Source organism: Phenylobacterium sp. GW821-FHT12F10, from assembly GCF_058806695.1.
In genome coordinates, this window is record NZ_JBXAPY010000002.1 from 335,631 (window position 1) to 388,132 (window position 52,502).

Here is a 52,502-nt window from a genome sequence, read left to right on the forward strand (position 1 = left end):
GGGGGGCAGGGGACGACGCACAGGCTTGACCCGCTCGGCGTTCACGTTTCGCAGTGGCCCCTGGACGATGCGCAGCTTGTTCACCGCGCCGGCCCCCAGGAACAGGTTCACCCGGGCCACGATCTCGGGCGCCTGGTGCTGGATCAGGGCGGCGGCCGCGCCGGCCACCCGGATCTCCAGGGCCGCGGGCTCGCCGGCCTTCACCTTGGACAGCTTCACCGGTTCGGTGCGCTTGGCGATCTGCTCGCCGACGATCTCTTTCCAGCGGGCCTGAAGGGCGCCGGGTCCCTGGCCGAAGCGGGCGTCCAGGTCCTTCAGCAGCTTGGACAGCCCCCGCCCCGCCGCCGGCGGCGGCCGACGCTGCGGCCGGGTCCGCTTGCGCGACAGGATGAAGGCGGCCTCCGCGGGGGATGGAAGGGGGCGCTTGGGCATGGCGGCATCTTACAGCGTCGGCGCCCGGTCGGTCATCAGCCAGAAGACGAGGGAATCTCACGAACGGCGCGAACAGGAGCGCCGGGGCTTCTCTCCATGTGTCATCCCGGTTTCCGCGCAGCGGAAGACCGGGACCCATACGCACCGATCCGTCCTGCAGGCCCGGCGCGTCTGGGTCCCGGCTCTCCGCTTCGCTGCGGCCGGGATGACACCTGTTGTTTGTTCGCACCGTTCGTCAGGTTCCCCTCTTCCTTCCGTCCGCCTTGACGCCCCCTGTCTCAGGTCCCAATCACCAGCCAACAACCCCGGGGGGCCGCAACCATGTCCGACAGCACGCCAGCGGCCTCGCACCGCCGCATCCTGGCCGCCAGCCTGGTGGGGACGGCGGTCGAGTTCTACGATTTCTACATCTACGCCACCGCCGCCTCCCTGGTGTTCGGCAAGCTGTTCTTCCCCTCGGCCTCGGCCTCGGCCCAGCTGATGAGCGCCTACGCCACCTTCGCTCTGGCCTTCTTCGCTCGGCCCCTGGGCGCCGCCGTGTTCGGCCACTTCGGCGACCGGCTGGGCCGCAAGTCGACCCTGGTGGCCTCGCTGATGCTGATGGGGGGCTCGACGCTCGCCATCGCCTTCCTGCCCACCTACGCCCAGGCCGGTTGGGTCGCGCCGTTCCTGCTTTGCGTGCTGCGCTTCGGCCAGGGCTTCGGCCTGGGCGGGGAGTGGGGCGGGGCGGCCCTGCTGGCGGTGGAGAACGCGCCCCCCGGCTGGCGCGCCCGCTTCGGCATGTTCCCCCAGCTGGGCGCCCCGGTGGGATTCATCGCCGCCAACGGCCTCTTCCTGCTGCTGGGCGTGCTGCTGACCCCCGAGCAGTTCCTGGCCTGGGGCTGGCGCATTCCCTTCCTGCTCTCCATCGTCCTGGTGGGCGTCGGCCTCTGGGTGCGGCTGAAGCTCACCGAGACCCCCGCCTTCGCCCAGGCGCTCAAGGAGGCCCCGCCCGCCAAGGCGCCCCTGGGCGAATTGCTGCGGGACTACCCCCTGCAGACCCTGGCCGGCACCTTCGCCGTGGTCTGCTGCTTCGCCATCTTCTACCTCACCACCGCCTTCGCCCTCGGCTACGGCACCACCAAGCTGGGCTACAGCCGGGAGACCTTCCTGGGGGTGCAGCTGGGCGCCATCGGCTTCATGGCCGCGGGCATCGTCGCCGCCGGCTACTGGGCCGACGCCACCAGCCCGCGCCGCGTGCTGATGGCCGGCTGCATCGCCACGGTGGCGGGTGGCTTCCTGTTGGCCCCGATGATGGGCTCGGGCTCGCTGTGGGCGATATGGGCCTTCCTGTCCCTGGGCCTGGTGATGATGGGCCTGGTCTACGGACCGCTCGGCGCCTTCCTGCCGGGCCTGTTCCCGGCGCGGGTCCGCTACACCGGCGCCTCGGTGGCCTTCAACATCGGCGGCATCCTGGGGGGCGGCCTGGCGCCCATGATCGCCCAGGCCCTGGCCGACCGGGGCGGCCTGGTCCCGGTGGGCTACTATCTCAGCGGCGCGGCGCTGATCAGCCTGGTGGCGCTCGCCCTGGTGAAGAGGGATCCCGTCCCCACGACCCTGAGCGCTCCGCCCCTGTGACCGTCGAGGCCCTCCGCGCCAAGCTGCTCGCCTGGTACGACGCCGAGGCGCGGGATCTCGCCTGGCGGGTGGGGCCGACCGACGGCCGGGCGGGGGCGCGGGCCGATCCCTATCGGGTCTGGCTGTCGGAGGTGATGCTGCAGCAGACCACCGTTCCCCACGCCACCCCCTATTTCCTGAAGTTCACCGCCCGCTGGCCGACGGTCAGCGCCCTGGCCGCCGAGGCCGATGGCGAGGTGATGGCCGCCTGGGCGGGCCTCGGCTACTACGCCCGGGCCCGCAACCTGCTGGCCTGCGCCCGGGCCGTGGCCAGCGAGCACGGCGGCGTCTTCCCCGACACCGAGGCGGCGCTGCGCGCCCTGCCGGGGCTGGGCCCCTACACGGCCGCGGCGGTGGCGGCCATCGCCTTCGACCGGGCCACCAATGTGGTGGACGGCAATGTGGAGCGGGTGATCTCTCGGCTGTTCGCGGTCGAGACGCCCCTGCCGGACGCCAAGCCCGAGCTGAAGCGCCTGGCGCAATCCCTGGTCCGCGAAGAGCGCCCCGGCGACTGGGCCCAGGCCCTGATGGATCTCGGCGCGACGATCTGCAAACCCAAGTCGCCGCTCTGCGACCGCTGTCCCCTGGCGGCCGACTGCGCGGCCCTGGCGACCGGGGCGCCGGAGACCTATCCGCGCAAGACCGCCAAGTCGGTCCGGCCCCACCGGCACGGCGTGGCCTATGTCCTGACCCGGGGCGACCAGGTGGCGCTCGTCCGACGGCCGCCCAAGGGTCTGCTTGGGGGGATGCTGGCCCTGCCCAGCAGCGACTGGCGGACCGCGCCCTTCGCCGAGGCCGAGGCCCGGGCCGCCGCGCCGGCGCCCGCCGACTGGCGGCACGTGGGAGAGGTGGAGCACGGCTTCACCCACTTCACCCTGACCCTGAAGCTGCTGCGGGCCGAGGGCGAGGCCGACGGCGTGATCTGGTCGCCCAGGCGCAATCTCGACGGCCTGCCCAGCGTGTTCCTGAAGGCGGCGCGAGCGGCGCTGGCCAATCTGCTCTAGGTCTTGGCGGGCTCGGCCGCGATCTCCCGGGCCCGGGGAAAGAGGAAGGACAGGGTCACCAGGGCCGTCAGCGACATGGCGAGCGCCGCCGCCGGGATGGCCGGCACGCCATAGGCCGCCAAAGCCGCGCCGCCCACCGTGGAGCCCAGGGCCTGGCCCACCGAGATCACCGAACCATTCAGCGCCAGAGCCACGGGGGCGCCGCCGGTGGCCTGGATCAGGCTCGACTGGATCACCGGCGTGATGGAGAACAGCGCCGTCGCCGCCAGGAAGATGCCGAGCGCCACCAGCACCGCGCTGGGCCAGCCCGAGGGCAGGACATGATGGGTGGCGGCGAAGTGGACGCTCATCGCCGTGGCCTGGATGATGAAGCCCTGCAGGATCCAGGACCGGCCGGCGTTGCGGTTGGCGGCCCGCGCCCCCAGCCACAGGCCGGCGATGGAGCCGACCCCGATCATCGCCTGGAAGGCGCCGACACCGGCCCCGGTCACGCCCGCGCCGACCCGAACGATCGGGGCGATGTACAGGTTCAGGGTCATGTTGGCGGCGAAGGTCAGGAAGGTGGTCAGGTAGAAGGGCCAGATGGTGGGCAGGAGGCTCTTCACCGTGTCCCCGCCGCCCTCGCGCTTGGGTGGGGCGGGGATCTTGGGCAGGAAGAACAGCACCGCCAACAAGGCGAAGAGGGACAGGCCCGCGGCGAACAGGAAGGTGGCGCGCCAGTCGAAGACCGAGCCGATGATGCTGCCCAGCGGGATGCCCACCACGAAGGCCAGGGTCATGCCGCCCGAGACCATGGCCAGCGCCGAGCCCCGACGTTCCGGGGGGACGAGGGAGGCGGCGGCCACGCTGGCGGCCGGACCCGACATGGCGCCGGCCAGACCCGCCAGGGCGCGCAGGACCATCAGGGCGCTGAAGTTGGGGGTGAAGGCGCAGGCCACGTGCAGGGCCGCGCCCAGGGCCAGGGCCGCCACCACCATGATCTTGCGGTCGACCCGCCCGAACAGCCAAGCCGCCACCGGCCCGAGCGCCGCCGAGGTCAGGACGAAGACGGTCTGGAGCTGACCCGCCACCGCGGTGGTGACGCCCAGATCGGCAGCCAGACTTTCCAGCAGGCCGGCGAAGATGAAGGCCCCGGACCCGAAGGCGAAGGTCACCAGGGTCAGGACATAGATGCGCGGGTTCATGCGCCCAAGCTTAGACGCGACCGTACCGACCGCCAGACAAAATGCCCGGCGGCCGGCGGATTTCCGGTCAGGCCGCCAGTTGCGCCAGGGAGGAGCGCATCTTCATCCGCAGGACGTCGATGGGGGCCAGGCCCTTGTCGGTCTTGAAGTGCCAGTAGGTCCAGCCGTTGCAGGCCGGCGCCGACTGCACCATGGCCCCCACCTTGTGGATGGAGCCGGCCATTTCGCCGATCACCAGGCTGCCGTCGGCCCGCACCCGGGCCGAGCGCTCGCCCTTGGAGCAGTAGAGCATGTCGCCGGGGCGCAGCATGCCCGACTCCACGATCTGGCCGAAGGGGATGCGCGGCTCCGAACGCTTGGAGCCCATGACCTCCAGATCGGCCTCGGTGAGGGGGACCACCTTGGCGATCCGCTCGCGGGCGATCTTGGCGTAGCCCTCGTCGCGCTCCAGGCCGATGAAGCGGCGTCCGAGCTGCTTGGCGGCCGCCCCGGTGGTGCCGGTGCCGAAGAAGGGATCCAGGATGATGTCGCCGGGCTTGGTGGACGCCAGGATCACCCGGCGCAGCAGGGCCTCGGGCTTCTGGGTCGGGTGGGCCTTGACCCCGTTCTCGTCCTTCAGGCGCTCCTCGCCGGTGCACAGGGGGAAGGTCCAGTCCGACCGCATCTGCAGGTCGTCATTGGCCATCTTCATGGCGTCGTAGTTGAAGGTGTAGCGGCGCGACCCCCGGCCCTTGGCGGCCCAGATCAGGGTCTCGTGGGCGTTGGTGAAGCGGGTGCCCTTGAAGTTCGGCATCGGGTTGGACTTGCGCCAGACGATGTCGTTGAGGATCCAGAACCCCAGGGTCTGCAGGATGGCGCCGACCCGGAAGATGTTGTGGTAGCTGCCGATCACCCATAGGGCGCCGTCGTCCTTCAGGACCCGCTGGCACTCGCTCATCCATTCCTTGGTGAAGCGGTCATAGGTCTCGAAGCTCTCGAAGCGGTCCCACTCGTCGTCGACGGCGTCGACCTTGGAGTTGTCGGGACGCAGCAGGTCGCCGCCTAGCTGCAGATTGTAGGGCGGATCGGCGAAGACCAGGTCGACGGACTTCGACGGGAGCTTCTTTAGCTCCTCGATGCAGTCGCCCAGGATGACCGTGTTGATGGCAAGTTCGCCCATATCCGCCTCGCTTCTAAGGAAACGGAATCCTGAGTCATCGTGGTGAAGGGTAGGTGTCCAAACGTGGTGAACGGACGGTTAATCGCTCAATTCAACCACTTAACCCAGGCGCCGTGCGGATGGACCTTGGCCAGGACCCGGTCTTGTCCGCCGGGCCAGACCGTTAGCCGCACCTCCATGTTGGTCATGTGGTCCGGCGGCGGCTCCATGCGCAGCCAGGCGAAGGGAGCTTCCGGGGTGGCCGCCGCGCCGTGATCGGCGATGGTCCGGGCGAGCGCCGCCTGGCTGTCGGCGGGCATGTATTGCCAAAAGACCGAGTGGTAGAGGACGGCCACGGCGCCGGCCTGCGGCGCGGCGACGCGGGCGGTCCAGGCCACCGCGTCGGCGGCCTCCACCGAGACCCCCAGGGACATCGCCAGGTCGATGGCCGCCCGGATGCGGTCCAGCCGCTCGAACTGGTCGGGCCAGATATAGGCCAGCAGCCGGCGGCGCTGGACCGGATCGGTCAGGTCGCCCGGCCGGCGGTCGCAGGCCGCACGCTCGATCACCTCCACCTCCGCGTCCACCGGCGGCGGGCCGCCGCTCCACTCGGTGTCCATGACCACGAGCGCGTTCGGATCGCCCCAAGCTGCTTCGCCAAACTGGTAGCGGTACTTGTCCCAGTTCAGGTTCAGCCCGGCGCTGGCGGCGATCTCGAAGGCCCGTAGCGGCAGGCCGGTCTCCCGGGCGATGGTCAGGAAGCCCGGCGCCAGGCAGACCGAGCGGCGAACCTCGTTGGTCTGAGGCTCGTGGGTCATGAAGGCGGCCAGTCGCTCCCGATGATGGAGGATCGCCGTTCGCGCCGCGATCCAGGCGCCGGCGGCGTCGGCCGGACGTCCGGGCTTCGGGTAGGCGGCCGCCAGGGCCGGATCACCGCCGCTGAGCACCAGGTCGTGCAGGCCGCCCAGCAGGCGCAGGGGCATAGCGTCGTCGAACAGCTTGCGCAGGTCGGCCTGCGCCCAGGGGGTCAGCAGGGCCGCCACCGGACCGCCGGCCTCGAGGTCCTCGGCGGCATGGTCCAGCAGGTCGCCGTGGAAGGGCGAGCCGAGATTGCGGCAACCGGCGGCTTGCAGGCGCAGCGATCGGGAGAGTTCGGGATTGTCCATGACCGCGCTGTCCCGCCGGGGCGGGGAGGGGTCAATCTTGATTCAGCAGATCAAGCTCGCCGTTCACCAGTTCGCCGGCCATGGCCAGTTTCACCGGGGCCCAGCCCATGCGGTGGATCTCGCAGGGACCCAGGGTCCGCAGGGCCTCCACGTGGATGGGGGCGTGATAGCCCTTGTGGGCGGCGAAGCCGTAGCCGGGATAGAGGGCGTCCATCTCCAGCATCAGCCGGTCGCGGGCCACCTTGGCCAGGATGGAGGCCGCGGCGATGGAGGCGCTGATTCCGTCGCCCTTGATCACCGTCTTGATGGGGCAGGGCAGCTTGAAGCCGTAGTTGCCGTCCACCAGGGCGAAGGCCGGCTCCACCGACAGCTCGCCGATCGCCCGGCACATGGCCAGACCCGCGGCGTGCAGGATGTTGAGCTCGGCGATCTCCTCGACGCTGGCGAAGCCGACGCCCCAGGCGATCGCCTTGTCCTTGATCTCCAGTTCGAGGGACTCGCGCTGCTTGGCCGACAGCTTCTTGGAGTCGTTCAGGCCCTTGGGGATCTTGCGCGGATTGAGGATCACCGCGCCGGCCGAGACCGGCCCGGCCCACGGCCCGCGCCCGGCCTCGTCCACGCCGCAGACCGGCGTTGGGCAGGCCTTCTCCAGCAGCATGTCGGGGCCCTTGGCCATCAGGCGCTCATCCGGTCGATGGGGCCGTGGCGGTGGCAGCAGGTGAGGTGGTCGTTCACGAAGCCGGTGGCCTGCATGAAGGCGTAGACGATCACCGGGCCGACGAACTTGAAGCCCTTCTGCTTGAGCCCCTTGGCCATCTGCTCGGCGACCTCGGTCTTGGCCGGCACGTCGCCGATGGACTCCCAGCGATTGTGGATCACCCGGCCGTTGGTGAAGCTCCACAGGAACTGGGAGAAGTCCTCCCCCTTGTCGCGCATGTCCAGATAGATGCGCGCGCCTTCGATGGCCGCGTCGATCTTGGCGTTGGAGCGCACGATGCCGGCGTCGGCCATGAGCCGGGCCCGGTCGGCGTCGCCGAAGCGGGCCACCACCTCCGGATCGAAGTCGGCGAAGGCGGCGCGGAAGGCGTCGCGCTTCCTCAGGATGGTGATCCAGGAGAGTCCGGCCTGGAACCCGTCCAGCACCAGCTTCTCCCACAGGGCGCGGGATTCGTATTCCGGCACGCCCCATTCCGTGTCGTGATAGGCCTCGTACAGGGGATCGCCCTGCATGCCGCGCCAGCCGCAACGAATCGGTTCGGGAGTCATGGCCGACCTTTTCGCAGGCGCGGCGGCGGCCGATCAAGCGGGACCGGACAAGATGGCGTTCGAAGGCTTCAACCTGTCGCGGGTGGATGTTGGCGAGGCGACCCTGCGGGTCCGCCATGGCGGCTCGGGCCCGCCGCTCCTGCTGCTGCACGGATACCCGGAGACCCACATGATGTGGAGCCGGGTGGCGGGCGACCTGGCGAAGGACTTCACCGTCATCGCCCCCGACCTGCGTGGCTATGGCGAGAGCACCGCGCCGCCCACGACGCCGGACCACGAGACCTATTCCAAGCGCGCCATGGCCCGCGACGCCGTCGCCCTGATGAAGCATTTCGGCTTCGACCGCTTCAACCTGGCTGGCCACGATCGCGGCGGGCGGGTCGCCTACCGCCTGGCCCTCGATCATCCTGATGTGCTGCTGAAGCTCTCCATCCTGGACATCATTCCGACGGCCGATGTCTGGAAGCGGGCCAACAAGGCCTTCGCGCTGGCCTATTGGCACTGGTCGTTCCTGGCGCAGGCCCACCCCTTCCCCGAGACGGTGATCGGCGCCGATCCGGCGTATTTCCTGTTCCGCGGTTCGGGCGGGATGTTCGATCCCGAAGCCTATGCCGATTATGTCCGCTGCCTGCGGAACCCGGCCATGGTCCACGCCATCTGCGAGGACTATCGCGCCTGCGCCTCCTATGACGTCGCCGCCGACGAGGCCGACCGGGGCAAGGCGAAGATCAAGGTTCCGGTCCAGGTGCTCTGGGGCTCGAAGGGCGCCCTGGCCGCCTGGTACGACGTCCTGGCGATCTGGCGCGACTGGGCCGACGACGTGCAAGGCCACGCCATCGAAAGCGGCCACTTCATCCCCGAGGAGAACCCGGCGGAGACGCTGAAGGCGTTGCGGGGGTTCTTCCTCGGGTAGCCCCCAAGTGTCATCCCGGAAAGCGCGCAGCGCTTGTCCGGGACCCAGATGCGCGGGGTGTGCAGGATTGGGCGGTGCTTCTGGGTCCCGGTCTTCCGCGTGCCGCGGAAACCGGGATGACACCCAGAGTTAAAGCGGCATCCAGCTCGGCCGGTCCACCGCCACCGGCTTGCCGTCCGCCGTCAGCTCGCCATCAAGCCGGTCCAGCCGCACCAGGGCCATCGCCCGCCCGTCCCGCCCAGACAGCACCTCGCCCGCCCGGCGGTCGCCCAGCAGCACCTCGGCGTCGAAGGCCGGCGGGGCGCCTTCGAAGGTCAGAGGCAGCATGCGGTTCTTGATCTGGCCCCGGCGCTTCATGCGCGAGGTGGTCTCCTGGCCGACGAAGCAGCCCTTGTGGAAGTCGATGCCGTTCAGCAGGTCGAAATTGGCCTCGATGGGATAGGTCTTCTCGCTTCCCCAGTCGGCGGGGCCGGGCACGCCGAGCGCCAGGCGGTGGGCGTCATAGGCGGCCTCGTCGACCTCCAGCGCGTCGGCGGGCGTCGCCGCGCCATAGCCGCGCCAGCCCAGGGCGGGCAGGCGCGGATCGGCGATCCAGCCCTCGGGCGTCGGGCCCTCGCCGAACAGGGCCGCCACCGGGGTCTCGTCGGCGGCGATCGTCACCTTGGCCCGCAGACGGTACATGGTCAGCCGCAGGATCAGGGCCTGACGGCTCTCGGCCAGCACGTCCAACCAGGCCCCGGCCGCCCGTCCCACGATGAAGAGGTCGAACAAAAGCCGTCCTTGCGGAGTCAGAAGGGCGCCGAAGCGCGCCTCCCCGGGCGCGAGGGTTTCAACATCCTGGGTGATCAGGCCCTGGAGGAAGTCGCGCCAGTCCTCGCCGGAGAGCGAGATCAGCGCCCGGCTCTTCAGGACGGCGTGGGAAAGAGCTGTCGTCATGGATTCGCAGTTAGGGATCGCGCGGGTGGAGCGCCAGCGCCGCGAGCCTTATAGAGGGGCGATGACCCCCGGGTCCTTCCCGATTCTGTTCATCACCGCCACGCGGATTGGCGACGCCGTGCTCTCTTCCGGGCTCATCCGCAAACTGCTGTCCGAAATCCCCAGCGCCCGTTTCACCATCGTCGCCGGCCCCGTCGCCGCGCCCCTGTTCCTGGACGTCCCCAACCTGGACGAGATCATCGTCTTCGAGAAGGCCAAGGACGGCCGCCACTGGTTCCGGCTGTGGCGGCAGGTGCGCAAGCGCCGCTGGGGTCTGGTGGTGGACCTGCGCGGCTCGGCGATCTCCGGCTTCCTGAAGCGCGAGCGCCGGGCGGTCTACCGCCGGCCGCCCACCCCGGTGCACAAGGTGATCGAGGCCGCCCGCGTGCTGCAGATCGAGGACGATCCGCCGGCGCCCTATCTCTTCACCTCCAGCGACACCGAGACCCTGGCCATGGACCTGACGGCCGGCGACGGCCCGATCCTGGCGCTGGCCCCCTCGGCCAACTGGGTGGGCAAGACCTGGCCGGTGGAGCGCTTCGCCCAGACCGCCATCCAGCTGCTGGGCGAGGACGGGCCCCTGGCCGGCGGTCGCCTGATGGTGCTGGGCGGTCCCGAGGACGCCCAGGCCACCCAGTCCCTGCGCAACGTGGTCCCCAAGAGCCGGTTCATCGACCTGGTGGGCAAGGTGGACCTGCTGACCGCCTATGCCTGCCTCAAGCACGCGCGGCTGTTCATCGGCAACGATTCGGGCCTGATGCACATCGCCGCCGCGGCCGGCGCGCCCACCGTCGGGCTGTTCGGCCCCTCCGACGAGACTCTCTACGGCCCCTGGGGCCCCGACACCCGCGTGGTGCGCGGACCCCGGGATTTCGCCACCATCCGTGCGGTTGACCCTGGCTTCCAGCAGGCGCTCTGTCACATGATGGACCTCCCCGTCGACACCGTGGTCACCGCGGCGCGCGACCTGCTTGCCAAGACAACCGGGACAAGATGAGCGAGACCTACGACCTGATCATCCGGGGTGGCGAGGTGGTGAACCACGCCGGCCGGGGCCTCTCCGACGTCGGCGTGCGCGCCGGCAAGATCGTCGCCATCGGCGACCTGTCCCAGGCCTCGGCCGCCGAGGTCTTCGACGCCAAGGGGCTCACCGTCCTGCCCGGTGTCATCGACACCCAGGTCCACTTCCGAGAGCCCGGCCTGGAGTGGAAGGAGGACCTGGAGAGCGGGTCCCGCGCCGCCGTCCTGGGCGGAGTGGTCGCCGTGTTCGAGATGCCGAACACCGAGCCCACCACCACCGATCCCGACGCCCTGGCCGACAAGCTGGCGCGCGCCAGGGGCCGCATGCACTGCGACCACGCCTTCTATGTCGGCGGCACCCACGAGAACGCCGTCTTCCTGGGCGAGCTGGAGCGCCTGCCCGGCTGCTGCGGGATCAAGGTGTTCATGGGCGCCTCCACCGGCAGCCTGCTGGTGCAGGACGACGAGGGCATCGAGCAGGTGCTGCGTCACGTGAACCGCCGCGCAGCCTTCCACTCCGAGGACGAGTACCGCCTGGCCGAGCGCCGGCCGCTCGCCCGCGCCGGCGACTGGACGAGCCACGAGGAGGTGCGCGACGCCGCCTCGGCGCTGGAATCCACCCACCGCCTGGTGCGCATCGCCAAGGCGCTGGGCAAGCGCATCCACGTCCTGCACGTCACCACCGCCGAGGAGATGGTCTTCCTGGCCGCCAACAAGGACGTGGCCAGCGTCGAGGTCACGCCACAGCACCTGACCCTGACCGCGCCGGAGGCCTATGAGCGGCTGAAGGGCTACGCCCAGATGAATCCGCCGATCCGCAACAAATACCATCAGGACGGCCTGTGGGACGCCCTGGCCGCCGGGGTCGCCGACGTGCTGGGCTCCGACCACGCGCCCCACACCAAGGAGGAGAAGGCCCGGCCCTATCCGGCCTCGCCCTCGGGCATGCCTGGCGTTCAGACCCTGGTGCCGGTGATGCTGACCCACGTGGCCAACGGGCGGCTGAGCCTGGAGCGCTTCGTCGACCTCACCAGCCACGGCGCCAACCGCCTGTTCGGCATGGCCGACAAGGGCCGCCTGGCGGTGGGCAACGACGCCGACTTCACCATCGTCGACCTGAAGGCCAAGCGGATCATCAAGCACGAGGACATGGCCAGCCGCGTCGGCTGGACCCCCTTCGACGGCTTCGAGGCCACCGGCTGGCCCATGGCCACCATCATCCGCGGCCGGGTGGTGATGCGCGACGACGAGGTCATCGCCCCGCACCTGGGCGAGCCGGTCCGCTTCGCCGAGACCCTGGGCGGCTAGACATTTCTTTCCCGCCCTGTCGAATCCGCTCCGGGCGGCGCGTCTCTCCCGCGGAAGACACGCTGAAAAGGAGATTTCGATGCAATACATGCTTCTCGTCTACGAGCCCGAAGGCCGTGAGCAGAGCGCGGAGGGGCGGGCCAGCCTGATGGAGCTCGGTGCCCGGCACAGGGCGCTGGCCGAGCAGATGCGCCAGGCCGGGATCATGCAGGCGGGCGCGGGCCTGCAACCGGTCGCCACTGCCACCACGATCCGGACCTCGGCCGCCGGCCAGACCCTGCATGACGGTCCCTTCGCCGAGACCCGCGAGCATCTGGCCGGGTTCTACATGATCGAGGCGGCCGATCTGGACGAGGCGCTCAAGTGGGGCCGGCAGGTGCCCAACAGCCCCGGCGGTAGTTGCGAGGTCCGGCCGGTGCTCAACCCCTGAGCATGGACATCGGGCGGGCGATCTCGGAGGCCAGACCTCGCGTCGTGGCCGCCCTGGCCGCCCGTCTGCGCGACCTGGACGCCGCCGAGGAGGCCTTCGCCGAGGCCAGCGCGGCGGCGGTGCCGGCCTGGCGCGCCCAGGCCCCCCGTGATCCGGCCGCCTGGCTGTGGCGGGCGGCCTGGCGCCGCGCCCTGGACGCTCGGCGCCGCGCGGCGGTGCGTCGGAGGCAGGTCCCCGATGAGCCGCCGCCGGCGCCCTCGCAGGAGGACGAACTGATCGCCGCCGATGACCCCATCCCCGACGAGCGCCTGCGGCTGATCTTCGTCTGCTGCCATCCGGCCATCGCCGCCGACACCCGGGCGGCCCTGACCCTGAAGGTGGTCTGCGGCCTATCCACCGATCGCCTGGCCCGCGCCTTCCTGATGGCCGAGCCGGCCATGCTGCAGCGGATCACCCGGGCGAAACGCAAGATCCGCGACGCTGGCGTGCCCTTCGAAGTTCCGGGGCCCGAGTCCTGGCCCGAGCGGCTGGAGGCGGTCCTGGCCACCCTGGAGATCGCCTACGCCCAGGCCTATGAGGACGCGGCCCTGGCCGCCGAGGGCGCGCCCTTCGCCCAGGAGGTGCTGCGACTCTCGGGCCTGCTGGTCGAACTCATGCGGCGGGAGGGCGAGGTGTTGGGCCTGGCCGCGCTGGTCCGCTTCGCCGAGGCGCGGCGGCCTGCGCGCCTGGATGACACCGGCGCCATGGTCCCGCCCTCAGAGCAGGACATGGCCCTGTGGCGCGGCGACCTGATCACCGAGGGTGCAGGACTGCTGGACGCGGCCGCCGACCTGGGCGGGACTGGGCCGCGCTGCCTGCTGGCCGCCGTGCACGGTCTGCACCTGGCGCGGCGGGAGACCGGCGTCACGCCCTGGTCGGCCATCGTTGACCTCTACGACGCCCTCAGCCTGTTCCGTCCCGACGCCGTGACCGCCGTCAACCGCGCCGTCGCGGTCGGCGAAGCCAGCGGTCCCGCGGCCGGTCTGACGGCCCTGGCTGAGGTCCCGGGCGTCGAGCGGCTGGCGGGATGGCTGCCCTACCAGGCCGCCCGCGCCGGCCTCTGCGCCCGTGCGGGCCAGACCGAAGACGCCCGCGGGGCCTATCGCGCCGCCCTCGCCCTGAAGCCCGCGCCGGCCGAGCGGCTGTACCTGGAACGCCGGCTCGCCGCCCTGATCTGAAGGTTTCACCCTTTCCTTCCGCGCCTCGGGGACGATAAGCCTAGGCATGGACGCCGAGCTGAACATCGCCACCGCCCCCTTCCGCGACGCCCGCTTCGCGCCGCGCCGGCTGGAGATCGAGCGGCGGGACAATGGGGAGATCCTGCTCACCAACCCGACGCCCTTCGCCATGCCCTTCCAGACGACGGCGGAGCCCCTGGCCTTCTGGGCCAAGGCGGCGCCCGACCGGGTCTGGCTGGCCGAGCGGGCGGGAGAGGGCTGGCGGACGATCTCCTACGCCCAGGCCCATGAGGCCGTGCGCCGGCTGGCGGGGGGCCTGCGCGCCCTGGGCGTGACGGACAAGGGGCCGCTGCTGATCCTGGCGCGCAACGGGATCGACCATGCCCTGATCAAGTACGCCGCCATGGGCCAGGGCATGCCGGTCGCCCCGGTGTCGCCCCAGTACGGGCTGCCGGGCGCCAATCTCTCCCGCCTCGCCCACGCCGTCGAGGTGCTCAAGCCCGCGGCCGTGTACACCGAGGACGCCACCCTGTTCGCCGAGGGGCTGGGGGCCGATTGCCTGGCCGGCCTGCCGGTGATCGCCGGCCGCAACGCCCGGCCCGGCGACCTGGCGCTGGAGACCCTGCTGGCCGCCGCGCCCGTCGAGGCGACGGCGCGGCCCGAGGACCACGCCAAGTACCTGCTGACCTCAGGCTCGACGGGTCACCCGAAGGCGGTGATCTACACCCAGCGCGGGATGTGCGTGAACGCCGCCCAGATCACCGCCTGCTTCAAGGACGACGAACCCCCGGTGATCGTCAACGCCGCCCCCTGGAGCCACAGCCTGGGCGCCAACGCGATCCTGCACATGACGGCTCATCGCGGCGGTACGCTCTATGTCGACGCCGGCCAGCCGGTGGCGGGGCGCTTCGCCGAGACGGTGCGGAACCTGACCGAGATCGCGCCCACCTATCACAACATGGTGCCGGCCGGCTGGATGCTGTTCGCCGGCGAACTGGAGCGGAACGAGGCCCTGGCGCGCAACTTCTTCTCCCGGGTCCGGGCGCTGCAATACGGCGGGGCGGCCCTGGGCCAGGCGGTGAACGATCGCATCCAGGCCGTGGCGGTCCGCACGGTCGGCGAGCGCATCACCTTCGGCAGCGGCTATGGGGCGACGGAGACCGGACCGACCGCCGCCAACGTCTCCTGGCATAATGCGCGGATGGGGCTGATGGGCCTGCCCCTGCCCGGCACCTCGGTGAAGCTGGTCCCGGCGGACGGCAAGCTGGAGTTCCGGGTCAAGGGCCCCCAGGTCACCCCCGGCTATCTCGGGAAGCCCGAGCTGTCGGCCCAGAGCTTCGACGCGGAAGGCTTCTACCAGGTGGGCGACGCCGCTCGGTTCATCGACCCGCAGGACCCGCTCCAGGGCATGGCCTTCGATGGCCGTCTGTCGGAGAACTTCAAGCTGGCCAGCGGCACCTTCGTCTCGGTCGGCGAACTCCGCATCGCGGCCGTCTCCGCCGTCGGCGACGCCGTGACCGACGCGGTGGTCTGCGGCGAGGGCCACGAGAGCGTCGGCCTGATGTTCTATCCCAATCCCCACCTCCCTCCGGAGGCCGTGGCCGCCGCCGTGCGCGCCGGCCTGGAGGCCTTCAACGCCAAGGCCAAGGGCGCGGGCGGCAGGATCGCCCGGGCGCTGGTGCTGGACGGTCCGCCGGACGCGGGCGCCGGTGAGATCACCGACAAGGGCTATATCGCCCAGGCCCTGGCGCGCGCGCGCCGCGCCGAATCCGTGAACCGGCTGTTCGCCGATCCCCCTTCCTCCGATGTGATGGTGTTCTGACATGAACGGCGCCGACGCCCTGATCGAGACCCTCGTGGACAACGGCGTGACCGCCTGTTTCGCCAATCCCGGCACCAGCGAGATGCAGTTCGTCGCGGCCCTGGACCGCCAGCCCAGCATGCGACCGGTGCTGTGCCTGTTCGAAGGCGTGGCCACCGGCGCCGCCGACGGCTATGGCCGCATGAGCGACACCCCGGCCTGCACCCTGCTGCACCTGGGGCCCGGCTACGGCAACGGCTTGGCCAACCTGCACAACGCCCGGCGCGCCTACACCCCGATCGTCAACGTGATCGGTGACCACGCCACCTATCACCGGCAGTACGACGCGCCGCTGAACTCCGACATTCCTTCCATCGTGGCGGCCAACTCGGTCTGGGTGAAGTCCGCCGACACCCCCGACAGCGTGGCGGCCATCGCGGCCGAGGCCATCACCGCCAGCTACGGCCCCCCCGGCGGCCCGGTCAGTCTGATCCTGCCCGCCGACTCCGCCTGGCTGGAGACCAAGGTGACCAGGGCCAAGGCCGGCCGCCCCGCGCCGTCGGCCCCCGAGGCCGCCAATGTCGAGGCCGTGGCCAAGGCCATCAAGGCCGCCGCCAAGCCGGTGGTGCTGATCGGCGGCCGCGCCGCCCGGGCCGAGGCCCTGGTCCAGGCCGCCCGCCTGCAGGCCGCGGGCGTCCGGGTCATGGTCGACACCTTCGTCTCCCGCCAGCCGCGGGGGGCGGGGATCTTCGCGCCGGCCCGTATGCAGTACTTCGGCGAGATGGCCCTGGCCGACCTCGCCGGGACCGACCTCATGGTCTATGCCGGCACCACCACGCCGGTGGCCTTCTTCGCCTATCCCGACCGCCCCAGCGTCCTGGTGCCGGAGGGCTGCGCCACCCTGACCCTGGCCGATCGGACCACCGATTCCGTCGCCGCCCTGGCGGCCCTGGCCGATGCGCTGGGCGCTCCGGCCGCCGGTCCCAGCCAGCCGCTGAAGCTGCCCGAGAACGCCCCTACCGGCGGCATGACCCCGCAGAGCGCCGGCGTCTCCATCGCCCGCCACCTGCCCGAGGGGGCGATCATCTGCGACGACTCGGTGACCTCCGGCGGCGGGGTGGCGGTGCCCTGCATGACCGCCCGGCCACATGACGTCCTGGCGCTCACCGGCGGGGCCATCGGCATCGGCATGCCGCTGGCCATCGGGGCGGCCGTCGCCGCGCCGGGGCGCAAGGTGGTGTCGCTGAACGGGGACGGCTCGGCCATGTACACGGTCCAGAGCCTCTGGACGATGGCGCGGGAGAACCTCGACGTCACCGTCGTGGTCTTCGCCAATCACTCCTACCGCATCCTCAACATCGAGATGGGCCGCACCGGCTCGGGCAATCCCGGCCCCTCGGCCTCCAAGCTGCTGGACCTGGGCGACCCCAAGCTCGACTGGGTCTCCATCGCCAAGGGCATGGGCCTGCCCGCCGTCCGCTGCGAGACCGCCGAGCAGTTCGAGACGGCCTTCGCCCGCGCCATGTCCGAGCCGGGCCCCAAGTTCATCGAAGCCGCGATCTAGCCTCTCTTCCGTCCCCGCGACGCGGGGAGGTGAGGGCGCAAAGAAAAAGGCCCGTGGGCGAACCCACGGGCCTCGATCCTGTCGTCCTGATCAGCCGATCAGGTGTTGCCGGGCAGCTTGCAGTCCTTGGAGAAGGCGCAGCCGATGACGCCCACGGGGGCCAGCGGCGACGGCGCGTATTCCAGGATGTAGCCCTTCAGGCCGTCGGAGCAGCCGACTTCCAGATAGCCCGTGCCCTTGGTGGTCTTGCCGATGTAGCGGGTGGCCGAGACCGTGCACTCGTTCTTGCCCATCTTGCGCAGATCGGCGGTCACCAGCGGGAAGGCCCCGTCAGGCTTGGTGAAGGAGCAGCGATAGCCAGCCACCGGGGCGCGGGCGCAGTCGTAGACCTGCGGCTTCACGCCGGGGCCGCCGAAGACGCCGACACCGCCGGAGCCGTTCGTGCAGGCCATCTCCACCACGTCCAGACCGGCGGGCGAGGGGAAGGGGGCGTACTTGGAGACTTCGCAGTCGAAGGCCGCGGTCTTGGCCAGCTTGGTGTAGAGGCCGGCCTGGGCGGTCTCGGCTTCCTTGGCGTCGGTCAGCTCGCAGCCGCCCATCACCATGGAGGCCTTCTCGCAGGGATAGGTCTGGACCAGCTGGCCCTTCTCCACCTTGTAGAGGTAGCCCTTACCGTCGGCGCAGGAGGTCTCGTAGAACATGGCGCCGGCCTGCGACATACCGGCGTAGCGACGGTCCTTCACGGCGCAGCCGTTCTTGGAGGCGGTCACCAGGGTGTCGACGATGGCCATGCGGTAGGCCTTGTCGTGCAGGGTGCACTTAATGTTGCTGTTGCTGTCGTCGTACAGCAGGCAGTTGTTGGCCTCGACCTTCTTGGCCTCGTCGGCCGGGGCGCTGGTCTGCAGGACGTAGCCGTCGCCGCCGGTGCAAGAGATTTCGAGGAAGGTCGAGGTGGCGCTCTGGCCGATGCCGCGCACCTGATCGGGGGTGCAGGCGATGCCGGCCTTGGCGATGTAGCCGGCCAGGTCGGACTTGGGATCGGCGTTGCCCGGCAGCTTGCAGGGCAGGCTGGAGGGCTTGCCGTCCGGGGTCGGGCTGTTGGCTTCCACGCAGGTGAAGGCGGTGGGCTTGGCGCCGGTCACGGCCGACAGGATGAAGCCGAGGCCCTTGTCGCAGTCGATCTCGTAATAGCTGGTCTCGGTCTTGGCCTTCTTGTCGCTCATCTTGCCGACGAAGCGGGCGTCGGTGACCTTGCAGGCGATGCCGGCGGCGGCGGCCACGGCCGGCGCCTCGGCCATGCCCTGGGTGCGGGAGGCGGCGGTGACTTCCTCAACCGGCTTCTTGGCCGCCATAACGACGGCGGCGGGCGCCATCACCGCGACAAACAGGGCCGCGGCGAGCCCGATTCCGAATGACCTCATGGTCGTAATCTCTCCTGGGGGTAGTTCCTCTGGGCGGACTTAAGCGCCCCTGCGTCCTTCAAATCAAGTTTGGCGTGAACGGCGTCTGAACTGAGCTGCACAAGACCGTATTGCGGTTTGATAGAGATCACCTGTGGCGCGACAATGGCGGAACACGGGTTGGAGTTTTGGGGCGATGCGGGACGGATTCGAAGAGGCGGTGGTCGACCATCCGCGCCCCAGGCTGGTCTATCCCTTCGAGCGGGGCCCCAAGACCGGCGAGGCCCTGGACGTGGCGCCCGGGGTGAAGTGGCTGCGGATGCCGCTGGGCGGATCCCTGGCCTTCATCAATGTCTGGGCCATCCGCGAGGGCGCCGGCTGGGCCATCGTCGACACCGGCATGGGCGGGCCCGAGACCATGGAGGCCTGGCGCGAGGCCTTCGCCAAGTCCCTGGGCGGCCTGCCGGTGACGCGGGTCTTCGTCACCCACATGCATCCCGACCATATCGGCATGGCCGGCTGGCTGACGCGGAAGTTCGACGTCCGGCTGTGGATCACCCGGCTGGAGTTCCTGATGTGCCACAACCTGGCGGCCGACACCGGCCGCGAGGCGCCGGAGGACGCCCTGCGCTTCTATCGCGGCGCCGGCTGGACCGAGGAGCAGATCGAGACCTACCGCGCCCGGTTCGGCGGCTTCGGCAAGGGGCTGCACGCCCTGCCGGCCAGCTTCCAGCGGCTGTCGGACGGCGACGAAATCCAGATCGGCGACCATGGCTGGAAGGTCGTGGTGGGCTCGGGCCATTCGCCGGAGCACGCCTGCCTCTACTGCCCGGAGCTGAAGCTGCTGATCAGCGGCGACCAGGTGCTGCCCAAGATCTCCTCCAACGTCTCGGTCTTTCCCACCGAGCCCGGCGGCGATCCCCTGACCGACTGGCTGACCTCGCTGGCGCGGATCAAGACCCAGGTGCCCAACGACGTCCTGGTCCTGCCCGCGCACAACGATCCGTTCCACGGCCTGCACGCCCGCATCGACCACCTGATCGGCGGCCACGAGCGGGGGCTGGCGCGGCTTGCGGCGCTTATCGCCGAGCCGAAGCGGTCGGTGGACGTCTTCCATGTCCTGTTCCGCCGGAAGATCGACGAGTGGGTCCTGGGCATGGCCACCGGCGAGAGCCTGGCTCATCTCAACTGCCTGATCACCCGGGGTCAGGCGGTCAAGGAGACCGACCCCCAGGGCGTGGACTGGTACCGGGTCGCCTGATCCGGGAAAGAAATCGTGGCGCGCCGCTGGCGCCCCCTGCGCGGCGGTATAATATACGACGTAAGAAATTAGGGAGTGGGACGATGAGCGAGCATGTCTTGAGCGAGAAGTCGGGCGGGGTCCTGACCCTGACCCTCAACCGGCCGGAGAAGAAGAACGCCCTGACCCGGGCCATGTACCAGGCCCTCGGCGACGCCATCGACCAGGCGGAGTTCGATCGCGAGGTCCGCTGCGTGCTGATCCAGGCCAATGGCGACATGTTCACCGCCGGCAACGACCTGACCGACTTCGCCGCCGTCAACGCCGGCGACTCCAGCGCCAACGAGGCCCGCCGCGAGGGCAATCCCCTGCTGGCCGCCCTGGCGCGCGCCAAGACCCCGCTGGTGGCCGCCGTGAACGGCCGCGCGGTGGGGGTGGGCGTCACCATGCTGCTGCACTGCGACCTGGTCTTCGTCTCCGAGGACACCCTGCTCACCACCCCCTTCGTGAACCTGGCCCTGGTGCCGGAGGCGGCCTCCAGCCTGACCCTGCCGGCCCGCATCGGCCATGCCCGGGCCTTCTCCATGTTCGTGCTCGGCGAAGCCGTCGATGCGAAGAAGGCGGTGGACTGGGGCATCGCCAACGCCGCGGTCCCCGCCGACCAGCTTCGGGCCCGCGCTCGGGCCGCCGCCGACGCCGTGGCCGCCCGCCCGCCGGCCGCGGTGACCATCACCAAGGCCCTGATGCGCGACGCCGAGGCCATCGCCAACCGGATGGACGAAGAGGGCCGCCACTTCGCCGCCCAGCTCAAGTCGCCGGAGGCCAAGGAGGCCTTCGCCGCCTTCGCGCAGAAGCGCGCGCCCGACTTCGCCAAGGTGGGCTAGATGGCCCGGATCACCGCGGGCCTTTCCCCCTTCACCGACGCCGCCGAGATCGCCGAGGACCACGACCTGACCGGCCGGACGGCCATCGTCACCGGCGGCGCCACCGGCATCGGTATCGAAACCGCCAGGGCGCTCGCCGCCGCCGGCGCCGAGGTCACGATCGCCGTCCGCAACCGCGAGGCCGGCGAGAAGGCCGCCGCCCAGATCAACGCCGACATCGGCGCCGAGCGGGCCAGGGTGGGGATGATCGACCTCTCCAGCCTGGGCTCGGTGGCCGCCTTCGTCAGCGCCTGGGGCGACGCGCCGCTGAACATGCTGATCAACAACGCAGGCGTCATGGCCTGCCCGCAGACCTACACCGCCGACGATCTGGAGATGCAGATCGGGACCAACCACTTCGGCCACTTCCTGCTCGGCGTCGGCCTGGCCCGCGCCCTGATGAACGGGGCCGAGGAGGGGCGCGCGGCGCGCCTGGTCTCGCTCTCCTCAATCGGCCACCGCCGGAGCGGCATCAACTGGGACGACCCCCATTACCGCACCCGGCCCTATGACAAGTGGGAGTCCTACGGCCAGTCCAAGACCGCCAATTCCCTGTTCGCCGTGGGCTTCCACAGGCGCTTCGCCGACCTGGGGATCACCGCCAACGCCGTGATGCCGGGCGGGATCATGACCCCCCTGCAGCGTCACCTGCCCCGCGAGGAGATGATCGCCATGGGCTGGATGAACGATGAGGGCGTCATCGCCCAGGGCTTCAAGACCCCGGCCCAGGGCGCGTCCACCAGCGTCTGGGCGGCCATCGGGGATGAACTCGAGGGCGTCGGCGGCCTCTATCTGGAAAATCTCAGCCAAGCCCTGCCCTGGGGCGAGGAGCCCAATGCCGGAGTCATGGCCCACGCCCTCGACCCCGAGGGCGCCGAGCGCCTCTGGGCCCTGTCGGAAGAAACCACCGGAGTGAAACTATGAGCCTGCAAGGCAAGACCCTCTTCGTCACCGGCGCCAGCCGCGGCATCGGCCTGGCCATCGCGCTCCGTGCCGCCCGCGACGGGGCCAACATCGCCATCGCCGCCAAGACCGCCGAGCCGCACAAACACCTGCCCGGCACCATCTATTCGGCCGCCAAGGAGATCGAGGCGGCCGGGGGCAAGGCCCTGCCCCTGATCGTCGACGTCCGCGACGAGGCCAGCGTCTACGAGGCGGTGGAGAAGACCGTGGCGGCTTTCGGCGGCATCGACATCTGCGTCAACAACGCCTCGGCCATCCAGCTCACGGGCACCCTGCAGACCGACATGAAGCGCTACGACCTGATGAACCAGGTCAATGCTCGGGGCACCTTCCTGACCTCCAAGGCCTGCATTCCACACCTGAAGAATTCGGCCAACCCCCACGTCCTGATGCTGTCGCCGCCCCTGGACATGAGCCCGCGCTGGTTCGAGGGCCACGTGGCCTACACCATGGCCAAGTTCGGCATGAGCATGTGCGTCCTGGGCATGGCCGCGGAGTTCAAGGCCGACGGCATCGCCTTCAACGCGCTGTGGCCCCGCACGGGCATCGCCACGGCCGCCATCCAGTTCGCCCTGGCCGGGGAGGAGGGCATGAAGTCCTGCCGCACCGTCGACATCATGGCCGACGCCGCCCATGCCATCTTCGAGAAGCCGGCCCGCGAGTTCAGCGGCAACTTCCTGATCGACGACAGCTTCCTCTATGCGGAAGGCGAGCGTGACTTCGACAAGTACCGGGTCGATCCCACCACCAAGCTGATGCCCGACTTCTTCGTCCCGGCGGACTCCGTCCCGCCGCCCGGCGTGGTCATCGGCTAGGCTTACGCTTCGGCTTCGACTTGGCGCGGGCGGCGGCCTCCAGGCCCTTGCCCGCCCAGGCGGCCAGCAGGTCGGGGTCCTCCAGAGCGTCGAGGGGCGCCGACCAGTAGCTCATGGCCTTGTCGCCGCCGAAGGGTTTGAAGGGTTCGCAGCCGGCGGACTCGAAGTCGGCGCGGTTGGCGTCGTCGACCTTGAGATAGAGGGTGTCCTCGGCGATCAGGGCGAAGAACAGCTCGTGGCGGGACAGGCCCACGCCGCCGAACATCCGCCGGTGGGTGATCCCGCCGAGCGGCTGGAGCTGCTCGAGGATGTAGTCGACAAATTCCGGTGAGACCGCCATGCGCTCCTCGCCAAGCCAGAGGACATGTTAGCCGTGACCGTCACCGTCCGTCCCGCCGTTCCCGCCGACGCCCCCACCGTCTTCGGCTTCATCCGGGCGCTCGCCGAGTACGAAAAGCTGCTGCACGAGGTGGAGGCCAGCCAGGACGACATCGCCGGCCACCTGTTCGGGGCCAATCCGCGCCTGTTCTGCGACATCGCCGAGAGCGACGGCGCGCCGGTGGGGTTCGCCATCTGGTTCTACAACTACTCCACCTTCCGCGGCCGGCACGGGATCTATCTGGAGGACCTGTTCGTGGTCCCGGAGGCCCGCGGCCTGGGGGCCGGCAAGGCCCTGCTGCGGGCCCTGGCCCGGCGGTGCGAGACCGAGGGCCTGGCGCGGCTGGAATGGGCGGTGCTCAACTGGAACGAACCCGCCATCGCCTTCTATGACAGCCTGGGAGCCGCGGCGCAGACCGAGTGGACCGTGCGTCGCCTGACCGACGCGGCGCTGAGCAAGTTGGCGCGGGGCGACTAGACCTTGATGTCGATGATCGCCGGGGCGTCCTTGCCGCCCTGGTTCGATTTTGCCTGGTGCTCGAGCACGCCCAGCATCGCCTCCTTGATGCGCCGGGCGATCTCCTCCTCGATGGAGGTCTCTGTGGCGGCCCGCTGCTTGGGGTCGAGCCTGGCCAGGTCGCCCTCGCTGGTTCCGCGGGCGGCCAGGACCTGGGCGCGAATCTTCTCCTTCAGCTTCTCGAGCTGCTGCTCCTTGGCCCATTGGTAGATCCCCTTGTCGCGGATCGCCTCAAGGGTGGCCTTGTCCTTGGCCTTGGCGGCGGCGGCCTTCGCCGCGGCGATCTCGGCGGCGCTGGCGGGCTTGTCGGTGGGCGCCGCGGCCCCGCCGGGCAGGAGGGCGGCGAGGGGTGAGGATTGGCCGATGGCTGAAATGGACATGCGAACCTCCGCTCTAGCGGTTAAGGTTACGCAAGTTCCGGGCCACCAAGAGCCCAGCCAGGGAGAGGTCCATGAGCGCCCCACCGAAGACGGTCCTGGTGGCCACGCCCGAGGAGGAGGCCGCCATCCGCCAGGCCGTGCGGACCGCCCAGCCGGGCTCCCCCGACAGCGTCCTGGCCGGGCCCGAACATGTGCCGGGCCTGGTGGCCCTCCTCAGCGATCCGGCGGTCTCCGGCCCCATCTACGACCTGCCCAGGCCCATCAACGCCGAGACGGTGGGCGCCTGGGTCGCCGAGGCCGAGGACTTGCGCCAGAAGGGGGAGGCGATCCTGTTCGTCTCCCTGGACCCGGCTGGCGAGGTGGCCGGCTATTCCCGCTTCTCGGTCTGGCCCGACCGGTCCTCGGCGGAGATCGTCGGGGGCCGCCGCGCGGATCTGCAGAGCCGGGGCCAGGGCAGTTCCGGCGCGGCGCGGTCCTTCGGCTGGATGTTCGAGGCCCTGGGGGTGCGGTTGGTGGGCCTGACCGCGGCCCTGGACAATGTCCGCTCGGCCCGGGTGATCGAGGCCGCCGGTTTCGTGCGCATGGGGGAGCGCGACAGCGTGCGTCCCGATGGGACCATCCGCCGCTCCCTCTACTGGGAGATGACCCGCGACCAGTGGCGGGCCCTGCACGGGACATGAAAAAGACCCCGGCCTCGCGGCCGGGGTCCTGATCGTCGTGTCGGAACGTCCGCGCTTAGGAGGCGGGCGCCGTGGCCGGGGCCGCGCCTTGGCTCGCCAGCGGCGGGCGGGTGACCGGGTAGAACTTCGGCGCCATCGCGGGGATGGCTTCCTTGATGATGCTGTCGACAGTCCAGCCCTCTTCCTTGGTCACGGTCTCGATGGGCCGCGGCTGCGAATAGAGGGTGATGGTCTCGCCCGAGGAGCCGAAGATCTGGCCCGAGACGCTGGCGGCGGCCGGGGTGATCATGGCCACGGAGAAGCGGGCCGGCTGGTCGGCGCGGATCTTCTCGGCCATCACGGCGCGGCGGGCGGCGGCGGCTTCATCCTTCACCGGCACCGACTGGGTCATGCGGGTCCAGGCGACCGGGGCCACGCAGTTGGAGCGCACGTTGTTGCGGGCGCCTTCCATGGCGATGATGCGCGACAGGCCGGCGATGCCCATCTTGGCCGCGCCGTAATTGGCCTGGCCGATGTTGCCCAGCAGGCCCGAGGTCGAGGTGAAGAACATGTAGGCGCCGTCGTTCTGCTCGCGGAACAGCTCGATGGTGGCGCGGGCCACGTTGAAGGAGCCGCGCATGTGGACGGCGATGACGGAGTCCCATTCGGCCTCGGTCATCTTGTGGAACATCACGTCCCGCAGGATCCCGGCCGGATTGATCACGGCGTGCAGACCGCCGAATTCCTTCTTGGCCTGTTCGACCATGCCGTAGACGGCGTCGAGGTCGGTGACGCTGTCGGAGTTGGAAACCGCTTCACCGCCCGCGGCGCGGATTTCCTGGGCGACGGATTCAGCCGGACCGGCCGAACCTTCGTCCTCGCCCTTCAGCCCACCGCCCAGATCGTTGACGACAACCTTCGCGCCTTCCTGCGCGGCGATCAGAGCGCAATCGCGGCCGATACCGTTGCCGCCGCCCGTAACAAGAACAACTTTGCCTGAAAGAGCACCCATGAACCAATCTCCCTGAAATATTAATTCGGGAACTGTTATTCGAGCCGGTCAGCCTTGCGCAAGTCTGGAAACAGTTTCGCCCAGAGGCCGGTGACGATCAAAGCCCCGACCCCGCCGAAGATCGCGCCGCCCACCGGGCCGAAGAACCGGGCCACGACGCCGCTCTCGAACTCCCCCAATTCGTTGGACGCCCCGATGAACAGGGAGGAGACCGCCGCCACCCGACCGCGCATGTGATCGGGGGTGACGATCTGCACCAGGGTCTGGCGGACATAGACGCTGAGCATGTCGGCGCCCCCCAGGACGGCGAGCGCCGCCACCGACAGGGGCAAGGACTTCGACAGGCCAAAGACGATGGTGGCCGCCCCGAACACCGCCACCCCGGCGAACATGGTGATCCCCGCGTTCTGACGGATCGGCCGGCTGGCCAGGATCACGGCCACCAGGGTGGCGCCGATGGCCGGGCCCGCCCGCAGGATTCCGAAGCCGCTGGGGCCGACGTGCAGCACGTCGCGGGCGAACACCGGCAGCAGGGCCGTGGCGCCCCCCAGCAGGACGGCGAACAGGTCGAGGGAGATGGCCCCGAAAACGATCTTGTTGGTCCAGGTGTAGACCAGCCCCTCCTTGATCAGGGCCCAGCGGGAGCCGGCCTGGACGATGGGCTGGGTCACCCCGCGGATCAGGAAGACGCAAAGAAAGGCCAGGACGTAGAGGACGGTGGTCACCGAATAGGACAGGCCCGTGGAGTGGGCCAGCAGCAGGCCCCCCACCGCCGGCCCCAGGATCGAGCCCCCCTGCCATGCGAGCGAATTCCAGGCGATGGCCCGCGGCAGCAGGCTTCGGGGCACCAGCATGGGGCCTAGCGCGGTGGAGGAGGGGCCCATGAAGGCGCGGCTGGCCCCGAACAGGGCCGAGAGCAGCAGCAGCAGGGGAATGCTGGCGAAGTGGTAGATGGAGGCCAGCGCCAGGGTGAGCGCCGTGGCGATCTCGCCCACATAGCAGATCAGCAGCACCTTGCGCCGGTCGTGGCGGTCGGCGGTCTCACCGGCGAAGGGGGAGAGGAACAGCACCGGCACGAAGGCCGCCAGGCCGATCAGCCCGACATAGAAGGCCGACTGCTTCACATCCATGGTCTCGCGGGCCACGGCGTACATCTGCCAGCCCAGGGCCACGCTCTGGATCTGCACCCCCAGGGTGGCGGCCACGCGGGCGGTCCAGAACAGCATGAAGTCGCGGCGCTTGATCAGCTCGCGGATGGTCGTGGGTTCGGGCGCGCCGTCGGAGGGAGTCGTTGTCATGGGCGGGCGACCTTGCGGCGCCGCGCCCCACCCCGCAACGCGTGATTGACGTCGGCGGCGCATGGCCCTATCGCCGCGTCGCGTTGAACCCTTTTCCGGGCCGAGGTCATGCGACGACTGCGACGAACCGGGCGCGCCCGCCGCGCCGAATAGAACCGCCCGCCGGCCGGCGCATTCGTGCGTGGCGGCGAGATCGCCGCTCATCGCACAAGACCAGACGCCCATGACCCTTCCCGCCGCCAAGGCGCCGACCCTCAAGCTCGAACAACCCCAGGACGGTCCCGCCGTGGACGCCCTGCTGGACCACGCCTTCGGGCCCGGACGCTACACCAAGGTCTCCGAGCGCGTCCGCGAGGTGGCCGAGTTCCGCCCCGACCTGTCCTTCTGCGCCTGGGACGGCGGTCGGCTGGTGGGCTGCGTGCGCATGACCCGCGTGCGCATCGGCGCCGACGAGGCCGTCTTCCTCGGGCCCTTGGCGGTCCAGGCCGAGGTCCGCAAGTACGGGACCGGCGGCCTGCTGGTGCAGCGGGCCTGCGAGGCGGCCCAGGCCGCGGGCTTCGCCGCGGTGCTGCTTGTGGGGGACGAACCCTATTTCAGCCGCTTCGGCTTCTCGGCCGCGCCGGCCAGGGATGTGCGCCTGCCCGGACCCGTGGATCAGCGCCGGGTGCTGGTCCGGGCCCTGCGCGAAGGCGGGGCCGAGGGGCTGGCGGGGCTGGTCGGCGCGCCGCTTCCCTAGCGTCGCGCTTGAGGCGGGGCGTGGCGCACCCTACCTTCACCACATGACCGACGCGCCCAGCAAGCCCAGCCTCGAAGGCGTGATCGCCGCCGCCAAACAGGCGCCGGGCCGCGGCCTGCCGCCCGTGCACCTGTGGAACCCCACCCACTGCGGCGACATCGACATCGTCATCAAGAAGGACGGGCTGTGGTTCCACGAGGGCACGCCCATCGGCCGCGAGGCCCTGGTGCGGCTGTTCTCCACCGTCCTGCGCAAGGATCCCGACGGCTTCCACCTGGTGACCCCGGTGGAGAAGATGAGGATCACCGTCGAGGACGCCCCCTTCATCGCCGTGCGCGTGGACAAGGTGGGCGACACCCTGAAATTCCTCACCAATGTCGGCGACGAGGTCGAGGCCGGGCCGGAGAACGAGATCCGCGTGGAGATGGACCCCGCCACCGGCGAGCCGCGCCCCTATCTGCACGTCCGCCGCGGCCTGGAGGCCCTGATCGCCCGCCCGGTGTTCTACGAGCTGGTGGAGCTGTCCGAGGAGCGGCAGACGCCGGAGGGGCCCCGCCTGGGGGTCGCCTCCAACGGGGCCTGGTTCCCGGTCGGCCCGGCGGGGGCCCATCGTCTGTGAGTCCGCACCGCGCGACCGCCGAGACCCGCGACTGGATCGTCCGCCACCTCGACCCCCTGGAGGAGCGCGAGCCCGTGGCCGGCGCCACCGGCTCGGACTTCGACCTCTCGGGCCCCTACGGGACGCCCCACGCCGACCTCACCCCGGCCTCGGTGCTGGTGGCCCTGATCGAGCGGGAGAGCTCCTATTCGGTGCTGCTGACCCGGCGCTCCGACACCCTGCGCCGCCACACCGGCCAGATCGCCCTGCCGGGGGGACGCCGCGATCCCGGCGAGACCCCCTGGGGCACGGCCCTGCGCGAGGCGCACGAGGAGGTGGGGCTGCACCCCGACTTCGTGACCCTGGCGGGACTGTCCTCGCCCTATGTCACCGGCACCGGCTACCTGATCACCCCGGTGGTGGGCTTCGTGCGCCACGGATTCACGCTCGAGCCCAATCCCGACGAGGTGGCCGACATCTTCGAGACCCCCTTCGGCTTCCTCATGGACCCGGCCAATCACGAGGAACATGAGCGTGAGGCGCCGACCGGGGAAAAGCGTAGGTTCTACGCCATGACCCACGACGACCGTTTCATCTGGGGAGCCACGGCCGGCGTCCTGCGGGCGCTGTACGAGCGGCTCTACGGCGCGGCCGTTGCTTGAGGTCGTCGCCACGCGGGCCCTGCTGGTGGCGCTGCCCTTCGGTCTCTGGTTCCTCTGGCGGGAGGTCGCGCGGCGCTCGGGCCGGGAGATGGGCTCCACCCCCTGGGCCTGGCTGTTCGCCGCCGGGGCGATGCTGTTGGGGCTTTCTCTGATGGCCACGGCGGTGTTCCATGGCGATAATCGCGGCGAGGTCTATGTGCCCGCCGAAGTGTTGCAGGACGGGCGCGTGACGCCCGGCCATTTTGAAAAGAGAGCGCCCAAGACACCATGACCGAAAGTATCGGCCAAAGGCCCTGGATGAAGACCCCCGGGGCCGTCGCGGTGATGGATGCGCTGGAGGCGCGGGGCTTCTCCGGCTGCGCCCGCTATGTGGGGGGCTGCGTGCGCAACGCCCTGCTGAACCGGCCGGTCGAGGACATCGACATCGCCACCACCCTGACGCCGGACCAGGTCACCGAGGCCCTGAACGAGGCCGGGATCAGGGCGGTGCCCACCGGGGTCGAGCACGGCACCATCACCGCCGTGGCCGACCACCAGCCCTTCGAGATCACCACCCTGCGGCGGGACGTCTCCACCGACGGCCGCCGTGCCGTGGTCGCCTTCACCCAGGACTGGGCCGAGGACGCCCAGCGCCGGGACTTCACCCTGAACGCGGTCTATGCCGACCGCGACGGGACGCTGTTTGATCCCACCGGCCGCGGGGTCGAGGACGGCAAGGCCGGGCGGATCGTCTTCGTGGGCGACGCCATGACCCGCATCCGCGAGGACTATCTGCGCATCCTGCGCTTCTTCCGGTTCCTGGCCTGGTACGGCAAGGGCGAGGCCGACGAGAAGGCGCTGGCCGCCTGCAAGGCCCTGAAGGAGACCCTGTCGGGGCGTCCGGCCGAGCGCACCGCCAAGGAGCTCACCAAGCTGCTGGCCGCCGAGGAGCCACGCCCGGCTCTGGCCCTGATGGCCAAGGCCGGGGTGCTGGGCGCCGTCCTGCCCTGCGCCACGGACCTGGCCGCCTTCAACATGCTGGTGGAGATCGAGACCGACCAGCTGTTCGAGAATGATCCCATCCTGCGCCTGGCCACCCTGATCCCGGAGGACCAGGTGGGCGCCGCCCAGATCGCCGAGCGCCTGCGCCTGTCCAACGAGGTCCGCGACCGCCTGGTGGCGGCCATGGGCAAGACCCCGCGCATCACCAGCTGGATGAGCCCCCGGGAGACCCGGCGGGCGGTGTACGCCATCGGCCTGCGGGCCTTCACCGACCGGGTGAAGCTGGCCTGGGCCAGGTCCGGCCGCACCGCGGCCACCCACCAGTGGCGGGGCCTGCTGGCTCTGGCCGAGAGCTGGTCGCCGCCGACCTTCCCGCTCACCGGCGACGACGTGATCCATTCCGGCGTGCCCAAGGGCCCGATGGTCGGCCAGGTGCTGCGCGAGGTGGAGGACTGGTGGGTCGACCACGACTTCCTCGACGACAAGTTCTCCGCCATCGAGAAGCTGAAGGCGGTGGCCCAGGGCATGGCCTATTGAGGCTGGGCATCCTGGAGACCGGCGCCCCGCCCCCCGGCGTCGACCAGTTCGGCGACTATCCCGCCATGTTCCGCGCCCTGCTGGGGCCGCGGACGCACGACTACACGACCTTCGACGTCCAGGCCGGCGAGCTGCCCGCCAGCGCCGAGGCCTGCGAGGCCTATATCGTCACCGGCTCCTCGGCCGGCGTCTATGATCCGCTGCCCTGGATCGCGCCCCTGTCGGACTTCCTGCGGGCGGCCCGGGGGACGCCGATGGTGGGGATCTGTTTCGGCCACCAGATCATGGCCCAGGCCTTCGGCGGCAAGGTGATCAAATCCCCCAAGGGCTGGGGGGTCGGCCTGCACCGCTACGAGGTCCAGGCGCCCCAGGCGTGGATGGACGCCCCGCGCCTGACCATCCCCGCCTCCCACCAGGACCAGGTGGTGCAGGCGCCGCCCGCCGCCACCGTGCTGGCCGGCAGCGCCTTCACGCCGCTGGGCATGCTGGCCTATGACGACCAGCCGGCCATCTCCCTGCAACTGCATCCGGAGTTCGAGCCCGCCTACGCCCGGGCCCTGATCGAGGCGCGGCGCGGGACCCGCTACACCGACGAGGAGGCCGACCGGGCGATCCTCTCCTTCGAACAGCCTGACGACCGCTCCCGCGTCGGCGGCTGGATCGCCCGCTTTCTGACTCAGGCAACGCTTCGCCGGTCCTGACGTTCTGGACTGCGGCGCGTCTCCCCCGCGCCGGCCCAGGAAGTCCCCCATGCGCCACGCCAGCGCCCTCGTTCTCGCCCTCGTCGGCGCGGCCGGTCTCGCCGCCGCCACCTTCGGCGCCCAGGCCCAGACCGCCCCCAGCCAGACCGCCGCCGCGGTCCTGGCGGAGATGGCGCAGCGGACCTCCCTCAAGCCCGCCGCCGCCTTCAACCGCATCGCCGACAAGAACGCCCGCTCCGTCGCCCTCTTCCAGGAGGCCGGCAAGGTGATCACCCACCCGCGCTGCGCCAACTGCCACCCGGTGGACCGCCCCGTGCAGGGCGACGACCGCCACCCCCACATGCCGGTGGTCTCCCGCGGCCCGGACGGGCACGGCGAGGGGCTGCACTGCGCCTCCTGCCACACCGCAAAGAACGTCTGGGTGGGCGGGACCCACATCGTCACCATCCCGGGCAATCCCAAGTGGGGGCTGGCTCCCGCCGAGATGGCCTGGCAGGGCAAGTCGCTGGGGGAGATCTGCGCCCAGCTCAAGGATCCGGCCCGCAACGGCGGCCGGACTCTGGCCCAGATCCAGGAGCACATGGCCCATGACGAGCTGGTGGCCTGGGGCTGGAACCCGGGCCTGGGCCGCACCGCCGCCCCCGGAACCCAGGCGCAGTTCGGCGAGCTGATCCAGGCCTGGATCGACACCGGCGCCAAGTGCCCGGCCCCGGGCGGCGTGAAGGTGCCCAGTCGCGACGTGAAGGCCGAGGCCGGGGCGATGAAGCCCGCCGTCTAGGCCAGATCCCGCACCATCCAGATCGTCCCCGGCGTCGGCTGCGCCTCGAAGCGGCGGAAGCCGTAGATATCGTAGAAGCGCTGGGCCCGGGTGTTGGCCTCGCTCACCCCCAGGTGGACGCCGGGCGCGCCGGCGGCCTTCGCGGCGCCCAGCCAGGTGTCGATAAGGCGCCGGCCCATGCCCTGGCCCTGCAGGTGGGGCAGCAGGTTGATGTGCAGGTGGGCGGGGTAGGGGGCCACCAGGCCGTCGGGGGCGATGGCCGGCCTGTGGAACAGGCGCTCCAGGTGCTGGTCGGGCGTCCGCTCGGCCCAGGGAACCCCTTGCGGATCGCGGTGAGCGGCCCGCAGCACCGGCCACCAGCGGGCCTCCAGCAGAGCCTCGAAGCCCCGGGTGTCGGCGGTTCCGACGATGTAGCCCGCCACCGCCCCGCCGTCCTCCACCACGAAGGCCAGATCCGGGGCCAGACGGCCATAGGGAGCGGCGTAGATGGCGCCCAGCAGGTGTTTGTCGCGATAGAGGCCGGTGGCGTCCTGGCCGCTGTCCCCGGTCCTCAGGCAGACCTCGTAGAGGCCGTCGAGGTCGCCTGGGGCGAAGGGGCGGATCTCGGCCATCAGGCGGCCCGCCTTTGCAGGTCGCGCAGGGGGCGGAAGCTGATCAGCCGGACGCCTGACGCGGCGATCTCGGCTTTCAGGGTCGGGTCGGTCAGGCAGGCCAGCTCGTCGATGCGGATCTGGGCCTCCTTGCGGTCATAGGCCCGCAGCTCGGGGCCGTCCTCCACCGGGTGCAGGTAGATCTCGGTCACGCCCGGCCGCGGCCTGGCCAGGGTGTCGGCGAACATCGCCCGCGCGTCATGGCCCCAAGGGCTGACGAAATAGTCGGGATAGAGGGCGCCGGCCGCGCTGGCCTGGGCGCGGCCCGGGAAGCCCAGCTGCCGCTCGGCGCCGGCGCCGAACATCCGCATCGGCAGGTCGTATTCGGCCGCCAGCTCCACGAAGAGGGCGAAATAGCGCGGGTCGATCTGCATCGTGCCCATGTGGGCGTCCAGGTGGGTGACGTCGACGCCCCAGGCCAGGGCCTGGTCGATCTGGGCCCGGCACTCGGCGGCGACGTCCCGCAGGTCCGCCTTCTCCCAGACCTCCGCCGTGGTGCGCGGCATGAAGCCCTGGTCGTCGCGCAGCGAGGCCGCCCCGGTCAGGGGTCGCCAGCGATAGCCGGGATATTCGCAGGTCAGGGTCAGGTGCACGCCGAGGTCGAAACCCCGGCACTGCTCCAGGCCGTCCAGGGCCCAGGGACAGGGGACCATCAGGGTGGCGCTGGTGGCCGGTCCCTCGCGCAGGACGCGCGCGATGGCCCGGTTGGCCGCCGCGCTGGAGCCCAGGTCGTCGCAGTTGACGATCAGCAGCCGCTCGTCCGCTCCGTACCCCAGGCGTTCGGCGAGGCTGGGCACGGGCGTCTCCGGGTCAGAGCCAGGCCACCAGGGGCGGCATGGAGGACAGGATGGTGTCGATATTGCCCCCGGCCTTGAGGCCGAACATCGTGCCGCGGTCGTAGAGCAGGTTGAACTCCACATAGCGGCCGCGGCGGACCAGCTGCTCCATCCGGTCCTGCTCGGTCCAGGGTTCGCTCATCCGGTGGCGCACGATCTTCGGATAGACCTCCAGGAAGGCCTCGCCCACGGCGCGGGTGAACGCGAAGTCCTTCTCGAAGTCACCGGAATTGTGCCGGTCGTAGAAGATGCCGCCGACCCCGCGGGTCTCCTTGCGGTGCGGCAGGTAGAAATATTCGTCGCACCAGGCCTTGTACTTGCCGTGCCACTCCGGATCGAAGGCGTCGCAGGCGTCCTTCATGGCGGTGTGGAAGAGGACCGCGTCGTCGGCCTCCTGGCTGCGCTGCTCGTCCACCATGGGGGTCAGGTCGGCCCCGCCGCCGAACCAGCTTTCAGCGGTCGAGAGGAAACGGGTGTTCATGTGGACGGTAGGCACCCGCGGCGAGCGCGGGTGGATGATCAGGCTGATGCTGGCCGAGACATAGGAGGGGTCCTTGTCGGCGCCGGGCATCTGGGCGGCCATCTCCGGCGAGAAGCGGCTCGTCGCCGCCGAGGTGTGGACCCCGGCCTTCTCGAACAGGCGGCCCTTGAAGTGACCGCCGATCCCGCCGCCGACGCCGGTCTCGCGAGTCCAGGGGCGCGCGTCGAATCGGCCGGGCTCCTCCGGATAGAGTTCGGGGGGGGCCTCCTCCTCCAGCTGCTCCAGTTCGGCGAAGATCCGCAATTGCAGGTCTTCGAACCATTCCTGGGCGCGGGCGCGGCGGTCTTGGATCTCGGGCGGCAGGCTCGTCATGCGGCTGGCTTAGGAAATTGACCGGTCTGGCGCAACGCCTCCGAAAGACCGATCGCCGCAGAGACGGTGACATTCAGCGACCGCATGCCGGGCATCAGCGGAATATAAACCCGCGCGTCGGCGCTCTCGTGAACGGCGTCGGGAACGCCCGCGCTTTCGCGTCCGAACAGCAGCACGTCGTCGGGCTGGAAGACGAAGTCGCCGAGGGGGCAAGCGCCCTTGGTTGTGAACAGAACGATCCTTCCGGGCTTATTTTGCGCAAATTCGGCCCATCCGGCGTGCCGCGTCACTTCGCCCGGCTCGCCGTAATCCAAGGCCGCGCGGCGGATCGCGCGGTCGGAAAGCGGGAAGCCACAGGGCTCTATGACGTGGACTCCGACCCCCAGACAGGCGCCGAGACGGAGGGCCGCTCCAAGGTTTTGCGGAATGTCCGGTTGAAAAAGCGCCAGCAGCATTCTAAGCGATCCAGCCTACGGGATTGGCCGGGGCTAGGCGCGAATCACGGGAGGGGGCGACCGCAATGCGCGATCGCTGTTCCTTCCGGCAATTCGACCTGCTCCAGCATAGGATTCCGAGAGGCCCTTACCAGAACGTCTGGCAGGGTCGAAGACGGGTCTCGGCGCAAAGCCGCGGCCGCAAACGAAGGGTAGCTTTAAGGTGGCCGACACCGTCGTGGGCGCAAATCCCGATCCTCATGCCTCGGGCGAAGACCCGAACCGGCGTGATTTCATTCACATCGCCGCGGCCGTCATGGCCGTGGGCGCGGTTGGGGCGTTGGCCTGGCCGTTCATCGACCAGATGAACCCGGCCGGCGACACCCTCGCCCTCGCCTCGGTGGAATTCGACCTGACAAAGGTCGAAGCCGGCCAGCAGGTCACCATCAAGTGGCGCGGCAAGCCGCTGTTCATCCGCAATCGGACCGGGGCGGAAATCGCCGCCGCCATCAAGGATGACCACGCCGACCTGCGCGATCCGCAGACCGACGAGGAACGCCACAAGCCGGGCAAGGCCCAGTGGCTGATCCTGGTGGGCACCTGCACCCACCTGGGTTGCGTGCCGACCTTCGGCGGCGGTGACTACGGCGGCTGGTTCTGCCCGTGCCACGGCTCGCACTACGACACCTCCGGTCGAATCCGGAAAGGTCCCGCGCCGAAGAACCTGGCGGTGCCGGACTACGCCTTCCTGTCGGACACCAAGGTCAAGGTGGGCTGAGGACGATGAGCGGACATTCAAACTACGAGCCGAAGACCGGCTTCGAGCGCTGGCTCGACACTCGCCTGCCGATCGTGCGCCTGGCGTACGACAGCGTGATCGACTTCCCGACGCCGAAGAACCTCAACTACTGGTGGACCTTCGGCGGCATCCTGGCGGTCTGCCTGGGCATCCAGATCGTGACCGGCATCGTGCTGGCCATGCACTACGTGCCGCACGTCGACTACGCCTTCAATTCCGTCGAGCGCATCATGCGCGACGTGAACTACGGCTGGCTGGTGCGCTACATGCACTCCAACGGGGCCTCGATGTTCTTCATCGCGGTCTACATCCACATGTTCCGCGGCCTCTACTACGGGTCCTACAAGGCCCCGCGCGAAGTGCTGTGGATCCTCGGCTGCGTGATCTACCTGCTGATGATGGCCACGGCCTTCATGGGCTACGTCCTGCCCTGGGGTCAGATGAGCTTCCACGGCGCGGTGGTGATCACCAACCTGTTCGGCGCCCTGCCGATCGTCGGCCCGTCCATCACCACCTGGCTGTGGGGCGGCTTCGCGGTGGATGACCCGACGCTGAACCGCTTCTTCTCGCTGCACTATCTGCTGCCGTTCATGATCGCCGGCGTGGTGATCCTGCACATCTGGGCGCTGCACGTGCCCGGCAACGGCAACCCCACCGGCGTGAACGTGAAGTCCAAGGAGGACACCGTTCCCTTCCACCCGTACTACACGGTGAAGGACGGCTTCGCGATTTCGATCTTCCTGCTGATGTTCGCGGCCTTCGTCTTCTTCATCCCCAACGCCCTCGGCGACGCGGTGAACTATGTTCCCGCCAACCCGCTGGTGACCCCGGCCCACATCGTTCCGGAATGGTACTTCCTGCCGTTCTACGCGATCCTGCGGGCGGTGCCGGACAAGCTGATGGGCGTGCTGATGATGTTCGGCGCCATCGCCATGCTGTTCGTCCTGCCCTGGCTCGACACCTCCAAGGTGCGCTCCATGCGCTACCGGCCGACGGCGAAGCTCTACTTCGGCATCTTCGTCCTGGCCTGCCTGGTGCTGGGCTTCTGCGGCGGGCGCCTGCCCGACGACCAGATCATCCCGAACCTGTCGACCTTCCAGCTCCTGGACGCCGACGTGAACTCGATGGTCTGGCTCTCCCGGGTCGCGGCGGCCTACTACTTCGCCTACTTCCTGATCGTGCTGCCGATCCTGGGCCTCACCGAGACCCCGCTGCCCCAGCCGGAGTCGATCTCCGCGCCGGTGCTGTCGCATCCCGCCAACGCGCCCGCCGGCGCCGCGGCTTCGCCTGAAAAGAGGGGTTGAGCCTCAGATGCTGCGCAAAGGTTTCATTCTCGCGGCGCTCGGGTTCGCTTTCGTCGCGGGTCCGTCGCTCGCGGCGACCGCCCCTGAAGAGCCCAAGGACGTCCACTGGAGCTTCGAGGGTCCGTTCGGCAAGTTCGACCAGGCCCAGGTCCAGCGGGGCTACAAGGTCTATCGGGAGGTCTGCTCGGCCTGCCACTCGATGAACCTGATGGCCTTCCGCAATCTCGGTCAGAAGAACGGTCCGTTCTATGACGAGAAGTACCCGAACCCGAACGACAACCCGACGGTCAAGGCGATCGCCAAGGACTACCAGGTCAACGACATCGACTCCGAGACCGGTGACGTCGTCCAGCGCCCGGGCACCTCGGCCGACAAGTTCCCCAACCCGTTCCCGAACGAGGCCGCCGCGCGCGCCTCGAACGGCGGCGCCTATCCGCCCGACCTCTCGGTGATGACCAAGGCCCGGGAAGAGGGACCGCAATACGTCTACTCGATCCTGACGGGCTATGTGGCCACCCCGGCCGGCCTCGAAGTCCCGGCGGGCAAGCACTACAACCCCTACATGGCGGGCGACCTGTCGGCCTTCTACAAGGGCAAGGGCCATGCGCCGAAGGGTGGCTTCATCGCCATGCCGCCGCCCCTGGAAGACGGCAAGGTCACCTTCGACGACGGCTCCAAGTCCACCGTGGACCAACAGGCCAAGGACGTCGTGGCCTTCCTGGCCTGGGCCTCGGAGCCCAAGCAGACCGAGCGCAAGCAGTTCGGCGTCGCGGCCATGATCTACCTGCTGGTGTTCGCGGGCCTGCTGTTCGTCAGCTACCGCCGCATCTGGCGCAACGTCGCCCACTAGGGGCGTCGTTCTCCAAGAGACGATCCGAGGGCCCCGGCGCAAGCCGGGGCCCTTTCTCGTATCAGGGCCGCCCCAGCAGCAGGCGGCCGCGGGCGAAGTCGAACCTCAGCCGCCACCGGGCCAGGACCGGCGCGCCCACCGCCCCAACCGCCCCCTCCACGTGCGGCTGCAGCCCCGCCGGCAGGGTCTCGAACAGCTCCCCGGCCAGGGACAGGGCCCGCAGGCGCGCCCGGAGCGGGCCATAGGGGGCCAGATCCTCCGCCTTGGCCCCTGGGACGCTCGCCAGGGCCGCGTCGAGGCGGACGGCGCTGTCCAGGCCCGTCGAGACCACAAAGCCGCCCACGGCCGTCCTGGGGCCGTCGGCCACGGCGGCGTCCACCACCGGCGCGCCGCCCGCCAGGCGCAGACGCTGGGACCTCGCGGCCCGGAACCGGGGCGCCTGGCCCGCGGGCCAGATCTCCACCCGGCAGGGGGCGAAGTCGACATCCACCACCTGGCCCGCCAGGACGTCGGCGCCGATCACCCCGGCGATGGGGGTGGGGAAGGCGTAGGTGCGGGCGTCGAGATCGGCCACGACGACGGGCCGGTCGGCCAGCCGCAGGCCCGCGACCCGGACCTCGGCGCGGAAGGCGGACGACAGGCCCTCCATCTGAGCGCGTGTCTCGTGGAGCTGGGTGACCGGGCTGCCGGTGTCGAGGATGTAGTCGCCGGCGATCCCGGCGATGCTGGCCGGGACCACGACGACGCCCTGCTCGTACCAGCAGGCCGCCGCTTGGGCGGGCGCCGGGGCGAGCCAGAGCGCGGCGAGGGCGAGCAGACGCTTCAACGGCGATTCCCGGGAGGGCAGGGGCCCTGCGACCATAGCCAAGCGTGGCGGCCTCGGCGATAAATGCGCGATGCCTGTCCCGACGCCCGTCCGCCTGCCCGCCGCGCGAGGCGCCTAGGATGGCCTTCACCAAGGCCTGGCGCGACTTCAAGCGCATGCAGGACGTGGCGGTGGCCGCCTCGGCCCTGATCTATGCCGGGGCGGTGGTCCACGCCTTCAGCGTCCTGCCGGGCGGGGTGGGGCTCATCGCCCGCCACGCCCTGATCTGGCCGGCCGGCGCGGCCCTGGCCAGCTTCGCCCTGCCGCTGCTGGTCCTGCCGCTGCGGCGGAGCCTCGCCCGCTATGTGTGGATGAGCTTCATGGCGGGCTTCGGCCAAACGGCGGTCTCGGTGCTCACCGGGGTCGGGCTGCTGATCGCCGCGGCCAGCTTCATCTACTGGCAGGTGGCCGCGGTGGCCGCGGGCGGCCGCTATCCCACCGCTGTCTTCGCGGGCTACGCCGCCGGGATCGGCATCCTGGCCGCCCAGTCGCGCCTGGGCCGCTGGCTGGAACGCGACCCCGAGGCCCGCAAGCGGATCGAGGCCTAGGCCCTACATCTCCCCGCGCCCGCCGCCGTTGTTCATGAACAGCTGCAGGGTGCGCAGGCGGGCCAGCCGGGCGGCGTCGGGGTGGTAGTCGGCGCGCCGGTCGGAGACGAAGCCGTGGCCGGCGTCATAGACGTGGACGGGCAGGTCGGGGTGCTTCTCCCGGATCTCCTCGACCTTCTCCATCGGGATGGAGGCGTCGTGGCGGCCGAAATGCAGGATGGTGGGGACCTTCGGCGTCTCGTTCACCAGCTCGCTGATGCGGCGGCCATAGAAGGCCGAGGCCGCCGAGATCCCGGTGCAGCGGCAGGCCGCCAGCCAGGTCGCCGCCCCGCCCCAGCAGAAGCCGGTGACGAAGACGGCGGGCGCCAGCGCGTCGATGGCCGCCTGGAGGTCGCCGGCCACCTGGTCCCACGGGGTCTCGGTGGAGTACTGCACCCCCTTGGCGATGGCCTCCTGGCTATAGTCGGCCTCGAAGCCCGGCTCGATGCGGTCGTAGAAGCTGGGCGCGATCACCTCGTAGCCGTCCTCGGCGAACCCGTCCGCCAGCTCGCGGATGTGGTCGGTGACCCCGAAGATCTCCTGGATCAGCACCAGTCCGCCCCGCCGCGCGTCGGAAACCGGCGCGTGATAGGCGGCCAGCTCGAAGCCGTCGAACCGGCTGGTCAGGCGGATGGTCTCGCCCACGGCCTCAGGCGCCCGCGAAGAGGTCGAGGGTGCGCTGGCGGGCGAGGTCGGCGCTGGCCTGGTTCAGCCGCTCGGGGTCCTCGTTGTTGAAGCCGTGGCCGGCGTCCTCGTAGATGTAGACCGCCACGCCGGGATTGTGCGCCTGGACGGCGGCCTTGACCTCGTCGGCGGGGATGCCGGCGTCCTTGCGGCCCAGATGGATGATGACCGGGCACTTCGGCGTCTTGTCGGCGTTGGCCTGGACCAGGCTGCCATAATAGCTCGAGCCCGCCGCGAAGCCGTCCAGCTGGCAGGCGGCCAGCCAGGTCAGGGACCCGCCGTAGCAGTAGCCCACCACGAACACCTTGCCGGCGGGCGCCAGGGCCGCGCGGCAGGCCTCGACGTCGGATAGCGCCTGGTCCAGCGGGGTGGCGCGGGCATGGGTGACCCCCGCGGTCAGGCCGGCCGGATCGTGGCCGGCGGTGAAGCCCGGCTCGCGGCGGTCGTAGAGGGAGGGCGCTATGGCCTCGTAGCCCAGGTCGGCCCAGCGGTCGACGTCGCGGACGATGTGCTCGTCGATCCCGAAGATCTCCTGGATCACCACCACACCGCCCTTGCGCTCACCCTTGGGCGCGGCGCGATAGACCGCGAACTCGAAGCCGTCGGCCCCCTTCAGCTTGGAAAACTCACCCATGACGTCTCTCCCGATTTTGCCGACTGAGATAGGCCGGTGGGCGGGGATGTCCAGGGCGGTTGGCGCTGCGGCGCCGCGGCGCTAAGGATTCCCCACGCCATCGGTCACGGAGGTCGATCCGTTGAGCCCGCCCTCCCTGCGATCCTTTGGGCCGGAGATCTGGCTGTCGGCCGGGCCGGAGGCCCAGGTGATCGGCTTCCGCTATCCCACGCGGATGGCGGTGATCCGGTTGGGCGGCGGCGATCTCCTCGTCTGGTCGCCGGTGGCGCTCACCTCGGGCCTCAAGGCGGAGGTAGAGGCGCTGGGGCCGGTGCGCCATGTCGTGGCGTCCAACTCCCTGCACGACCTGTTCCTGGCCGAGTGGCGGCGGGCCTATCCGAAGGCCAGGTTCCACGCCGCGCCGGGTCTGCGGCAAGCGCGGCCGGACCTGGCTTTCGACGCCGATCTGGGCGACGCGCCGCCGTCGGAGTGGGTGGAAGACCTTGATCAGGTCATCGTGCGGGGCAATCGCATCACCCAGGAGGTGGTGTTCTTCCACCGGCCCAGCGGCACGGCCATCTTCACCGACCTGATCCAGCAGTTCCCGCCCGGCTGGTTCAAGGGCTGGCGGGCGATCGTCGCGCGGCTGGACCTGATGGTCGAGGCCGAGCCGCAGGTTCCGCGCAAGTTCCGCGTCGCCTTCATCGATCGCCCGGCCGCCCGGGTCGGGGTCCGGCGCATCCTCGAATGGCCGGCGGACAAGGTGCTGATGGCCCACGGCGCGCCGGTGGAGCACGACGGGCGGGCCTTCCTCGCCCGGGCTTTCGCCTGGCTGAAGGTTTGAGCCTCAGACGTTGAAGCGGAAGTTCAGCACGTCGCCGTCGCGGACGACGTATTCCTTGCCTTCCTGGCGGAATTTCCCGGCCTCGCGGGCCCCGGCTTCGCCCTTCAGGCCGACATAGTCCTCATAGGCGATGGTCTCGGCGCGGATGAAGCCCTTCTCGAAGTCGGTGTGGATCACCCCGGCCGCCTGCGGGGCGGTGTCGCCCTTGTGGATGGTCCAGGCGCGGGCCTCCTTGGGGCCGACCGTGAAATAGGTCTGCAGGCCCAGCAGGTGGTAGGCCTCGCGGATCAGCTTGTTCAGGCCAGGCTCGCTCAGGCCCAGGGTCTCCAGGAACTCGGCGCGTTCCCCGGCGTCCAGCATGGCGATCTCGCTCTCGATCTGGGCGGAGATGGCCACGTGGTCGGCGCCGTCGCGGGCGGCGCGCTCGGCCACCAGGCGGGACATCTCGTTGCCCTCGGCGGCGGAGGCCTCATCGACGTTGGAGACATAGAGGGCGGGCTTGGAGGTCAGCAGCTGCAGCATGCGCCAGGCCTTCTCGTCCTCGGCGGGCACCACGGCCTTGCGGGCCGGGCGGCCGGCGTTCAGTTCGGTCAGGGCCAGCTGCACCAGGCGCAGGGTGGTCGCGCTTTCCTTGTCGCCGGCCTTGGCCCGCTTCTCCAGGTTGCTGACCCGCTTCTCCAGGCTCTCCAGGTCGGCCAGCATCAGCTCGGTCTCGATGGTCTCCAGGTCGGAGAGCGGATCGACCTTGCCCTCCACGTGGGTGATGTCGTCGTCGATGAAGCAGCGGGCGACGAAGGCCACGGCGTCGCAGTCGCGGATATTGGCCAGGAACTGGTTGCCCAGGCCTTCGCCCTTCGAGGCGCCGCGCACCAGGCCGGCGATGTCCACGAAGTTGATCCGCGCGGGGATGATCTCCTTGGACGGAATGACGGCGGCCAGCGCCTCCAGGCGCGGCTCGGGCACCGCCACGTCGCCGGTGTTGGGCTCGATGGTGCAGAAGGGATAGTTCGCCGCCTGGGCCGACGCGGTCTGGGTCAGCGCGTTGAACAGGGTCGACTTGCCGACGTTGGGCAGGCCGACGATCGCGACTTTCAGGGCCATGGGGAGTCCGATTTCCTAAACGAGGGCGCGACCTAGCACGTCTGCCGGCGCCGCCCAACTCTGGTGACTAGTCGCCGCGGCTGCGGGCCTGGCGGGTGTCGCCCTTGTCGGCCGGGGCCAGGCGCAGGACCTCGGTCTGGTACTTGTCGTCCTCGCCGGCGGCCAGCAGGGGGGCGGCCTCGGCGACCGCCTTCAAGAGCTCGATGACCCAGCCGTGCTCCACCTTGTGGAAGTCCGACAGCACGTGGCCCTGGACCTTCTCGGGGTGCCCGGGATGGCCGACGCCCAGCCGGGCGCGGCGGAAGTCGGGTCCGATATGGGCGGTGACCGAGCGGACCCCGTTGTTGCCCGCCGCCCCGCCGCCGGTCTTCATCCGGAAGCGGCCGGGGGCCAGGTCGATCTCGTCATAGAACAGCACCACGTCGGCGGGGGTCGCCTTGTAGAACTTCATGGCCGCGGCCACCGAGCGGCCGCTCTCGTTGTAGAAGGTCTGGGGCTTGAGGATCAGGGCCTTGACCGGCCCGTCCGGCGTGTCGATCTCGCCCTCGCGGGCGAGGCCCGAGAACTTCGCGCGCTCGGGGCCGAACCGCCAGCGCTTGGCGATCTCGTCGACGGCGATGAAGCCGATGTTGTGGCGGTTCTTGGCGTATTGGGCGCCGGGATTGCCCTGGCCGGCGAGGATCAGCATGGGCCCTCTGCTCTAAGCTCCGGGCGGCGACGGCTCGCCGTCGCGACCGCCTCTCCGTGCGGGAGAGGCGGGTGGCCCCCCGAAGGGGGCCGTTCGACCTAGACGGTGGTGGTGGCCGCGGCGGCGGCGGCGTCGTCGACGGCGGCGTCAGCCGAGGCCGAGGCGGAGGAACCGGCCAGGGTGGCGACGACGAAGTCGCGGTCGGTGCCCGGCTTGACGCCTTCCGGCAGGGTGAAGGCCGACATGCGGATGGTGTCGCCGATTTCCAGACCGGTGAGGTCGAAGATCAGTTCTTCCGGGATGTGGTCGGCGGGGCAGGCCAGCTCGACGTCGTGGCGCACGATGTTGAGCGTGCCGCCCTTCTTGAGGCCCGGAGAGGCTTCGTGATTCTTGAAGTGCACCGGCACGTTGATCTTGATGAGCTGGTGCTCGTCGACGCGGTACAGGTCGAAGTGCACCGGCTCGTCGTTGACGGGGTGCATGTCGACGGCCTTGGCGATGACCGGCTGGGTCTCGTCGCCGTACTTCAGGGTCACCAGGTGGCCCAGGAGCTTGCCCGTGTGGAGCGCCTTGCGGAACTCGTTGGCCTTCACCGCGATGGCGACCGGGTCCTTGGCGCCGCCGTAAAGCACGCCGGGGACCATGCCCGCACGGCGGGTTTCACGCGCGCCACCCGTGCCCGTACGTTCGCGCACTTCAACATTCAGAATGATATCGGCCATGGCCTTGCCTCAAAACGAAACCGCCGCGCGAAAGTCCCGCGCGGCGACGGACGACCCTCCCGGGGTCGAAAGGTGGGCGTAAATACACAAATCGCCCGCCCGTGGCAACGGGCGGGACGAGATGATTTAGCGCTTCTTGGTGGCGGCCTTGGTCGGGGTCTTCACCGGGGTCACCTTGTAGCCGGTGTCGCCGTCGGCGACCTTGATCTGCGGAATGAACCTCGCCTCGTAGGGTTCGGTGTTCCCCGAGGCCTTAATCACGCAGCGGCCGGTGTCCATCATGATGTGCTGGCCCAGGCAGAAGACGTCCTCGTAGTGCGGCTTGGAGACCGCCAGGCACTGGTAGAGGTTCAGCTTGGCCATGTTCATGCAGAAGGCGACGTTGGGCTCGGCCATCACCGCCATCAGGGTGTCGACATTGGCGTCGCCGCCTTCGCCCAGGGCGGCGAGCGCGGCCACGGCCATGCCGCGGATCACGATGGGGCTGTAGGGCGGGGTGGCCGGTTCGGCGGTGAGGCCCAGCGGCGCGGCGCCCAGGGCGGCTTGCTGCAGGCGCGCGGTCTCATTGAGGTCGCCGACGACCGGGGTCGCCGAGAGGGTCTTGGCCTGGGACAGGCGAAGCTCGCGGTTGACGACGTCGGACTTGGACCACTTCTGCTTCTGGATGTCGTAGGCCGACTGCTTGACCGCCTTGCCGGCGTCGTAGAGCTGCTGACCCTCGCCGCCCAGGGCGGCCTTCACCAGGCCCGCGGCGCTGGCCGAGCCCGAGATGGCCACGACATAGGCCGGATCCTTCAGGATGGCGGCCACCACTTCGCGGCGCTGGTCGGCGTTGACGGCGTAGGTGCGGACGCCGGCCAGGAAGGCGGGGTCCTGCAGGGCGACGACGGCGGCATAGGCCGTGGCGCCGCGCTGGAGCTGCTTGGGCTCATAGGAGGCGCCGATCGTCACCGCCTTGGCGATGCTGTCGCCGTCGGCGAAGTCGGGCGTGATCGCGCTCACATGGCTCATGTAATAGTGGTAGGCGGCCGCCTGCTCGATGAGCTTGGGCGACAGGCTCACCACCGGCGGGGGCGGCGGGGGAGGCGGGGGCGCAGGCTGCGAACAGGCCGACAGCAGGGCCGCGAACGCCAAGGCGGCCAGCGTGCCGGTCACGCGAAGGACAGAGGTCATCCTGAAGCTTCCCCAGAAAATACAAGCACGCGAGACTAACACAGATGCGCGGGCGAGAATGTGACCGCTTATCCTTAACGGCCCTTAACCAAGCTTGGCCGTCTGGTGGAGACCTCCCAGCAAGTCCCGTGCCGCTCGGCCCCGCCGCCATCGTCCTTCGGCGATGTGTCGGCTAGGCTACAGTATATCGAGTATATATTTCGAGGTTCACCGACCAGATGATGCGATTTAGTTTATAGTGTAGCTAACTAATCGTTAAAGTTCGGTGGAACGCTCTCCATTCTTCTGCATTTCGGTCCCACAAGTTTGTAAAGCATAGCGGATACAACTCGCGTCAGAGTTTTATTTCCTTGCGTAGCAACAACTCAAGGAAAAATGCGATGAATAAGCTCTCGAACGTGATCTGTGTTGCTGTCCTTGGTCTCGCAGCCAGCGGTTGCGCCACCCACGAGGTCGCCAAGTTGGAGGCGCACACCACCCTGGCGGCCGCGCCCGACATCCTGCCCGCGTCGGCCTTCAGCTCGGCCCAGGCCTCCATGGCCTGGGGCGACCGTTGGACCGCCGCCAACCTGTTCGAACGCTCCGTGGAGGGGCGCGCCAACGCCTTGAACCGCTTCAATCTGGCGGCCGCCTATCAACGGACCGGCCGTCTCGAGGAGGCCGCCGCGAACTACCGGGTGGTGACGGAGATCGGAAAGTACCAGTGGGCCTCGTCGGTCCGCGACAACGCCCATCAGAAGGTCAATGTCCGACGCTTCAACCTGGCCGACGAGTCGGCCCGCCGGCTGGTTCGTCTCGACCGCCCCGTCTCCTACGCCGCCCTGGCGAACCCGGGCGCGCTGTCGGCGACGGACGTCGGTGTCCAGGCCTCGGCCACGGTCGGCGGCGCCTCCGGCCGTATTCCCGACCAACGGGCCATCGCCCTGGACGCCGCGGCCGAAGCCGGCCTCTAGGCTCAGGACCGCATCGTCAGTCGAACAGTTTCGACACCGACTCTTCGTTGGCGATGCGGCGGATGGCCTCGCCCAGCAGCTTGTCGCAGCTCACATAGCGCAGCTTCGACTTGTCGCTGGCGCGGTCGGGGGCGGCGATGGAGTCGGTCATCACCAGCTCCTTGAGGATCGAGGCGTTGACCCGGTCGATGGCCGCGCCCGACAGCACCCCGTGGGTGACATAGGCCGAGACCTCGGTGGCTCCGCCGTCCACCAGGGCCTGGGCGGCGTTGCACAGGGTGCCGCCGCCGTCGATGATGTCGTCGAACAGGATGCAGCGGCGGCCCGAGACATCACCGATGATGTTGGCCACCTCGCTCTTGCCCGGACCCGAGCGGCGCTTGTCGACGATGGCCAGCTCGGCGTTCAGGCGGCTGGCGACGGCCAGGGCCCGGACCACCCCGCCCACGTCGGGGGAGACGATCATCAGCTCGCTGGTCTTCTCGTAGTTTTCCTTGATGTCGGCGGCCAGCAGCGGCGCCGAGAGCAGGTTGTCGGTGGGGATGTCGAAGAAGCCCTGGATCTGGCCGGAGTGCAGATCCATCGTCAGCACACGGTCGGCGCCGGCCCGCTCGATCAGGTTGGAGACCAGCTTGGCGGAGATCGGCGTGCGGCCGCCGGTCTTCCGGTCCTGCCGGGCGTAGCCGAAATAGGGCATGACGGCGGTGATCCGCTTGGCCGAGGCGCGTTTCAGCGCGTCGATGCAGATCAGCAGCTCCATCAGGTTGTCGTTGGTGGGGTAGCTGGTGGACTGCAGCACGAAGACGTCCTCGCCGCGGACGTTCTCGTCGATGGTCACCCAGACCTCGTTGTCGGCGAACCGCTTCACCTGGGCCTTGGTCAGCGGCAGGTCGAGGTGGGAGGCCACGGCCTCGGCGAGCGCTCGATTGGAGTTGCCAGCCAGCAGCTTCATCAAAGTCCCCGCAATGTCTCGCCAGATGCGCGGGCTTGTAGCAGGCGGATCGCCAGCGGCAAGGCCCGGCGGCGATTCAATCGAGGCTTATGGCCGAGAGCAGGCGCCCGAAGTCGGATTCGCCACGTTTGAAGGCCCTGCGGTTGGAAAAGAACAGGTCCTCCTCGGCGCAGGTGTCGCGTCCCATCCACGCGGCGGTCCCCACCCCGGCGGCCCTGAGGCGCGAGACCACGAAGCCCGGCAGGTCGAACATCCGCTTCTCAGGCGACTCGCCGGGGGCGAAGAACCGGTGGTGGTCGGGGTCGGCGGCGAGGAACCGCTCCAGGAACTCCAGCCCCACCTCGTAGGAGGCCGGCCCGATGCAGGGCCCCACCACCGCCACGAGGCGCGACGGCTCGGCGCCCAGCCCCGCCATGGCGCTCACCGTGGCTTCGGCGATTCCCGTCAAGGCGCCCTTCCAGCCGGCGTGGGCGGCGGCCACCACGCGGGCCTGCGGGTCGGCGATCAGGATGGGCGCGCAGTCGGCGGCCAGCGCCCCGCACAGGATCCCGGCGGCGGCGGTGACCACCGCGTCCCCCTGCGGCCGCTCGTCCCCCCAGGGGCGGTCGGCCACCAGGGCCGTGGCCGAATGGATCTGGTAGCAGGTGGAGAGCGCCCCCACCGGCAGGCCCAGGTGGCCGGCCGCGCGGCGCCGGTTCTCCGCCACGTCGTCGGGCTCGTCGGAGGAGCCGCGCCCGACGTTCAGGCTCTCATAGATGCCCGTCGAGACCCCGCCCTGGCGGGTGAAGAAGCCGTGGCGGACGCCGGGCAGGTCGAGCAGCGGCGAGGTCAGCACCTTCATCTTCAGGTCTCGAATCCGGGCGGGACCAGGCCCGGGGTGTGGATGCAGGCGGCCTTGAACAGCTCCCCCATTTGATCGGGGGCGACCAGCCGCTCCAGCTGCCGCTCCAGGATCTGGCTGCGGTCGGGGCGGGCGCTGCTCAGGGCCTCGGCCCGCGCCCCGATCCCCAGCCGCACCAGGAACTCGCCCTGGGTCAGGATCGGCGCCGTGGCCGCGCCGGCCCGCGCGGCGGCGGCCAGCACCGCCGGGAAGTCGGCATGGACGGTGAGATCGGCCTCGCCCGGGCTGGCCAGGGGGTTCTCCTTCCGGTGCCGGCGCAGGGCCTGCAGGGTGTCGCCGAAACCGGGCGCGTCGCGGCCATAGTCGATCAGCAGGGCGGCCCCGCCGTCGGCGGCGATGCGGCCGCCGATCTCCGAGCCCAGGGCCTCCTGGGCCGGCGAGTGCTCCAACACCGCGCCCACCGGCGCCTCGGGCAGGGCGGCGCCCAGGGGAGCGGCGGCGAGGCCGAAGGCCAGGTCGCCGGCCTCGTCCAGTCCCACCATCCGCTCGGCCCAGCCCTTGGGCGCGCGGACGAACTGGCGCGGCGGCAGGCAGTCCAGAAGTTCGTTGGCGATCAGCAGCATCGGCGCGCCGGCGGGAACCTCGGAGAGGGACGCCGCCCACCGCACCCCGTCCCCCAGCAGCGCCTTCTGCCGGGCGATCAGGGGTTGCGAGGTCTCCACCAGCCAGACCTCGGCCGCGGCGCCGAAGGCCGGCGCCAGGCGCGCGGCCCGCAGCATGTCGTCCATCAGGGTGCCGTCGCCCGGGCCCATCTCCACCAGATGGACCGGCGAGGGGCGGCCCAGCCGTTCCCAGCAGGCCACCGCCCACAGGCCGATCAGCTCGCCGAACATCTGGCTCACCAGGGGGGCGGTGATGAAATCGCCCTCCGGTCCCAGGGCGGGCCGCGTGGCGTAATAGCCGTCCCGCGGATCGTGCAGGCAGGCGGTCATGTACTGGGCCACGCTCATCGGCCCGCTCTCGCGGACCTGGGCGATCAGCCGGTCACGCAGGCCCATCGGCTTCGATCTTGAACGGGTCCCGCTCCGGCGGCTCGCCCTCGACCACCTCCTCGACCTGCGCCTCCAGCCCGACCAGGGGCTCGGGTAGGGGCTCGCTCATGCCGCGCCAGATCAGCCAGGCGCCGCCCAGGATCATCGGGATCGACAGGATCATCCCCATGGTCAGGCCGAAGGGGAAGTCGGGCATGCCGACGTCCGGCTCGCGGACGTTCTCCAGCGCGATCCGGCAGATGGCGTAGCCGAGGAAGAAGATCCCCGCCACGACGCCGCGCCGGTTCAGCAGCTTGCCGCGATGGGTGGCGATCCGCAGGACGACGAACAGCAGCAGTCCCTCCAGCAGGGCCTCGTAGATCTGGCTGGGGTGCCGGGGCAGGATGCCGGCGCCCGGGAAGACCATGGCCCACGGCACGTCGGTGGGCCGCCCCCAGAGCTCGCCGTTGATGAAATTGGCGATGCGCCCGAAGAACAGGCCGATCGGTGCGGCGGCGGTGATCAGGTCGCCCAGGCGGAAGATGTCGACCTTGTTGACCCGCGCGAACAGCAGGGTCGCCACCAGCACCCCCAGGGTCCCGCCGTGGAAGCTCATCCCGCCCTTCCAGGTCTTGAACACCTCCAGCGGCGTCTCGACGATCATGGCCGGCGTGTAGAACAGGACATGGCCCAGGCGGCCGCCGACGATGATCCCCAGGGTGATCCACAGGATCAGGTCGTCGATCTGGGCGACGCTGGCCGGCGGTCCGCGCAGGGGCCAGAGCGTCTGGTTCTTCGCCAGGGCGGTGATGTAGCGCCAGCCGATCAGGATGCCGGCCACATAGGCCAGGGCGTACCAGCGGATGGCGAAGGGGCCGATTTGGATCAGGACGGGGTCGATGTCCGGGAAGGGCAAGGCCAGGGCGCTCCGAGAGGATGTCCTCGCGGTTTAGACGGAAACCCCGTGGCTTTCATCCCCTCCGATCCCATATAAGGAGGTATGCAGACCCAGAACCCCTTCCTCGACGAGATGGCCAAGCTGACCGGAGCCGCCATGGGCCTCGCCCAGAGCGCCGGCGAAGAGGCCAAGGCCGCGTTCCGAGCCCAGGCCGACCGCATCGTCGCCGAGCTCGACCTGATCCGCCGCGACGAGTTCGACGCCCTGAAGGCCGAGATCGCCGCCCTGCGCGCCGAGATCGCCACGCTGAAAGGCGCCGCCGCGCCGAAGAAGGCCGCCAAGAAGGCCTGATCCGCGGCAAATCGACCGGAACACACGAATGTGGCTCGCCCGCCGGAAGAAGCCGGTGACAGGGCGGCCGCGAACCAGATTAGTTTCAAGATCGCAGGCGATTCGGGGCGCGCTCGCTCCCTCCGGACGCCGTACGCGAAAGGACCACGGGTCTTATGGACACGCCTCAGTCTGACGAAGACGTCCTGCTCGCCCACGACCCGCTCGATGTCGTTGAGCATGTTCTGCAAGCCGAGAACCTCCAGTTCGATCGTACGGAAGAGGGCGACCTGGCCTTCACCCTGGCGGGCGACTGGAAGGACTACGAACTCTGGTTCGCCTGGCGGCCCGAGGCCGACTGCCTGCAGCTCTGCCTGTCGGTGGACATCCAGGTCCGCGCCGAACAGCGCGCGGCGGCCTTCGAGCTGGTCTCGACGGTCAACCAGCGCGTCTGGCTCGGCCACTTCGAGGTCTGGGACGACGGCGAGATCGTCTTCCGCCACGCCATGGCCCTGATGACCGGCGAACGCCCGACGCTCGCCCAGGCCGCGGCCATGATCGACGTGGCCATGGAAGGCGCCGACCGCTTCTACCCGGCCTTCGACTTCATGGCCCGGGGCGGCAAGTCGCCGGCCGAGGCCATCGCCGCCTGCATGTTCGACACCGTCGGCGAGGCCTAGGCCTCGTCGTAGGCCAGTCGGCCGTTGGTGATGCGCGGTCCGGCCGGGCCGTCCTCGATCGTCAGGTCGAAGCGCAGGCCGCGGCGGACGCGCTCCATCCATTTGAGCGTCTCGGCCTCGCGGTCGGCCAGGTCCATGCCCACCCGCAGGGCGTCGGCCATGTGCACCGTCTGGATGGTGGTCCGCGAACCGGCGAGGATCGGATCCAGGGCCAGGAACTTCCGCCACATGTGCAGGTCGGTCCAGATGTCGGGCGGGGCCGGCGCCCAGCCCACCGGCAGCCGCCGGTAGGTCGACATCCGGTAGCCGGCGTCGCTCGGCCCGAAGAAGTTGAACCGCTCGCGCCGCATGCGCTCGCGCACCGCCGGGTCCTCCAGCCGATAGACCGAGTGGGTCCAGGGGCGGTCGGGATAGACCTCGACGGCGGTCAGGGCGCCGAACTCCACGGTCTCCAGCAGGGCGGCCATCTCCCGCAGGTGATGGCGCAGCCACAGGTCGTCGTCGGCGATCTGGCAGACGAATTCCCCCCGCGCCCCCTGCAGCACCTCGTGCCGGTAGGCCTCCCCGAACCGCTCGCCCTTGGGGAAGACGCAGGCGGTGATGCGGGGATCGGCGGCGGCGAAGGCGCGCGCCGCCTCGGCGGTGGCGTCGGGCGCCCCGTCGCAGATGATGAACAGCTCCCAGTCGGTCTCCGACTGGCCCAGCACCGTCTCCACGGCGTAGGGCAGCAGGACCGGCGGGCGGTGGATCGGCAGCAGGATGGTGAAGCGGGGAGTCATCGCGCCGACAGCGCCGCCTCGCGCAGGGCCTGCAGGGCCGCGACCACCGCCGCTCCGGCCCGCGCGTCGGTGGGCGGCGGCGGGCCGCCCTTCAAATGCGCCACGAAGACCCGCAGCTCCTTGATCAGGGGCCACTCGGTGTCGATCGGCCGGCGCTCCACGGTCTCCGGATCGTGGCGCTCCCCAGGCGGCGCGGCGCCGCGCACCACCGCGATGTGGTCGGCCAGGGGATCGTCCAGCATGGCCAGGCCGTCGCCGAACATCACCCGCACCTTGCGCTCGGTCCCGGGCCAGGCGGCGCTGACCTCCAGGTGGCCGAAGGGCGCGTCCCCCAGGGTGGCCACGATCCCCTCCATCTGGTCGCCCCGCAGCACCGCGCGGGCGGCGGCCACCGGCGGCAGCTCCCCCAGGATGGCCTGCAGGATGGTCAGGTCGTGGACGGCCAGCTCCCAGACCGGGTCCGCCGCGGCGGCCGGCTTGCCCCATTGCAGCCGCCGGGTGAACACCCCCTGCACCGGCCCCAGCTCACCGCTCCGGGCCAGGGCCGCCAGGGCCTGGATCCCGCCGTGATAGGCCCACTTGTGCATGACGAAGAGCTGGCCGCCCAGGGTCCGCGCCAGGTCCAGGGCGGCGGTGGGGTCGGTGGTCAGCGGCTTCTCGCAGAAGATCGGCTTGCCGCGCGCCGCCAGGGCGGTGATCACCGCGGCGTGGGTCGGGGCGGGCGTGGCCACCACATAGCCGTCGAGGCTGGGGTCCAGGGCCTCGAGCCCCGCCACCACGGCGCGCGCCCCCTCGATGGGATAGGCGCTTCCCGACTCGGCGACATCGACCTCGCAGCCCAACATTCTCAGGTCGCGCAGGATGTTGCGGCCCCAGTAGCCGCAGCCCACCAGTCCGATCCTCACGGCGAGACGGCCTCGAACCGGGCGAGCAGGTCGCCAAAGCCGCCGGCCTCCCGGTCCCGCGCCGAGAGGATCGGGTCCACGGCCGGGAAGGCCAGGCCATGGTCGGGATCGTCCCAGCGGCAGGCCAGGTCGTCCCCGGCGTCCCAGCTGTGGCTCAGGCCATAGACCAGGGTCCCCTCGGCGAGGCAGTGGAAGCCGTGGGCGATCCCCGGCGGGATCAGCAGGGCGCCGCCGGTCAGGTCCAGCATGGCGGTCCGTCCGAAGCTCGCGCTCTCGCGGCGAAGATCCCGCAGACCGAAGACGAACCGCCCCGACAGCACCACCAGGTAGTCCGTGTGCCGGACGTGCAGGTGCACGCCCCTGAGGGAATTATTCGCGCAGTGGGAAACATTCCACTGCGAGAGCTGAAGATCGGCGTGCCACTCCTGCCGGTAGATTTCAGAGAGATCGCCGCGATCATCCGCATGATACTGGAGAT

The 52,502-nt window shown here is 70.1% G+C and carries 59 protein-coding genes and 1 pseudogene (2 of these 60 cut by a window edge); 30 read left to right on the top strand and 30 right to left on the bottom strand.

All coding sequences use genetic code 11. The annotated features are described in order from the left end of the window. A protein-coding gene (locus tag AC1RN5_RS14010; protein ID WP_493041762.1) for a DUF721 domain-containing protein crosses the window boundary here: on the bottom strand, positions 1-432 show its 5' portion. 120 nt of this gene lie to the left of the window's left edge; the window shows 432 of its 552 coding nt (coding positions 1-432); it begins with the start codon at positions 430-432; its stop codon lies off the left edge, out of view. Between the two features lie 321 nt (positions 433-753). Between AC1RN5_RS14010 and AC1RN5_RS14015 the strand changes: the two genes are divergently transcribed. Both AC1RN5_RS14015 and mutY read left to right on the top strand, forming a co-directional pair. After that, complete coding sequence (locus AC1RN5_RS14015) at positions 754-2,049, top strand: MFS transporter (RefSeq protein ID WP_493041763.1); 1,296 nt, start codon at positions 754-756, stop codon at positions 2,047-2,049. Beyond that, the gene (mutY, locus tag AC1RN5_RS14020) at positions 2,046-3,092 is read left to right on the top strand and encodes an A/G-specific adenine glycosylase (RefSeq protein WP_493041764.1); all 1,047 of its coding nucleotides are present in this window, start codon (positions 2,046-2,048) and stop codon (positions 3,090-3,092) included. The genes AC1RN5_RS14015 and mutY overlap by 4 nt, the downstream gene beginning before the upstream one ends. Here mutY and AC1RN5_RS14025 read toward each other — a convergent pair. The 5 genes from AC1RN5_RS14025 to AC1RN5_RS14045 all read right to left on the bottom strand — a co-directional run bounded on the left by AC1RN5_RS14025 (position 3,089) and on the right by AC1RN5_RS14045 (position 7,846). Then, a complete protein-coding gene (locus tag AC1RN5_RS14025; protein ID WP_493041765.1) occupies positions 3,089-4,276 on the bottom strand; it encodes an MFS transporter in 1,188 nt (395 codons plus the stop codon). The genes mutY and AC1RN5_RS14025 overlap by 4 nt on opposite strands. A 67-nt stretch (positions 4,277-4,343) precedes the next feature. After that, on the bottom strand, positions 4,344-5,435 hold the full coding sequence (locus AC1RN5_RS14030) for a site-specific DNA-methyltransferase (protein WP_421934649.1): 1,092 nt from the start codon (positions 5,433-5,435) through the stop codon (positions 4,344-4,346). Positions 5,436-5,521: 86 nt separating this feature from the next. Beyond that, on the bottom strand, positions 5,522-6,580 hold the full coding sequence (locus AC1RN5_RS14035; protein WP_493041766.1) for a DUF2332 domain-containing protein: 1,059 nt from the start codon (positions 6,578-6,580) through the stop codon (positions 5,522-5,524). A 31-nt stretch (positions 6,581-6,611) separates the two neighbouring features. Beyond that, on the bottom strand, positions 6,612-7,256 hold the full coding sequence (rnhB, locus tag AC1RN5_RS14040) for a ribonuclease HII (RefSeq protein WP_493041767.1): 645 nt from the start codon (positions 7,254-7,256) through the stop codon (positions 6,612-6,614). After that, positions 7,256-7,846 carry a DNA-3-methyladenine glycosylase I gene (locus AC1RN5_RS14045; RefSeq protein ID WP_493041768.1) on the bottom strand — a complete coding sequence of 197 codons (591 nt, stop codon included), beginning with the start codon at positions 7,844-7,846 and terminating at the stop codon, positions 7,256-7,258. Before AC1RN5_RS14045 ends, rnhB begins: the two co-directional genes overlap by 1 nt. A gap of 52 nt (positions 7,847-7,898) precedes the next feature. On the opposite strand from AC1RN5_RS14045, the gene AC1RN5_RS14050 reads away from it, so the two are divergent. Then, positions 7,899-8,759, top strand: a complete 861-nt coding sequence (locus AC1RN5_RS14050; protein WP_493041769.1) for an alpha/beta fold hydrolase — start codon at positions 7,899-7,901, stop codon at positions 8,757-8,759. Between the two features lie 129 nt (positions 8,760-8,888). Here AC1RN5_RS14050 and ygfZ read toward each other — a convergent pair whose 3' ends face one another. Continuing rightward, positions 8,889-9,695, bottom strand: a complete 807-nt coding sequence (gene ygfZ / locus AC1RN5_RS14055) for a CAF17-like 4Fe-4S cluster assembly/insertion protein YgfZ (RefSeq protein ID WP_493041770.1) — start codon at positions 9,693-9,695, stop codon at positions 8,889-8,891. Here ygfZ and AC1RN5_RS14060 point away from each other — a divergent pair. The 6 genes from AC1RN5_RS14060 to AC1RN5_RS14085 all read left to right on the top strand — a co-directional run bounded on the left by AC1RN5_RS14060 (position 9,694) and on the right by AC1RN5_RS14085 (position 17,074). Next, the gene (locus tag AC1RN5_RS14060; RefSeq protein WP_493041771.1) at positions 9,694-10,731 is read left to right on the top strand and encodes a glycosyltransferase family 9 protein; all 1,038 of its coding nucleotides are present in this window, start codon (positions 9,694-9,696) and stop codon (positions 10,729-10,731) included. The two genes, ygfZ and AC1RN5_RS14060, sit on opposite strands and share 2 nt — an antisense overlap. Continuing rightward, positions 10,728-12,062 carry a dihydroorotase gene (locus AC1RN5_RS14065; RefSeq protein ID WP_493041772.1) on the top strand — a complete coding sequence of 445 codons (1,335 nt, stop codon included), beginning with the start codon at positions 10,728-10,730 and terminating at the stop codon, positions 12,060-12,062. Before AC1RN5_RS14060 ends, AC1RN5_RS14065 begins: the two co-directional genes overlap by 4 nt. A 79-nt stretch (positions 12,063-12,141) precedes the next feature. Next, positions 12,142-12,492, top strand: a complete 351-nt coding sequence (locus AC1RN5_RS14070) for a YciI family protein (RefSeq protein ID WP_493041773.1) — start codon at positions 12,142-12,144, stop codon at positions 12,490-12,492. Between the two features lie 44 nt (positions 12,493-12,536). Beyond that, complete coding sequence (locus AC1RN5_RS14075; protein ID WP_493041774.1) at positions 12,537-13,709, top strand: RNA polymerase sigma factor; 1,173 nt, start codon at positions 12,537-12,539, stop codon at positions 13,707-13,709. Positions 13,710-13,755: 46 nt separating this feature from the next. After that, complete coding sequence (locus AC1RN5_RS14080) at positions 13,756-15,531, top strand: feruloyl-CoA synthase (protein WP_493041775.1); 1,776 nt, start codon at positions 13,756-13,758, stop codon at positions 15,529-15,531. Between the two features lies 1 nt (position 15,532). Then, positions 15,533-17,074, top strand: a complete 1,542-nt coding sequence (locus AC1RN5_RS14085; RefSeq protein ID WP_493041776.1) for an acetolactate synthase large subunit — start codon at positions 15,533-15,535, stop codon at positions 17,072-17,074. Between the two features lie 98 nt (positions 17,075-17,172). Here the strand turns inward: AC1RN5_RS14085 and AC1RN5_RS14090 are convergent, their stop codons facing one another. Continuing rightward, complete coding sequence (locus tag AC1RN5_RS14090; RefSeq protein WP_493041777.1) at positions 17,173-18,495, bottom strand: hypothetical protein; 1,323 nt, start codon at positions 18,493-18,495, stop codon at positions 17,173-17,175. 175 nt (positions 18,496-18,670) lie between these two features. Here AC1RN5_RS14090 and AC1RN5_RS14095 point away from each other — a divergent pair, with 175 nt between their 5' ends. The 4 genes from AC1RN5_RS14095 (at position 18,671) to AC1RN5_RS14110 (ending at position 22,415) form a co-directional block, all read left to right on the top strand. Then, positions 18,671-19,735, top strand: a complete 1,065-nt coding sequence (locus AC1RN5_RS14095; RefSeq protein ID WP_493041778.1) for an MBL fold metallo-hydrolase — start codon at positions 18,671-18,673, stop codon at positions 19,733-19,735. An 83-nt stretch (positions 19,736-19,818) separates the two neighbouring features. Further along, the gene (locus AC1RN5_RS14100; RefSeq protein WP_493041779.1) at positions 19,819-20,598 is read left to right on the top strand and encodes an enoyl-CoA hydratase-related protein; all 780 of its coding nucleotides are present in this window, start codon (positions 19,819-19,821) and stop codon (positions 20,596-20,598) included. Next, on the top strand, positions 20,599-21,561 hold the full coding sequence (locus AC1RN5_RS14105; RefSeq protein ID WP_493041780.1) for an oxidoreductase: 963 nt from the start codon (positions 20,599-20,601) through the stop codon (positions 21,559-21,561). It begins immediately after the preceding gene. After that, the gene (locus AC1RN5_RS14110) at positions 21,558-22,415 is read left to right on the top strand and encodes an SDR family oxidoreductase (protein WP_493041781.1); all 858 of its coding nucleotides are present in this window, start codon (positions 21,558-21,560) and stop codon (positions 22,413-22,415) included. Before AC1RN5_RS14105 ends, AC1RN5_RS14110 begins: the two co-directional genes overlap by 4 nt. Here AC1RN5_RS14110 and AC1RN5_RS14115 read toward each other — a convergent pair. Then, a complete protein-coding gene (locus AC1RN5_RS14115; RefSeq protein ID WP_493041782.1) occupies positions 22,405-22,755 on the bottom strand; it encodes a TfoX/Sxy family protein in 351 nt (116 codons plus the stop codon). The genes AC1RN5_RS14110 and AC1RN5_RS14115 overlap by 11 nt on opposite strands. Positions 22,756-22,788: 33 nt before the next feature. Between AC1RN5_RS14115 and AC1RN5_RS14120 the strand changes: the two genes are divergently transcribed. After that, a complete protein-coding gene (locus tag AC1RN5_RS14120) occupies positions 22,789-23,271 on the top strand; it encodes a GNAT family N-acetyltransferase (RefSeq protein ID WP_493041783.1) in 483 nt (160 codons plus the stop codon). Here AC1RN5_RS14120 and AC1RN5_RS14125 read toward each other — a convergent pair. Next, on the bottom strand, positions 23,268-23,690 hold the full coding sequence (locus AC1RN5_RS14125) for a hypothetical protein (RefSeq protein ID WP_493041784.1): 423 nt from the start codon (positions 23,688-23,690) through the stop codon (positions 23,268-23,270). The genes AC1RN5_RS14120 and AC1RN5_RS14125 overlap by 4 nt on opposite strands. Before the next feature lie 71 nt (positions 23,691-23,761). Here AC1RN5_RS14125 and AC1RN5_RS14130 point away from each other — a divergent pair, with 71 nt between their 5' ends. Further along, positions 23,762-24,370 (top strand): GNAT family N-acetyltransferase, encoded by a 609-nt coding sequence (locus AC1RN5_RS14130; RefSeq protein WP_493041785.1) that lies wholly within the window; start codon positions 23,762-23,764, stop codon positions 24,368-24,370. A gap of 55 nt (positions 24,371-24,425) precedes the next feature. Here the strand turns inward: AC1RN5_RS14130 and AC1RN5_RS14135 are convergent, their stop codons facing one another. Together AC1RN5_RS14135 and AC1RN5_RS14140 are read right to left on the bottom strand one after the other, a co-directional pair. Next, the gene (locus AC1RN5_RS14135; RefSeq protein ID WP_421934668.1) at positions 24,426-25,361 is read right to left on the bottom strand and encodes an SDR family NAD(P)-dependent oxidoreductase; all 936 of its coding nucleotides are present in this window, start codon (positions 25,359-25,361) and stop codon (positions 24,426-24,428) included. A 35-nt stretch (positions 25,362-25,396) separates the two neighbouring features. Then, positions 25,397-26,659, bottom strand: a complete 1,263-nt coding sequence (locus AC1RN5_RS14140) for an MFS transporter (protein ID WP_493041786.1) — start codon at positions 26,657-26,659, stop codon at positions 25,397-25,399. Between the two features lie 223 nt (positions 26,660-26,882). On the opposite strand from AC1RN5_RS14140, the gene AC1RN5_RS14145 reads away from it, so the two are divergent. Genes AC1RN5_RS14145 through AC1RN5_RS14175 form a run of 7 tightly spaced genes read left to right on the top strand, consistent with a single transcriptional unit; the run spans position 26,883 to position 31,652 of the window. Further along, positions 26,883-27,395: a GNAT family N-acetyltransferase gene (locus tag AC1RN5_RS14145; protein WP_493041787.1), complete on the top strand. Its 513-nt coding sequence runs from the start codon at positions 26,883-26,885 to the stop codon at positions 27,393-27,395. A gap of 43 nt (positions 27,396-27,438) precedes the next feature. Next, the gene (locus AC1RN5_RS14150; RefSeq protein ID WP_493041788.1) at positions 27,439-28,014 is read left to right on the top strand and encodes a DUF1285 domain-containing protein; all 576 of its coding nucleotides are present in this window, start codon (positions 27,439-27,441) and stop codon (positions 28,012-28,014) included. Next, positions 28,011-28,655 (top strand): NUDIX hydrolase, encoded by a 645-nt coding sequence (locus tag AC1RN5_RS14155; RefSeq protein WP_493041789.1) that lies wholly within the window; start codon positions 28,011-28,013, stop codon positions 28,653-28,655. Before AC1RN5_RS14150 ends, AC1RN5_RS14155 begins: the two co-directional genes overlap by 4 nt. Continuing rightward, a complete protein-coding gene (locus AC1RN5_RS14160) occupies positions 28,648-28,926 on the top strand; it encodes a hypothetical protein (RefSeq protein WP_493041790.1) in 279 nt (92 codons plus the stop codon). The genes AC1RN5_RS14155 and AC1RN5_RS14160 overlap by 8 nt, the downstream gene beginning before the upstream one ends. Next, on the top strand, positions 28,923-30,173 hold the full coding sequence (locus AC1RN5_RS14165) for a CCA tRNA nucleotidyltransferase (RefSeq protein ID WP_493041791.1): 1,251 nt from the start codon (positions 28,923-28,925) through the stop codon (positions 30,171-30,173). Before AC1RN5_RS14160 ends, AC1RN5_RS14165 begins: the two co-directional genes overlap by 4 nt. Next, a complete protein-coding gene (locus tag AC1RN5_RS14170; protein ID WP_493041792.1) occupies positions 30,170-30,874 on the top strand; it encodes a glutamine amidotransferase-related protein in 705 nt (234 codons plus the stop codon). Before AC1RN5_RS14165 ends, AC1RN5_RS14170 begins: the two co-directional genes overlap by 4 nt. Positions 30,875-30,923: 49 nt before the next feature. After that, positions 30,924-31,652, top strand: a complete 729-nt coding sequence (locus AC1RN5_RS14175) for an Isoquinoline 1-oxidoreductase subunit (RefSeq protein WP_493041793.1) — start codon at positions 30,924-30,926, stop codon at positions 31,650-31,652. Here AC1RN5_RS14175 and AC1RN5_RS14180 read toward each other — a convergent pair. From AC1RN5_RS14180 to AC1RN5_RS14195, 4 genes are read right to left on the bottom strand one after another with little or no spacing between them, the layout of a single operon-like run. Further along, positions 31,649-32,263 carry a GNAT family N-acetyltransferase gene (locus AC1RN5_RS14180; protein ID WP_493041794.1) on the bottom strand — a complete coding sequence of 205 codons (615 nt, stop codon included), beginning with the start codon at positions 32,261-32,263 and terminating at the stop codon, positions 31,649-31,651. The two genes, AC1RN5_RS14175 and AC1RN5_RS14180, sit on opposite strands and share 4 nt — an antisense overlap. Beyond that, positions 32,263-33,099 carry a polysaccharide deacetylase family protein gene (locus AC1RN5_RS14185; protein WP_493041795.1) on the bottom strand — a complete coding sequence of 279 codons (837 nt, stop codon included), beginning with the start codon at positions 33,097-33,099 and terminating at the stop codon, positions 32,263-32,265. Before AC1RN5_RS14185 ends, AC1RN5_RS14180 begins: the two co-directional genes overlap by 1 nt. Positions 33,100-33,112: 13 nt before the next feature. Then, the gene (gene hemF / locus AC1RN5_RS14190; RefSeq protein WP_493041796.1) at positions 33,113-33,991 is read right to left on the bottom strand and encodes an oxygen-dependent coproporphyrinogen oxidase; all 879 of its coding nucleotides are present in this window, start codon (positions 33,989-33,991) and stop codon (positions 33,113-33,115) included. Continuing rightward, the gene (locus AC1RN5_RS14195) at positions 33,988-34,446 is read right to left on the bottom strand and encodes a tRNA (cytidine(34)-2'-O)-methyltransferase (protein WP_493041797.1); all 459 of its coding nucleotides are present in this window, start codon (positions 34,444-34,446) and stop codon (positions 33,988-33,990) included. Before AC1RN5_RS14195 ends, hemF begins: the two co-directional genes overlap by 4 nt. Before the next feature lie 202 nt (positions 34,447-34,648). Between AC1RN5_RS14195 and petA the strand changes: the two genes are divergently transcribed. From petA to AC1RN5_RS14210, 3 genes are read left to right on the top strand one after another with little or no spacing between them, the layout of a single operon-like run. Continuing rightward, positions 34,649-35,203, top strand: a complete 555-nt coding sequence (gene petA / locus AC1RN5_RS14200) for a ubiquinol-cytochrome c reductase iron-sulfur subunit (protein WP_421934681.1) — start codon at positions 34,649-34,651, stop codon at positions 35,201-35,203. A 5-nt stretch (positions 35,204-35,208) separates the two neighbouring features. Continuing rightward, complete coding sequence (locus tag AC1RN5_RS14205) at positions 35,209-36,528, top strand: cytochrome b (RefSeq protein WP_421934682.1); 1,320 nt, start codon at positions 35,209-35,211, stop codon at positions 36,526-36,528. Positions 36,529-36,535: 7 nt separating this feature from the next. Continuing rightward, positions 36,536-37,378: a cytochrome c1 gene (locus tag AC1RN5_RS14210; protein ID WP_493041798.1), complete on the top strand. Its 843-nt coding sequence runs from the start codon at positions 36,536-36,538 to the stop codon at positions 37,376-37,378. 61 nt (positions 37,379-37,439) lie between these two features. Here the strand turns inward: AC1RN5_RS14210 and AC1RN5_RS14215 are convergent, their stop codons facing one another. Beyond that, positions 37,440-38,204 (bottom strand): pepsin/retropepsin-like aspartic protease family protein, encoded by a 765-nt coding sequence (locus AC1RN5_RS14215; protein WP_493041799.1) that lies wholly within the window; start codon positions 38,202-38,204, stop codon positions 37,440-37,442. Positions 38,205-38,323: 119 nt separating this feature from the next. Here AC1RN5_RS14215 and AC1RN5_RS14220 point away from each other — a divergent pair, with 119 nt between their 5' ends. After that, complete coding sequence (locus AC1RN5_RS14220) at positions 38,324-38,791, top strand: hypothetical protein (protein ID WP_493041800.1); 468 nt, start codon at positions 38,324-38,326, stop codon at positions 38,789-38,791. A 3-nt stretch (positions 38,792-38,794) separates the two neighbouring features. Here the strand turns inward: AC1RN5_RS14220 and AC1RN5_RS14225 are convergent, their stop codons facing one another. Both AC1RN5_RS14225 and AC1RN5_RS14230 read right to left on the bottom strand, forming a co-directional pair. Further along, positions 38,795-39,475, bottom strand: coding sequence for a dienelactone hydrolase family protein (locus tag AC1RN5_RS14225; RefSeq protein WP_493041801.1), 681 nt, complete (start codon positions 39,473-39,475; stop codon positions 38,795-38,797). 4 nt (positions 39,476-39,479) lie between these two features. Further along, complete coding sequence (locus AC1RN5_RS14230; protein WP_493041802.1) at positions 39,480-40,148, bottom strand: dienelactone hydrolase family protein; 669 nt, start codon at positions 40,146-40,148, stop codon at positions 39,480-39,482. A gap of 121 nt (positions 40,149-40,269) precedes the next feature. Between AC1RN5_RS14230 and AC1RN5_RS14235 the strand changes: the two genes are divergently transcribed. Then, complete coding sequence (locus AC1RN5_RS14235; RefSeq protein ID WP_493041803.1) at positions 40,270-40,971, top strand: DUF4336 domain-containing protein; 702 nt, start codon at positions 40,270-40,272, stop codon at positions 40,969-40,971. A gap of 3 nt (positions 40,972-40,974) precedes the next feature. Here AC1RN5_RS14235 and ychF read toward each other — a convergent pair whose 3' ends face one another. The 4 genes from ychF to AC1RN5_RS14255 form a co-directional block, all read right to left on the bottom strand. After that, positions 40,975-42,072, bottom strand: coding sequence for a redox-regulated ATPase YchF (ychF, locus tag AC1RN5_RS14240; RefSeq protein ID WP_493041804.1), 1,098 nt, complete (start codon positions 42,070-42,072; stop codon positions 40,975-40,977). Between the two features lie 67 nt (positions 42,073-42,139). After that, positions 42,140-42,760, bottom strand: a complete 621-nt coding sequence (gene pth, locus AC1RN5_RS14245) for an aminoacyl-tRNA hydrolase (protein ID WP_493041805.1) — start codon at positions 42,758-42,760, stop codon at positions 42,140-42,142. A gap of 98 nt (positions 42,761-42,858) precedes the next feature. Continuing rightward, the gene (locus AC1RN5_RS14250; RefSeq protein ID WP_493041806.1) at positions 42,859-43,482 is read right to left on the bottom strand and encodes a 50S ribosomal protein L25/general stress protein Ctc; all 624 of its coding nucleotides are present in this window, start codon (positions 43,480-43,482) and stop codon (positions 42,859-42,861) included. Positions 43,483-43,608: 126 nt separating this feature from the next. Continuing rightward, positions 43,609-44,655, bottom strand: a complete 1,047-nt coding sequence (locus tag AC1RN5_RS14255; protein WP_493041807.1) for a hypothetical protein — start codon at positions 44,653-44,655, stop codon at positions 43,609-43,611. A 380-nt stretch (positions 44,656-45,035) separates the two neighbouring features. On the opposite strand from AC1RN5_RS14255, the gene AC1RN5_RS14260 reads away from it, so the two are divergent. Then, a complete protein-coding gene (locus AC1RN5_RS14260) occupies positions 45,036-45,608 on the top strand; it encodes a hypothetical protein (RefSeq protein WP_493041808.1) in 573 nt (190 codons plus the stop codon). Positions 45,609-45,624: 16 nt separating this feature from the next. Here the strand turns inward: AC1RN5_RS14260 and AC1RN5_RS14265 are convergent, their stop codons facing one another. The 4 genes and pseudogenes from AC1RN5_RS14265 to lgt all read right to left on the bottom strand — a co-directional run. Next, entirely contained in the window at positions 45,625-46,560 is a 936-nt protein-coding gene (locus tag AC1RN5_RS14265) for a ribose-phosphate pyrophosphokinase (RefSeq protein WP_493041809.1), read from the bottom strand. 76 nt (positions 46,561-46,636) lie between these two features. Further along, positions 46,637-47,401, bottom strand: a complete 765-nt coding sequence (gene pgeF, locus AC1RN5_RS14270) for a peptidoglycan editing factor PgeF (protein ID WP_493041810.1) — start codon at positions 47,399-47,401, stop codon at positions 46,637-46,639. A gap of 2 nt (positions 47,402-47,403) precedes the next feature. Continuing rightward, complete coding sequence (locus tag AC1RN5_RS14275) at positions 47,404-48,459, bottom strand: class I SAM-dependent methyltransferase (RefSeq protein ID WP_493041811.1); 1,056 nt, start codon at positions 48,457-48,459, stop codon at positions 47,404-47,406. Positions 48,460-48,535: 76 nt separating this feature from the next. After that, positions 48,536-49,348: pseudogene (gene lgt / locus AC1RN5_RS14280) on the bottom strand (prolipoprotein diacylglyceryl transferase); the annotation flags it as partial. An 84-nt stretch (positions 49,349-49,432) separates the two neighbouring features. Here lgt and AC1RN5_RS14285 point away from each other — a divergent pair. Both AC1RN5_RS14285 and AC1RN5_RS14290 read left to right on the top strand, forming a co-directional pair. Continuing rightward, positions 49,433-49,681: an accessory factor UbiK family protein gene (locus AC1RN5_RS14285; protein ID WP_421934696.1), complete on the top strand. Its 249-nt coding sequence runs from the start codon at positions 49,433-49,435 to the stop codon at positions 49,679-49,681. A gap of 155 nt (positions 49,682-49,836) precedes the next feature. Next, the gene (locus AC1RN5_RS14290) at positions 49,837-50,340 is read left to right on the top strand and encodes a type III secretion system chaperone family protein (protein WP_215341938.1); all 504 of its coding nucleotides are present in this window, start codon (positions 49,837-49,839) and stop codon (positions 50,338-50,340) included. Here AC1RN5_RS14290 and AC1RN5_RS14295 read toward each other — a convergent pair. The 3 genes in view from AC1RN5_RS14295 to AC1RN5_RS14305 are tightly spaced (each overlapping or abutting the next) and all read right to left on the bottom strand, a layout consistent with a single transcriptional unit that may run on beyond the window. Beyond that, complete coding sequence (locus AC1RN5_RS14295) at positions 50,337-51,119, bottom strand: glycosyltransferase family 2 protein (protein WP_493041813.1); 783 nt, start codon at positions 51,117-51,119, stop codon at positions 50,337-50,339. The two genes, AC1RN5_RS14290 and AC1RN5_RS14295, sit on opposite strands and share 4 nt — an antisense overlap. Continuing rightward, positions 51,116-52,024, bottom strand: a complete 909-nt coding sequence (locus tag AC1RN5_RS14300; RefSeq protein ID WP_493041814.1) for a Gfo/Idh/MocA family protein — start codon at positions 52,022-52,024, stop codon at positions 51,116-51,118. The genes AC1RN5_RS14295 and AC1RN5_RS14300 overlap by 4 nt, the downstream gene beginning before the upstream one ends. Continuing rightward, a protein-coding gene (locus AC1RN5_RS14305; protein WP_493041815.1) for a dTDP-4-dehydrorhamnose 3,5-epimerase family protein crosses the window boundary here: on the bottom strand, positions 52,021-52,502 show its 3' portion. 73 nt of this gene lie beyond the right edge of the window; the window shows 482 of its 555 coding nt (coding positions 74-555); the start codon falls outside the window, past its right edge; its stop codon occupies positions 52,021-52,023. The genes AC1RN5_RS14300 and AC1RN5_RS14305 overlap by 4 nt, the downstream gene beginning before the upstream one ends.

Excerpts from the sequence above, each read along its gene's own strand:
- AC1RN5_RS14015 (WP_493041763.1), top strand. The coding sequence starts at position 754 with ATGTCCGACAGCACGCCAGCGGCCTCGCACCGCCGCATCCTGGCCGCC.
- AC1RN5_RS14025 (WP_493041765.1), bottom strand. The coding sequence starts at position 4,276 with ATGAACCCGCGCATCTATGTCCTGACCCTGGTGACCTTCGCCTTCGGG.
- AC1RN5_RS14030 (WP_421934649.1), bottom strand. The coding sequence starts at position 5,435 with ATGGGCGAACTTGCCATCAACACGGTCATCCTGGGCGACTGCATCGAG.
- AC1RN5_RS14035 (WP_493041766.1), bottom strand. The coding sequence starts at position 6,580 with ATGGACAATCCCGAACTCTCCCGATCGCTGCGCCTGCAAGCCGCCGGT.
- rnhB (WP_493041767.1), bottom strand. The coding sequence starts at position 7,256 with ATGGCCAAGGGCCCCGACATGCTGCTGGAGAAGGCCTGCCCAACGCCG.
- AC1RN5_RS14045 (WP_493041768.1), bottom strand. The coding sequence starts at position 7,846 with ATGACTCCCGAACCGATTCGTTGCGGCTGGCGCGGCATGCAGGGCGAT.
- AC1RN5_RS14050 (WP_493041769.1), top strand. The coding sequence starts at position 7,899 with ATGGCGTTCGAAGGCTTCAACCTGTCGCGGGTGGATGTTGGCGAGGCG.
- AC1RN5_RS14060 (WP_493041771.1), top strand. The coding sequence starts at position 9,694 with ATGGATTCGCAGTTAGGGATCGCGCGGGTGGAGCGCCAGCGCCGCGAG.
- ygfZ (WP_493041770.1), bottom strand. The coding sequence starts at position 9,695 with ATGACGACAGCTCTTTCCCACGCCGTCCTGAAGAGCCGGGCGCTGATC.
- AC1RN5_RS14065 (WP_493041772.1), top strand. The coding sequence starts at position 10,728 with ATGAGCGAGACCTACGACCTGATCATCCGGGGTGGCGAGGTGGTGAAC.
- AC1RN5_RS14070 (WP_493041773.1), top strand. The coding sequence starts at position 12,142 with ATGCAATACATGCTTCTCGTCTACGAGCCCGAAGGCCGTGAGCAGAGC.
- AC1RN5_RS14080 (WP_493041775.1), top strand. The coding sequence starts at position 13,756 with ATGGACGCCGAGCTGAACATCGCCACCGCCCCCTTCCGCGACGCCCGC.
- AC1RN5_RS14085 (WP_493041776.1), top strand. The coding sequence starts at position 15,533 with ATGAACGGCGCCGACGCCCTGATCGAGACCCTCGTGGACAACGGCGTG.
- AC1RN5_RS14090 (WP_493041777.1), bottom strand. The coding sequence starts at position 18,495 with ATGAGGTCATTCGGAATCGGGCTCGCCGCGGCCCTGTTTGTCGCGGTG.
- AC1RN5_RS14095 (WP_493041778.1), top strand. The coding sequence starts at position 18,671 with ATGCGGGACGGATTCGAAGAGGCGGTGGTCGACCATCCGCGCCCCAGG.
- AC1RN5_RS14100 (WP_493041779.1), top strand. The coding sequence starts at position 19,819 with ATGAGCGAGCATGTCTTGAGCGAGAAGTCGGGCGGGGTCCTGACCCTG.
- AC1RN5_RS14105 (WP_493041780.1), top strand. The coding sequence starts at position 20,599 with ATGGCCCGGATCACCGCGGGCCTTTCCCCCTTCACCGACGCCGCCGAG.
- AC1RN5_RS14110 (WP_493041781.1), top strand. The coding sequence starts at position 21,558 with ATGAGCCTGCAAGGCAAGACCCTCTTCGTCACCGGCGCCAGCCGCGGC.
- AC1RN5_RS14115 (WP_493041782.1), bottom strand. The coding sequence starts at position 22,755 with ATGGCGGTCTCACCGGAATTTGTCGACTACATCCTCGAGCAGCTCCAG.
- AC1RN5_RS14125 (WP_493041784.1), bottom strand. The coding sequence starts at position 23,690 with ATGTCCATTTCAGCCATCGGCCAATCCTCACCCCTCGCCGCCCTCCTG.
- AC1RN5_RS14130 (WP_493041785.1), top strand. The coding sequence starts at position 23,762 with ATGAGCGCCCCACCGAAGACGGTCCTGGTGGCCACGCCCGAGGAGGAG.
- AC1RN5_RS14135 (WP_421934668.1), bottom strand. The coding sequence starts at position 25,361 with ATGGGTGCTCTTTCAGGCAAAGTTGTTCTTGTTACGGGCGGCGGCAAC.
- AC1RN5_RS14140 (WP_493041786.1), bottom strand. The coding sequence starts at position 26,659 with ATGACAACGACTCCCTCCGACGGCGCGCCCGAACCCACGACCATCCGC.
- AC1RN5_RS14145 (WP_493041787.1), top strand. The coding sequence starts at position 26,883 with ATGACCCTTCCCGCCGCCAAGGCGCCGACCCTCAAGCTCGAACAACCC.
- AC1RN5_RS14150 (WP_493041788.1), top strand. The coding sequence starts at position 27,439 with ATGACCGACGCGCCCAGCAAGCCCAGCCTCGAAGGCGTGATCGCCGCC.
- AC1RN5_RS14165 (WP_493041791.1), top strand. The coding sequence starts at position 28,923 with ATGACCGAAAGTATCGGCCAAAGGCCCTGGATGAAGACCCCCGGGGCC.
- AC1RN5_RS14175 (WP_493041793.1), top strand. The coding sequence starts at position 30,924 with ATGCGCCACGCCAGCGCCCTCGTTCTCGCCCTCGTCGGCGCGGCCGGT.
- AC1RN5_RS14180 (WP_493041794.1), bottom strand. The coding sequence starts at position 32,263 with ATGGCCGAGATCCGCCCCTTCGCCCCAGGCGACCTCGACGGCCTCTAC.
- hemF (WP_493041796.1), bottom strand. The coding sequence starts at position 33,991 with ATGACGAGCCTGCCGCCCGAGATCCAAGACCGCCGCGCCCGCGCCCAG.
- AC1RN5_RS14195 (WP_493041797.1), bottom strand. The coding sequence starts at position 34,446 with ATGCTGCTGGCGCTTTTTCAACCGGACATTCCGCAAAACCTTGGAGCG.
- AC1RN5_RS14205 (WP_421934682.1), top strand. The coding sequence starts at position 35,209 with ATGAGCGGACATTCAAACTACGAGCCGAAGACCGGCTTCGAGCGCTGG.
- AC1RN5_RS14210 (WP_493041798.1), top strand. The coding sequence starts at position 36,536 with ATGCTGCGCAAAGGTTTCATTCTCGCGGCGCTCGGGTTCGCTTTCGTC.
- AC1RN5_RS14220 (WP_493041800.1), top strand. The coding sequence starts at position 38,324 with ATGGCCTTCACCAAGGCCTGGCGCGACTTCAAGCGCATGCAGGACGTG.
- AC1RN5_RS14230 (WP_493041802.1), bottom strand. The coding sequence starts at position 40,148 with ATGGGTGAGTTTTCCAAGCTGAAGGGGGCCGACGGCTTCGAGTTCGCG.
- ychF (WP_493041804.1), bottom strand. The coding sequence starts at position 42,072 with ATGGCCCTGAAAGTCGCGATCGTCGGCCTGCCCAACGTCGGCAAGTCG.
- pth (WP_493041805.1), bottom strand. The coding sequence starts at position 42,760 with ATGCTGATCCTCGCCGGCCAGGGCAATCCCGGCGCCCAATACGCCAAG.
- AC1RN5_RS14250 (WP_493041806.1), bottom strand. The coding sequence starts at position 43,482 with ATGGCCGATATCATTCTGAATGTTGAAGTGCGCGAACGTACGGGCACG.
- AC1RN5_RS14255 (WP_493041807.1), bottom strand. The coding sequence starts at position 44,655 with ATGACCTCTGTCCTTCGCGTGACCGGCACGCTGGCCGCCTTGGCGTTC.
- AC1RN5_RS14260 (WP_493041808.1), top strand. The coding sequence starts at position 45,036 with ATGAATAAGCTCTCGAACGTGATCTGTGTTGCTGTCCTTGGTCTCGCA.
- AC1RN5_RS14265 (WP_493041809.1), bottom strand. The coding sequence starts at position 46,560 with ATGAAGCTGCTGGCTGGCAACTCCAATCGAGCGCTCGCCGAGGCCGTG.
- pgeF (WP_493041810.1), bottom strand. The coding sequence starts at position 47,401 with ATGAAGGTGCTGACCTCGCCGCTGCTCGACCTGCCCGGCGTCCGCCAC.
- AC1RN5_RS14275 (WP_493041811.1), bottom strand. The coding sequence starts at position 48,459 with ATGGGCCTGCGTGACCGGCTGATCGCCCAGGTCCGCGAGAGCGGGCCG.
- AC1RN5_RS14285 (WP_421934696.1), top strand. The coding sequence starts at position 49,433 with ATGCAGACCCAGAACCCCTTCCTCGACGAGATGGCCAAGCTGACCGGA.
- AC1RN5_RS14290 (WP_215341938.1), top strand. The coding sequence starts at position 49,837 with ATGGACACGCCTCAGTCTGACGAAGACGTCCTGCTCGCCCACGACCCG.
- AC1RN5_RS14295 (WP_493041813.1), bottom strand. The coding sequence starts at position 51,119 with ATGACTCCCCGCTTCACCATCCTGCTGCCGATCCACCGCCCGCCGGTC.